General features: G+C 58.5%; 28 protein-coding genes, 1 tRNA gene and 2 pseudogenes (1 of these 31 only partly in view). 14 read left to right on the top strand and 17 right to left on the bottom strand.

Translation table 11 applies throughout. From position 1 onward, the window contains the following. Positions 1 to 2 precede the first annotated feature (2 nt). The 9 genes from EGK14_RS06260 to EGK14_RS06220 all read left to right on the top strand — a co-directional run bounded on the left by EGK14_RS06260 (position 3) and on the right by EGK14_RS06220 (position 32,030). Positions 3 to 17,162: an Ig-like domain-containing protein gene (locus EGK14_RS06260; protein ID WP_233598454.1), complete on the top strand. Its 17,160-nt coding sequence runs from the start codon at positions 3 to 5 to the stop codon at positions 17,160 to 17,162. Between the two features lie 559 nt (positions 17,163 to 17,721). After that, positions 17,722 to 21,816, top strand: coding sequence for a hypothetical protein (locus EGK14_RS06255; protein WP_125288224.1), 4,095 nt, complete (start codon positions 17,722 to 17,724; stop codon positions 21,814 to 21,816). 73 nt (positions 21,817 to 21,889) lie between these two features. Next, positions 21,890 to 23,242, top strand: coding sequence for a TolC family outer membrane protein (locus EGK14_RS06250; protein WP_125288223.1), 1,353 nt, complete (start codon positions 21,890 to 21,892; stop codon positions 23,240 to 23,242). A gap of 25 nt (positions 23,243 to 23,267) precedes the next feature. Beyond that, positions 23,268 to 25,418 (top strand): type I secretion system permease/ATPase, encoded by a 2,151-nt coding sequence (locus EGK14_RS06245; RefSeq protein WP_125288222.1) that lies wholly within the window; start codon positions 23,268 to 23,270, stop codon positions 25,416 to 25,418. Continuing rightward, complete coding sequence (locus EGK14_RS06240) at positions 25,415 to 26,584, top strand: HlyD family efflux transporter periplasmic adaptor subunit (RefSeq protein ID WP_125288221.1); 1,170 nt, start codon at positions 25,415 to 25,417, stop codon at positions 26,582 to 26,584. Before EGK14_RS06245 ends, EGK14_RS06240 begins: the two co-directional genes overlap by 4 nt. Positions 26,585 to 27,115: 531 nt before the next feature. After that, the gene (gene ompC / locus EGK14_RS06235) at positions 27,116 to 28,228 is read left to right on the top strand and encodes a porin OmpC (protein ID WP_125288220.1); all 1,113 of its coding nucleotides are present in this window, start codon (positions 27,116 to 27,118) and stop codon (positions 28,226 to 28,228) included. Positions 28,229 to 28,577: 349 nt separating this feature from the next. Next, positions 28,578 to 29,624 (top strand): FAD:protein FMN transferase ApbE, encoded by a 1,047-nt coding sequence (gene apbE / locus EGK14_RS06230; RefSeq protein ID WP_125288219.1) that lies wholly within the window; start codon positions 28,578 to 28,580, stop codon positions 29,622 to 29,624. A 40-nt stretch (positions 29,625 to 29,664) separates the two neighbouring features. Beyond that, a complete protein-coding gene (gene alkB / locus EGK14_RS06225; RefSeq protein ID WP_125288218.1) occupies positions 29,665 to 30,309 on the top strand; it encodes a DNA oxidative demethylase AlkB in 645 nt (214 codons plus the stop codon). A 71-nt stretch (positions 30,310 to 30,380) separates the two neighbouring features. Then, positions 30,381 to 32,030, top strand: coding sequence for a multidrug ABC transporter permease/ATP-binding protein (locus EGK14_RS06220; RefSeq protein WP_125288217.1), 1,650 nt, complete (start codon positions 30,381 to 30,383; stop codon positions 32,028 to 32,030). Between the two features lie 71 nt (positions 32,031 to 32,101). On the opposite strand, the gene EGK14_RS06215 is transcribed toward EGK14_RS06220, so the two are convergent. Both EGK14_RS06215 and EGK14_RS06210 read right to left on the bottom strand, forming a co-directional pair. Next, positions 32,102 to 32,869, bottom strand: coding sequence for a 4'-phosphopantetheinyl transferase (locus EGK14_RS06215; RefSeq protein ID WP_125288216.1), 768 nt, complete (start codon positions 32,867 to 32,869; stop codon positions 32,102 to 32,104). Between the two features lie 70 nt (positions 32,870 to 32,939). Continuing rightward, positions 32,940 to 33,146 carry a hypothetical protein gene (locus EGK14_RS06210; RefSeq protein WP_125288215.1) on the bottom strand — a complete coding sequence of 69 codons (207 nt, stop codon included), beginning with the start codon at positions 33,144 to 33,146 and terminating at the stop codon, positions 32,940 to 32,942. 687 nt (positions 33,147 to 33,833) lie between these two features. Between EGK14_RS06210 and EGK14_RS06205 the strand changes: the two genes are divergently transcribed. Beyond that, positions 33,834 to 34,907: an acyltransferase gene (locus EGK14_RS06205; RefSeq protein WP_125288214.1), complete on the top strand. Its 1,074-nt coding sequence runs from the start codon at positions 33,834 to 33,836 to the stop codon at positions 34,905 to 34,907. 76 nt (positions 34,908 to 34,983) lie between these two features. On the opposite strand, the gene EGK14_RS06200 is transcribed toward EGK14_RS06205, so the two are convergent. The 8 genes and pseudogenes from EGK14_RS06200 to EGK14_RS06165 all read right to left on the bottom strand — a co-directional run bounded on the left by EGK14_RS06200 (position 34,984) and on the right by EGK14_RS06165 (position 42,865). Next, on the bottom strand, positions 34,984 to 36,195 hold the full coding sequence (locus EGK14_RS06200) for a sugar transporter (protein WP_125288327.1): 1,212 nt from the start codon (positions 36,193 to 36,195) through the stop codon (positions 34,984 to 34,986). A 273-nt stretch (positions 36,196 to 36,468) separates the two neighbouring features. After that, positions 36,469 to 37,575 (bottom strand): NAD(P)-dependent alcohol dehydrogenase, encoded by a 1,107-nt coding sequence (locus EGK14_RS06195; RefSeq protein ID WP_125288213.1) that lies wholly within the window; start codon positions 37,573 to 37,575, stop codon positions 36,469 to 36,471. Positions 37,576 to 37,684: 109 nt separating this feature from the next. After that, positions 37,685 to 38,875, bottom strand: a complete 1,191-nt coding sequence (locus tag EGK14_RS06190) for a macrolide family glycosyltransferase (RefSeq protein WP_125288212.1) — start codon at positions 38,873 to 38,875, stop codon at positions 37,685 to 37,687. A gap of 405 nt (positions 38,876 to 39,280) precedes the next feature. Continuing rightward, positions 39,281 to 39,749: pseudogene (locus tag EGK14_RS06185) on the bottom strand (DUF943 family protein). Further along, positions 39,742 to 39,972 (bottom strand): annotated as a pseudogene (locus EGK14_RS06180) (DUF3289 family protein); the annotation flags it as partial. The pseudogenes EGK14_RS06185 and EGK14_RS06180, both read right to left, overlap by 8 nt. 695 nt (positions 39,973 to 40,667) lie before the next feature. Further along, positions 40,668 to 40,744, bottom strand: a tRNA-Pro gene (locus tag EGK14_RS06175). A gap of 132 nt (positions 40,745 to 40,876) precedes the next feature. Next, on the bottom strand, positions 40,877 to 42,625 hold the full coding sequence (gene yejM / locus EGK14_RS06170) for an LPS biosynthesis-modulating metalloenzyme YejM (protein WP_125288210.1): 1,749 nt from the start codon (positions 42,623 to 42,625) through the stop codon (positions 40,877 to 40,879). A 12-nt stretch (positions 42,626 to 42,637) separates the two neighbouring features. Further along, positions 42,638 to 42,865, bottom strand: coding sequence for a YejL family protein (locus EGK14_RS06165; protein WP_125288209.1), 228 nt, complete (start codon positions 42,863 to 42,865; stop codon positions 42,638 to 42,640). Positions 42,866 to 43,021: 156 nt separating this feature from the next. Between EGK14_RS06165 and yejK the strand changes: the two genes are divergently transcribed. After that, on the top strand, positions 43,022 to 44,026 hold the full coding sequence (gene yejK, locus EGK14_RS06160; protein WP_125288208.1) for a nucleoid-associated protein YejK: 1,005 nt from the start codon (positions 43,022 to 43,024) through the stop codon (positions 44,024 to 44,026). A 91-nt stretch (positions 44,027 to 44,117) separates the two neighbouring features. Here the strand turns inward: yejK and rplY are convergent, their stop codons facing one another. Both rplY and EGK14_RS06150 read right to left on the bottom strand, forming a co-directional pair. Continuing rightward, positions 44,118 to 44,402, bottom strand: coding sequence for a 50S ribosomal protein L25 (gene rplY / locus EGK14_RS06155; protein ID WP_125288207.1), 285 nt, complete (start codon positions 44,400 to 44,402; stop codon positions 44,118 to 44,120). 141 nt (positions 44,403 to 44,543) lie between these two features. Next, on the bottom strand, positions 44,544 to 46,298 hold the full coding sequence (locus tag EGK14_RS06150) for a DEAD/DEAH box helicase (protein ID WP_125288206.1): 1,755 nt from the start codon (positions 46,296 to 46,298) through the stop codon (positions 44,544 to 44,546). 165 nt (positions 46,299 to 46,463) lie between these two features. Between EGK14_RS06150 and rsuA the strand changes: the two genes are divergently transcribed. The 3 genes from rsuA to EGK14_RS06135 all read left to right on the top strand — a co-directional run bounded on the left by rsuA (position 46,464) and on the right by EGK14_RS06135 (position 49,014). Next, positions 46,464 to 47,177, top strand: coding sequence for a 16S rRNA pseudouridine(516) synthase RsuA (gene rsuA / locus EGK14_RS06145; RefSeq protein WP_125288205.1), 714 nt, complete (start codon positions 46,464 to 46,466; stop codon positions 47,175 to 47,177). A 10-nt stretch (positions 47,178 to 47,187) separates the two neighbouring features. Beyond that, positions 47,188 to 48,396 carry a Bcr/CflA family multidrug efflux MFS transporter gene (locus tag EGK14_RS06140; protein ID WP_125288204.1) on the top strand — a complete coding sequence of 403 codons (1,209 nt, stop codon included), beginning with the start codon at positions 47,188 to 47,190 and terminating at the stop codon, positions 48,394 to 48,396. A gap of 285 nt (positions 48,397 to 48,681) precedes the next feature. Further along, positions 48,682 to 49,014: a YejG family protein gene (locus tag EGK14_RS06135; RefSeq protein ID WP_125288203.1), complete on the top strand. Its 333-nt coding sequence runs from the start codon at positions 48,682 to 48,684 to the stop codon at positions 49,012 to 49,014. A gap of 8 nt (positions 49,015 to 49,022) precedes the next feature. On the opposite strand, the gene yejF is transcribed toward EGK14_RS06135, so the two are convergent. The 5 genes from yejF to EGK14_RS06110 form a co-directional block, all read right to left on the bottom strand. Beyond that, a complete protein-coding gene (gene yejF, locus EGK14_RS06130; RefSeq protein WP_125288202.1) occupies positions 49,023 to 50,606 on the bottom strand; it encodes a microcin C ABC transporter ATP-binding protein YejF in 1,584 nt (527 codons plus the stop codon). Continuing rightward, positions 50,606 to 51,631 (bottom strand): microcin C ABC transporter permease, encoded by a 1,026-nt coding sequence (locus tag EGK14_RS06125; RefSeq protein ID WP_125288201.1) that lies wholly within the window; start codon positions 51,629 to 51,631, stop codon positions 50,606 to 50,608. The genes yejF and EGK14_RS06125 overlap by 1 nt, the downstream gene beginning before the upstream one ends. Further along, complete coding sequence (locus EGK14_RS06120; RefSeq protein ID WP_125288200.1) at positions 51,631 to 52,722, bottom strand: microcin C ABC transporter permease YejB; 1,092 nt, start codon at positions 52,720 to 52,722, stop codon at positions 51,631 to 51,633. Before EGK14_RS06120 ends, EGK14_RS06125 begins: the two co-directional genes overlap by 1 nt. A gap of 10 nt (positions 52,723 to 52,732) precedes the next feature. Continuing rightward, positions 52,733 to 54,538, bottom strand: coding sequence for an extracellular solute-binding protein (locus tag EGK14_RS06115; protein WP_125288199.1), 1,806 nt, complete (start codon positions 54,536 to 54,538; stop codon positions 52,733 to 52,735). A gap of 103 nt (positions 54,539 to 54,641) precedes the next feature. Continuing rightward, positions 54,642 to 54,934, bottom strand: partial view of a cyclic di-GMP phosphodiesterase gene (locus tag EGK14_RS06110; RefSeq protein ID WP_125288198.1) — the 3' end only. The gene runs 1,282 nt beyond the window's last position; the window shows 293 of its 1,575 coding nt (coding positions 1,283–1,575); the start codon falls outside the window, past its right edge; the stop codon is at positions 54,642 to 54,644.

Here is a 54,934-nt window from a genome sequence, read left to right as displayed (position 1 = left end):
CCGTGCAGGCGCTGGCAGCGGGCACCGCGACCATTACCGCTACCGTTACCGATGCGGCAGGCGCGGCGGCAACCACCACGCATGATTTCACCGTACCAGCTTTTGGCATCGGCAGTATTAGCGTCAATGCACCGGGCGGCGACGGCTATCTTGGTATTAATGAAGCGCAGTCCGATCTCACCGTTTCCGGTTCTTCAGCCGACCTTCCTGCCGGCACGGTCATCCGGGTATCGCTGGGCGGGCGCGAATACACTGCCACCGTGGCGGCAGACGGCAGCTGGAGCGCCACCATTCCCGCTGCCGATTTGCAACAGCTGTCGCAGGGACAAAATCTGATTATTGCTTCAGCCACGCTGGCGGACGGCACCGTAGTACAGAATGGCTCTGCCGCTTCGCTTAACGTTGTTACCACAGAACCGAACGCCGGGCTTAATGTGCCCTTCGGCGACAGCGTCATCAGCGGCAGTGAAGCGGGCGCCGAACAGACGCTGACCGGCAACACCGGCGTGGCGGGCGCCGGCCAGTCGGTCACTGCGACAATAGGCGGCACGGACTATACCGGCACGGTCAATAACGACGGCAGCTGGAGCGTGACGCTGCCGGTAGGCTCGCTGCAAAACCTGCCGCAGGGCAGTAACGATATCACCGTAGTGATTACCGATCCGGCAGGCAACAGCAGCACCTCGACCACGCCGATAAACGTAGCGACCGCCGCGCCAGTTCTCACCGTTACGCCACCGGATGCGACGCTGAATCAGAACGATGTGACCCAGCCGCTGCTCCTGAGCGGCGTCAGCGCTGACAGTCAGAGCGTCGCCGTCACGCTGAACGGCGTGACCTACAGCACCACCGTTAACCCGGACGGCAGCTGGAACGTCAATATTCCGGCTTCCGATCTGCAACAGCTTGTCGATGGGGATTATACGCTGGGCGTGGTGGCGACCGACGGTTATGGCAACAGCACCACGCAAAATATTCCGCTGGCCGTGGACGCCACGCCACCGACGGCGACGGTTAACCCATTGGGCGGCGACGGCTATGTTAACGCGGGTGAAGTCGGTCAACCGCTGGTTATCACCGGCGCTACCCAGCCGGGCAACACGGTGCTGGTGCGTTTTGACAGCGTTGACGTGCCCGCCACAGTCGATCCGGCTACCGGTGCCTGGACGGCGACGTTAAGCCCGGACAGCCAGGCCGCCATTGCTGACGGCACCTACGTCGTCACCGTCGTTACCACCGATGCGGCCGGTAACGCCAGTGAGACCTATACCACTGTAACCTATGCAACCACTACGCCGGGCGTGACGGTTGACCCACTCACCGCCGACGGCTCGCTGAACAGCGCAGAAGTTACGGTCGATCAGGTGCTGACCGGCACGGCCACTAACGTCGCCGTAGGCAGCCCCGTCACGCTCACGCTGGCGGATGGCACCGTCTTTACCGGCAGTATTGAACCTGGCGGCAGCTGGAATATTACACTGCCTGCGGCCACGCTCACGGCGCTGGCTAACGGTACGCAAAACTATACCGTTAGCGTCAGCGATGCAGCGGGCAATACCGGCAACGCCACCGGCAGTTTTGCGGTGGCCGTCGATAACACCGTGGCCTCGCTGGCTATTGCGCCGGTCAGCGGCGATAACGCTATTAACGCGACGGAAGCGCAGGCGGATCTGGTTATCAGCGGCAGCAGCGCCGGCCTTGCCGCCGCCACGCCGCTGACAGTTACCTTTAACGGCGTGGATTACGCTTCTGCGGTCAATCCGGACGGCAGCTGGACGGCGACCGTGCCTGCCGCCGCGCTGACCGGCATCGCCAACGGTAGCTACGCCGTTACCGTGACGGGCACGGATGCGAACAGCAATCCCATTGCCAGCAGTAGCGACGTAAACGTGCGCACTTCTTTCCCGACAGAAATCATCCTTAACTCGCCGTTTGGCGACGGCGTGCTGAACGCAGCTGAAAGCACGGCGGCGCAAACGCTGACGGGCAATACCGGCGTCAACTTCCCGGATCAGGCGGTAACGGTAACCGTTGACGGCGTAAGTTATCCCGCTACCGTTGATACCCTTACCGGCAGCTGGAGCGTGGCGCTGCTGCCTCCGGCGCTGGCATCGCTACAGGACGGCACCGCAGATATTGTCGTTACGGTTACGGATTCGCTGGGCAATACGGCCAGCTCCACCACGCCGATCGTGGTTGATACTGCCGCACCAGCGTTGGACGTTGCCATTCCTGGCGATAACGGCGTGATTAACGCGCAGGCGCAGAATCAGCCGCTGATCGTGAGCGGCACGGCGGAAGCGGGCAGCAATCTCAGCGTAGTACTGGCGGGCGTCACTTATTTGACCGGCGCGGATGCAGACGGTAACTGGAGCCTGGCGATTTCGCCTTCTGCGCTGCAGTCGCTGCCGGACGGTAAATACGATATTACCGTGACCGCTACGGATGCGGGCGGCAACCAGACCGCCTCATTGACGCCGGTAACTCTGGATACTGCGACGCCTGCACTGACCATCGCGCCGGTTTCCGGCGACGGCTATCTGAACGCGGCGGAACACGACGCCGCGCTCAGCGTAGCGGGTACAGCCGATGCGGGATCGACGATTGTCGTTACGCTTAATAATGTTACCTATAACGCCGTGTCTGACGCCAACGGCAGCTGGAGCGTCAGCGTGCCTGCTGCCGACGTCAATGCGCTGACGGACGGCACCTATGCGGTGAGCGTGCAGGCCACGGACAGCGCGGGCAACGCTACGTCGAGCCTGCAACCGCTGACGGTGGTGGCGGGCACGCAGCCGACGATCGCCGTAGACGCCTTCACCGGCGACGGCGTGCTGGACGGCGCGGAGCAGGATCTCAACCAGCTGGTCACCGGTACCACGACCGACGTCCAGGCAGGCCAGCTCGTTACGCTGACCATGAACGGCGCACAGTATACCGGTACCGTGCAGGCGGACGGCAGCTACAGCGTGCTGGTGCCGGCTACGGCCTATTACGGGCTGGCCAACGGCACGCAAACCTTTACCGTTGATGTGGCTGATGTCGCGGGCAATCCGGCCACGGCGACCAGCGGCTATACCATCGATAATACCTTTAGCTCAATTGCTATTGGCGTCATTAGCGACGATAACGCCATCAACGCCGCCGAAGCGCAAAACCCGCTGGTGATCCACGGCAGCACCCGTTTTGTGACCTTTGGCGCGCGCATCCTGGTGCGCTTTAACAATGCGGATTATGAAACCACCGCCAATAATGACGGCAGCTGGAGCGTGACCGTTCCGGCCAGCGCGCTGAGCGGCCTGCCTAACGGCAACCAGACGATCACCGCGACGGCGACCGACGTTAACGGCAATCAGATCACCACCACGCAGAGTCTGGATTCCGCCATTAATCCAGACTTTACCGTGACGCTGAACGAGCCGTTTATCGATGGTGCGCTGAACGGCACGGAGGCGCTCAGCGACCAGCCTCTCTCCGGCTCGACCGGCATTACCGGCAGCGGCCAGGCCGTTAGCGTGGTGCTGAACGGCATCACCTACACGGCAAGCGTGGACACGGACGGCAACTGGTCGGTCACGCTGCCCAATGCGGTGCTGCAAGGTCTGCCGCAGGGCGATAACACGCTGACCGTGACGGCCACCGATCCGGCAGGCAATACTTCTTCACTAACCAATACCTTTACCGTAGATACCTCAACGCCGACGCTGACGCTGAATGCGCTGGCGGAAGATAACCGCCTGAGCCTGGCGGAGCAGGGGCAGGCGCTGACGGTAACGGGCGACGGCGCGCCGGGCAACGTGGTCACGCTGGTGCTGAACGACACCACCTATACCGCGACGGTGGCCGGCACCGGTAGCTGGAGCATTGAGCTGCCGGCGGCAGCGCTGCTGGCGTTAACCGACGGCAGCTATCCTGTTTCGGTCAGCGTGGTTGATGCGGCAGGCAACGTCTCTGCGCTGACCCGTACGCTGGATGTGGATCTGACGCCACCGGCGGTGACGGTGAACCCTGTCTCCGGCGATGGCTATCTTAATGCTGCCGACACCAGCCAGCCGCTGGTGGTTAGCGGCACCGGCGAAACCGGCAACACTATTGCCGTCGAGCTGAACGGTACCGTTTACAATACTATTGTTGGTGCTAACGGTCAGTGGACGCTGACTGTGCCAAACACAGCGGTGAATACGCTGGCGGAAGGTAACTATACGCTGACCGTTACCGCCAGCGATGCGGCCGGCAACGTGACTACCGCCGGCACGCCGCTGGTGGTGGATACCAGCGCGCCGGTTATTGCCGTTGACGATCTGACCGCTAACAATATTATCGACGGCGCGGAACAGCAGACCGATCAGCTACTCAGCGGGACGGTAACCAATGCGGAAGTGGGGCAAACGGTCACCGTAACGCTTAACGGCACCGATTACGTGACCACGGTGCAAACGGGCGGCGGCTGGCAGGTGGCGATACCGGCCGCCGACCTGAGCGCGCTGGCGAACGGCACGCAAACGCTCAACGTCACCGTGGCCGATCTGGCAGGCAACAGCAGCACCGTTGCCAAAACCTTTACCGTCGACAGTACGCTCAGCAGCGTGGCGTTCGATCCGCTCAGCGGCGACGGCTATCTGAATGCGTCTGAAGCGCAGACGGATCTAACCGTTACCGGCTCTACGGCGAACGTGGCGGCTGGCAGCACGGTCACCTTTACGCTCGGCGGCCAAACCTACACCGGCACCGTAGCGGCAAACGGCAGCTGGACGGCCACCGTTCCGGCAGCAGATTTGCAGGCGCTGGCAGAAGGGCCGCAAACCGCGACGGCCAGCGCGATCGCGCAAAACGGCAATACCGTGACCAGCGAAAACACGCTGAACGTGTACGTCGATCGCGTGCCGGATCCGACGCTGCAAACGCCGTTTATTGACGGCACCCTGACCGGCCAGGAAGCGGGCATCACGCAGACGCTGACCGGCACCACGGGGCAGGAAGGCGTTGGTCAGACCGTAACGGTCAACATCGGCGGCACCGATTATGCCGCCACCGTTAACAGTTCTGGCGTCTGGACGCTGGATCTGGCGCCAGCCGTGCTTCAGGCGCTGCCGCAGGGACAGTCTGCGGTGACGGTGACGGTCACCGACGTGGCAGGCAACGTTTCCGCCATTACGCCAGCGCCCGTTATTACCGTGGCCACCGCGCTGCCAACGCTGACGCTGGATCCGGTCGCAGGCGGCGATAACATTATCAACGCCGCCGAGCAGGGCGCAGCGCTGGCTGTCAGCGGCACGGGTACGGCTGACAATGACGTTACCGTTACGCTCAACGGCGTAACCTATACCACCACGGTGAACGCGGACGGCAGCTGGAGCCTGAGCGTTCCGGCAACCGATCTGGCGGCGCTGGCCGATGGGCCTTACGCGCTCCAGGTCAGCACCAGCGATGCCTTCGGCAACACCGCTACGCAAAATCTGGGTCTCTCCGTTGATACCGCGACGCCAGCCTTTACGGTGGATCCGGTCACCGGCGATAACACTATTGACCGCGTCGAGCAGGGCCAGGCGCAGAACATTACCGGTAGCGGCAGCGAAGGCGATACTATCTCCGTTACGCTGGGCGGCGATACCTATACCACTACCGTCGGCGCTGGCGGACAGTGGACGATTAGTGTACCGGCCAGCTCGCTGGCTAACCTTACGGAAGGCGATAACACGCTGACCGTAACGGCGACCTCGCCGGCGGGCAACGTCAACAGCCAGGACACCACGCTGACGCTGGATACGGCGGTAGACGTGACGCTGATTATCAATGCCGTTTCCGGCGATGATTTAATCAATGCCGCCGAAGCCGCCCAGGGCTTTACCGTAACCGGCAGCGTGCCTGATGACACCAGCACGGTAGTCGTAAGCTTTAACGGCACGGATTATCCGGCGACCGTGGGCGCAAACGGCCTGTGGAGCGCGGCGATCCCGGCAGCGGCGCTGGCGGGCGTAGCGGACGGTGATTACACCCTGACCGTCACCGCCTCGCCTGCCAGCGGCGGCAGCCTTGCGCTGCCTCACGCCATTACCATTGATACCGCTGCGCCAGTTCTGACCGTCGCGGCTATCGCTGAAGACAACTTCCTGAACGCCGCCGAACAGGGTCAGCCGCTGGCTATTACCGGCACCGGCGACGCGGGCGACAGCGTGCGCGTGGCGCTGAACGGCAGCGTCTATACCGCGACCGTAGACGGCGACGGCAGCTGGACGGTTACCGTTCCCGCGACGGCGACCATTGCGTTAACCGGCGGCAGCTATCCTGTCACCGTTACCGCGACGGATGCGGCAGGCAATGCCGTCACGCAAACCAGCGCGCTGGTTGTGGATGTCAGCACGCCTGTGCTGACGGTTAATCCGCTGAGCGGCGACGGTATCCTGAACGCCGAAGAGCAGGCGCAGCCGCTGACCGTTAGCGGCACGGCCGAGAACGGCTCAACCGTTACCGTCACGCTGGAGGGCACGGACTACACCGCCACGGCAGGCGCTAACGGCCAGTGGTCGCTGGCTATTCCGGCTGCGGATCTGGCCGGGTTGGCCAACGGCGACTACACGCTGACCGTAGCGACCGCCGACGCGGCAGGCAACGTGACAGCTCAGGAAAGCACGCTGACGGTCGTGGCCGATGCCGCTACGCTGCCAACGCTGACGCTGGACAATGTTGCGGGCAACAACGTGCTGGACGGCGCAGAGCAGCAGGTCAGCCAGACAATCAGCGGCACCACTACTAACGTCCAGGCGGGCCAGGTTGTGACCGTGACGCTGAACGGCTCGGTTTTCAGTGGCCTGGTGCAGGACAGCGGCGCGTGGAGCGTCACTGTTCCTGCTGCGGTACTGGCGGATCTGCCTGCGGGCACGCAGACCTATAGCGTTTCCGTGGGCGATGCGGCGGGCAATGGGGTGACGGCAAGCGGAAGCTTCGATGTTAATACTGATATCAGCTCGGTAGCCATTAATCCGCTCAGCGATGACGGCTACCTGAACGCCTCGGAGGCGCAGGGCGATCTGACCGTGAGCGGTGCGGTTTCTAACGTGCCGGAAGGCAATACCGTGACGGTGACCCTGAATGGCATCGACTACACCACCACGGTAACGACGGGCGGTACGTGGAGCCTGACGGTACCGGCGGCGGATCTGGCGGCACTGCCTGAAGGCCCGGTGACCGTCAGCGCCAGCGTGCCGGACGTGGACGGCAACGCCGTAACCAACGATGCGACGCTGAACGTGGCGACTACGCTGCCGACGCTGGCTATCGAAACGCCGTTTACCGACGGCACGCTGAATGCGGGCGAGGCGGGAACGGCACAAACGCTGACCGGCACTACCGGACTCACGGGCGACGGCCAGAACGTCAGCATCGCCATTAACGGCAGCACCTATGCCGGCACCGTTGACGGCGATGGCAACTGGCGCATCGTTTTGTCGCCGGAAGTGCTACAGGCGCTGCCGCAGGGCGATACCCTGGCGACCGTTGCCGTCAGCGATGCGGCAGGCAACTCGGCAGCTTCTCCGCTGACGTTGAGCGTGAACACGCTGCCACCTGCGGTTGCCGTTAACGCTATCGCTGGCGACAACATTCTTAACGCGGCGGAACAGGGCAGCGATCTGCCCGTTAGCGGCACAGGTGAAGCTAATGCCGCTATCGTGGTGACGCTGAACGGCATCGACTACACCACCACGGCGGGCACGGACGGCCAGTGGACGGTAACGGTGCCGGCAGCCGATCTGGCCGCGCTGGCGGACGGCAGCTATGTGATCACCACTACCGTGACCGATCCGGCAGGCAACAGCGCGACCGCTGACAGCCCGCTGACGGTTAAAGCCAGCGCGGCCGCGCTGCCAACCCTTTCTGTCGATCCTTTCACCGGCAATGATACGCTTAACGGCGCCGAACAGCAGACTACGCAATATCTCAGCGGTACGACCACTAACGTTGAGGCAGGGCAGCAGCTGACCGCAACGCTTAACGGCGTGGCTTACACCACCCGCGTGCTGGCCAGCGGCGCATGGCGCGTAGCAATCCCTTCTTCCGCGCTGTCGACGCTGGCTGACGGCACGGCAACCTTCAGCGTGGCGGTCAGCGACGCGGCAGGCAATCCGATCACCGTCGGTCATGATGTAACCGTGGACAGCACGGCGGCGGGCATCAGCCTCGATCCGCTCAGCACAGACGGCTACCTGAACGCTGCGGAAGCTCAGGATGCGCTGATTGTTACCGGTACCACTACCGGCCTTGCGCAGGGCGCGCCGGTGACCGTCACCTTTAACGGGCAAACTTTTACCGGCGTGGTCGGCACCGGCGGCACCTGGAACGCCGTGATCCCGGCCGCCTCGCTGGCCGGCCTGGCGGATGGCGCTAACACGCTAACCGTTACCGCGACCGACGCCAGCGGCGCCACGGCCACCGGCACCGCTACGCTGAACGTACAGGTCAACGATTTGCCTGCGGTCGCCGCGGATACGCCATTTAACGGCGGCGTGCTGAACGGCGCACAGGCGGCGACGGATCAGACGCTGACCGGCTCCTCTGGCGTAACGGGCGACGGACAAACTGTTGCCGTGGTGGTGGGCGATACCACCTATACCGGCACGGTAGACGCGGACGGCAACTGGAGCGTCACTATCCCGACCGCTGAACTTCAGGCGCTGCCACAGGGCGCAAACGCGCTACAGGTTACCGTAGCCGACGCGGCCGGCAACGCCAGCACGGTACCGGTGCCGGTCACAGTGGATACCGTCGCGCCGACCCTGACGCTTAATCCGTTGGCGGGCGACGGCGTGGTTAACGGTAGCGAAGCAGCGGCGGATATTACCGTCAGCGGCGGCAGCACCGGCGCGGAAGAAGGCCAGCTGGTCACGGTTTCGCTGAACGGCCAGACTTACACCACCGCCATTGCGGCGGACGGCAGCTGGAGCCTTGTGCTGCCGGCCGGCCTGCTCCAGACGTCGCCGGACGGCACTTATCCTGTTACCGTTTCCCTTAGCGACGCGGCGGGCAACACGGCCTCAACCGCTGCCGATATCACGCTGTCGACCGTGGCGCTACAGCCAACGCTGGATACGCCATTTATCGACAGCTACATCAACTTTACCGAGTCGCAGAGCGATCGGACGCTGAGCGGTACGTCCGGCGCGACCGGCGCAGGCCAGACCGTAACGGTCAACATTGCCGGCACGGACTACGCCGCTACGGTGGATAACGCCGGCAACTGGACGCTGCCGGTCAGCAGCGCTACGCTACAGGCGCTGGGCGAAGGCGTTCAGGGCATCACCGTGACCGCCACGGACGCCATCGGCAATACGGGCACCGCGACGACTTCTGTTAGCGTTGATCTGACTGCGCCAACGCTAACGGTTAATCCGGTCGCGGGTGACAATATTATCAACGCGGCGGAAAGCGTAGGGCCGGTAACCATTACGGGTACCGCTTCAGCCAGCGAAGCAGGCCAGCTGGTGACCGTCACCTTTAATGGCGTCGCCTATCAACAGTCGGTGCAGGACGACGGTAACTGGACGGTCAATCTGCCCGCCAGCGTCACTCAGGGCATTGCGGACGGGACTTATCCAGTGAGCGTCAGCCTGACCGATGCGGCGGGCAACGTCTCTACTCAGGCGCTGACGGTTGTCGTCGACGCCAGTCTGGCGAGCCAGCCGACCGTAGCGCTGGATGCCATCAGCGGCGACAACTACCTTAATCAGAGTGAAGCGGGCGCGGATCTGGCCGTTACCGGCACTAGCACCAACGTGACGGCCGGGCAGACCGTGACCGTCACGCTTAACGGCGTAGCCTATACGGCGCTGGTGCAGGCGGACGGCAGCTGGTCCGCAACGGTTCCGGCAGCCGATCTCGGCGCATTGCCTGACGGCGCGCAAACGCTGACCGCCACGGTCGCCGATGTGGCGGGCAACACGGGCAGCAATTTCGCTGAGTTTACCGTGGTTGCCCAGGCGGCCAGTCTGCCAACTATTTCTGTCGATCCGGTCACCAGCGACGATGTGGTCAATAATCAGGAAGCGCAGAGCGATGCCCTGATCACCGGCTCCAGCCAGCGCATCCCGGAAGGCGGCACCGTGACGGTGACGCTGAACGGCGCGACCTATACCGGCACCGTTGACGCCGACGGCAACTGGAGCGCTACCGTGCCAGCGGCTGCGCTACAGGCGCTAACGCCGGGCGCCAATACGCTGATCGCCAGCGGCAGCGACGTGGCGGGCAACGTGGCGACGACAACGGATAACTTTACCGTTGATACCACCGCGCCGGCGCTGAACGTGGCGTTAAGCGCGGGCGTGGATAACGTGCTGAATGCGGCGGAAGCGGCGGCCGGGCTGGTTGTCAGCGGCACCACCGATGCGGGCCTGCCGGTGAGCATTACCCTTAACGACAAGGTGTACGCGACCACGGCAGATGCGGACGGCAACTGGAGCCTGACTATCGGCAGCGGCGATCTGACAGCGCTGGGCGACGGTACGACTCCGCTCAGCGTGGCGGTAACCGACGCCAGCGGTAACGTCGCTACCAGCGTCATTACCCTGACCGTAGCGGTGAATACGCTGCCGACGCTGACGCTGAATACGCCGTTCATCGATGGCCTGGTTAACGCGACCGAAGCGGCAGCGGAACAGACGCTGACCGGCACGGCGACCAATCTTGCCGTCGGCACGGCGGTAACGGTCACGCTTGGCGATCAAACCTTTACTGGCGCGGTCAATGCGGACGGCACCTGGAGCGCCGCCGTGCCGGCAGGTACGCTTGCCGACCTGGCCGACGGGCTCTATCAGCTGACGGTCGCCAGCGCCGACGCGGCGGGCAACCCGGCGACGGCCGAAGCCAGCGTTGAGGTGCTGGCCACCACGCTGCCGACGGCCGCAATCAATACGCCGTTTATTGACGGCCTGCTCAACGCTTCCGAAGCGGGCGTCGAGCAGCTGATTAACGGTACCACCGGCATTACCGGCGCGGGCCAGACGGTTACGCTGAATATTGACGGCAACGCCATTGCTACTACGGTTGACGACAACGGCAACTGGACGGCCACGCTGACGCCTGCGCTGGCGGCCACGCTGGGCAACGGCGAACACACCATTAACGTGACGGTTGCCGATCTGGCGGGCAACAGCAGCACCGATTCGCTGGCCTATACTGCTATCGTTACCGGTCTGCCGACGCCGACGCTGACCCAGCCTTTCGTCGATGGCGTATTGAACGCTGCCGAGGCGGCAGCGGGCCAGACGCTGGTGGGCACTACCGGCATTACCGGTGCGCAAACCGTTAGCGTTGATATCAACGGCACCGCTTACCAGGCAAGCGTCGATCCGGCTACGGGGGACTGGACGCTGCCTCTGGAGGCTGGCGTGCTCTCTGCGCTGCCGGACGGCACGCTGCCGATTACGGTTACGGTCACGGATGCCGTGGGCAACGTCGGGACGGCCGACGATTCAGCACTGGTCGCCGTTAACGCGCTGCCGGCGGTCACCATCGATCTGCCGTTTACCGATGGCCTGCTTAACGTGGCCGAAGCCGCCGCCACGCAGACGCTGAGCGGTAATACCGGGCTGGTCGCGGCCGGCCAGACGGTCACTGTCGCTATCGACGGCGGTACGCCGCTGACGGCGACGGTCAACGCCAACGGCAACTGGACGCTGGATCTGACGTCGGCACAGCTGACCGCGCTGGGCAGCGGCACGCATACCTTTGCGGTTACCGCGACTGATACCGCAGGCAACGCCAACACGGCCACGCTTGCTTTCGACGCGCTGCTGGCGCTGCCGCAGCCGACCATCGATTCACCGCTGTTTACCGACGATATTCTGAATATCGCCGAGGCTGGAACGGCTATTACCCTGGCCGGCACTACGGGCGTTACCGGATTAAATCAGGGCGTGCAGCTGCAAATCGACGTGGCGGGCATTACCTACACCGGTACCGTGGATGCTAACGGCAACTGGGCGGTAGCGCTGCCGGCCGGTGCGCTGAACGGGTTGGCTAACGGCGCGCACAGCGTCGACGTCACCGTGATTGATGCGGCGGGCAATATCAACACCAGTTCGCTTGGCTTCACCGCCGCGCTGACCGCGCCAACGCCAACGCTGGATGTGCCTTTTGGCGATACATATCTTAACGCGGCCGACGTGGCAGCGGGCGTGGCGCTTAGCGGCACCACCGGGCTGGCAGGCGACGGTCAGGCCGTGACGGTGACGCTGGCCGGTGCCGACTACAATGCGACGGTGGATGCGAACGGCAACTGGACGCTGCCGCTCTCTACGGCACAGCTGGAGGCGCTGGATCAGGGGCTGCAAAACTATACCGTGGTGGCGGCAGATATCGGTGGTAACACGGCGACGGCGACGGGCAGCTTTACCGTCGACACGTCCGTGCCAACCCTCGCCATCACGCCATTCACCGGCGATGGGGCGCTGAACTATCTGGAAAGCCTGACGACCCAGACGCTGAGCGGCACCACGACCGGCGCGGGCGAAGGCCAGGTAGTGACGGTCACCATCGGCACGGCGACCGTAAGCGGCGTGGTAGCCGCGGACGGTAGCTGGTCGGTTAACCTGACACCGGAAGTGCTGGCGCAGCTGGGCACCACTGGCGATACCGGCACCATCAACGCTTCGGTAGTGGATGTTGCAGGCAATACGGGCACCGCAACCGCTGCGGTCACGGTCGATCTGACGCCGCCTCCAACGCCGCTGCTGACGCTGGCACCGGTTTCCGACGACAACATCATCAACAGTACGGACGGCGCGACGCTGACGCTGACCGGAACATTCGCTAACCTGCCTGTCGACAGCGGCGGCGCGGTGACGGGAACCGTAGCCGTCAGCATCAACGGCGTGGCGCAGGCCGGGACGGCCGTGGTGAATAGCGTCGACGGCACCTGGACGCTCACCGTGCCGAACACGGCGGCGAATATCGCCGACGGTATCGCCACCGTAACCGCGACGCTGACCACCGATCAGAACACTACGCTGGAGGCAAGTAGCCAGGTACTGGTGGATCGCTCCGTGCCTGTCGTCACCCTCAACGCCTTTGCTGGCGACGACGTGCTGAACGGCGCGGAAGCGGCGGTTAACCAGATAATTAGCGGGACGGCGTCCACCAGCGAGGCGGGCAGAGCGGTAACCCTCACGCTGAACAGCAGGACCTATACGGCCATCGTTCAGGCGGACGGTAGCTGGTCTGCCACGCTTCCGTCAGGCGATTTGCAGGCTCTGGGCCAGGCGGGACAAACCCTGACCGTCACGCTGACCGATGCGGCAGGCAATACCGGCACCATTACGCGCGACTTTACCGTAGATACCGGCGCGCCGCTGATTGCGGTGGACGCGCTGGTGGAAGATAACGTGCTGAATGCTGCGGATATCCTGACCACTCAGGTAGTGACGGGCACCGCGAACGGCGCGGAAGGCCAAACTATCGGCCTCTATCTGGGCGACAACTCGCCGATCGCCACGGCGCTGGTCAATGCCGACGGCACCTTCAGCCTTGATCTGACGCCGGAGGTGCTGGGCAGCCTCACCGACGGCACGCTGGTGTTTGGTCTGCGGGTTAACGACGCCGCAGGCAACACCACCGACGCCACGCTGACGGTAAATAAAGTGGTTAACGCGGCACTGAATCTGGTGGTGGATTCCGTCTTCGGCGACGGCTTCCTGAACGCGGTGGATACCACGGTAGCGCAGACTATTACCGGCCTGGCCAGCTCCGCCGGGATTGGCGCGACCGTTTCGCTGACGCTGGGCGGCACTACGCTGACGGCGGATGTTGGACAGGATGGGCGCTTTGCGCTGATCGTGCCGCCAAGCCTGCTCGGTTTGTTAAGCGATGGCGATACCGCGCTGAACATTGTGCTGACCGATGGCGCAGGCAATACCCGCACCGTGGGTGAAACCGTCACCACCATTCTGGAAGCGCCAACCATCAGTGCCATCACCGGCCTGTTTGGCGGCGACAACCTGCTAAACATCGCTGAGGCGGCGCTGGCGCAGACGGTTGGCGGTACGATTGACGGTGCGGCCGGCTCCACGGTTACCGTGACGCTGGGCAGTAAAACCTACCAGACGACGCTTCAGGCGGGTGGCGCATGGAACGTGACTATTCCGCCGCTGGATCTGGCGGCGCTGACCACCGGCAACCAGACGCTGGGCGTCTCGGTGACCGATCCGGCGGGGAATACCTCGTCGACGTCGGCCACTATCGGCATCTTTACCGCCCAACCGTCCATCACGCTTAACCCAATCTTTGGCGACGGCATTCTGAATATTGCCGATGCGCTGGTTAACCAGACCATCAGCGGCACGGTCAATAACGTAGCGACCGGTTCGACCATTAACCTGACGCTGGGCAATTCCACCGTACAGGCGGCGGTAGGACAGAACGGCGCCTTTACCGCCACGGTCACGCCGGATATTCTCGGCACGTTGACCAGCGGCGCCCTGGCCGTGGGGGCCAGCGTTACCGATGCGGCAGGCAATACCGCTACCGCCACCGGCAATCTGGTGGCCAAGCTGACCGCGCCGGTAGTCAATATTGCGCGGCTGTTTGGTGATGGCCTGCTTAACGCGGCTGATGCGGCGCTGGGACAGACCATTGGCGGCACCGTGGCCAATGCGGAGCCGGGTTCTCGGGTGGTGGTCAACGTGGCCGGTACGCAATTTGTTACCGCTACGGCGGCGGACGGCAGCTTTAACGTGGCGCTGACGCCGACGTTATTAAAAGGGCTGCTGGACGGCAACCTCAACGTGGGCGTCAGCGTAACGGATAGCGCGGGCAACACCACTACCGCTAATGCCGGCGCAACGGTTGGCGTCAACACGCTGCCGACCGTGACGCTGAACCCGGTCTTTGGCGGCGACGGCGTACTGAACCTGGTGGAATCGCTGGTCACGCAGACCATCAGCGGGACGGCCAGCAACGTAGCGCCGGGATCGACCGTAACAATCAACCTCGGCAACACCATCGTGACGACCACGGTCGGCGCGAACGGTGCCTATAGTGCTCAGGTGTCGCCTGCTGTGCTCAGCACGCTGTTGGACGGTAATCTCACCGTGGGCGTCGCCGTCACCGATGCGGTAGGCAACACCGCCAGCGCCAGCACGGGCGTGCGGGTTGGCATCCAGACTACGCCAACCCTGACGGTCAACACGGTATTTGGGGACAGCGTGCTCAGCGCCAACGATATCAACACCGTCCAGACCATCAGCGGTATAGCCCGTAACGTTACGACTGGCTCCCTTGTAACCGTCACGCTGAACGGTAAAACCTACACGGCACCGGTTAACAGCAGCGGCGGCTGGACGCTGAACGTGCCGAAAGCCGATCTCAGCGCGCTGGCGAACGGCGTGCTGACGGTCAATGCCTCGGTAACGGATAGCTACGGCAACGTGGCGACCAATACCGGACAACTGGTTGTTATCGCGCAGACGCCGCCTTCGGTCACGATCTCCAGCATCTTTGGCGATGGCCTGCTGAGCGCTGTCGATGCGCAAACTGCCCAGACGATTACCGGTTCGTCTACCAATGCTGAAGGCTCGATCCTGAACGTGCGCGTGGGCACCTCGACGTTGACCACCACCATCGGCGCGAACGGCACCTGGAGCGTGCTGGTGCCGGCCGCGACGCTGGCCGCACTGCCGGACGGCAACGCTACGGTCACCGCCAGCGTAACCAATGCGGTAGGTAATACCGGCACCGGTTCCGATACGGCGGTGGTGAAAACCCATACGCTGCCAAGCGTGACTATTAATAACAGCACCATGTTTGGCGGCGACCACTACCTTAATCTGAGCGAGGCCAACACGCCGGCTACCATCAGTGGTACCTCGGTTAATGCGGTTGGCAGTACGGTGACGGTTAATATCGCGGGCAACCTTTACACCACAACCGTGGGCTCTACAGGCGCATGGAGCGTGACGGTGCCTTCCGCCACCCTGAAAGGCATCGCTGACGGCAGCTATACCGTCACGGCTACCGTGTCCGATGTGGTAGGCAACACCGCCACCGGCAGCAATACCTTTACGGCTATTACCCATAACCTACCGGCCATTGGCGTCGATCCGGTGCTGAGCCTGGTCAGCGTGCTGGTAACAGGGCTGACCGTGACCGGCGGCACGCTGAACCTGCCCCAGGGCACCCCGTTGAGCGTCACGCTGAACGGCACGACGCTGAACACCACCACGGATGCGCTCGGCCGCTATAGCGTAAAATTCACCGGCGGCCTGTTAACCTCTTTAAGCCTGAACTCTATCGTTACCGTAACCGCAGCGGATGTGGCAGGCAACCGCGCCACTACCAGTAACACCCTGCTGTTGGGATCGCTGCTGCCGGCTGCGGGCACCTCTTCTGCGGCGGCGGCAACGGCGCTGCTGGCGATGGCGGCGGATGAGGCTACTGCTGTCGCTGCTGCTGACACCAGCGATACCGGCAACGCCGCTGTGACTGCCGCTTCCGCGCAGGTGGCGACGGCGAACACGGCGAGTAGCGAGTCGGACAGCGCGACGGCCGGCAGTACGGCGGAAACCACTACTACGACGGATGCCACCACTCCGGCGGACGCCTCCACCGCAGCGGCTACTGGCACAACCGACAACGCCACGGCTACCACGGGCGAGTCCGCTACGGCTACGGTCATTGATGACGGCAGCTACAGCATCGGTGGGTTAATCGCGGCGCTGGCGGACGGACAGACGGTAGAAGGCGCGTCGGTCGCGGGCAGCAGCGGCGAAGATACCGTAACGCTTAATACGCTGAACTTTACGCATATTGATGGCGGCGCGGGTACCGATACGCTGGTGCTCAATGGCGAGCATATGACGCTGGATCTCACCACGCTCGGGCTGAAGGTGGAGCATATCGAAATCATCAACTTAGGGCAAAGCGGTACTAACAGCGTCAAGCTGGATCTCAACGAGGCGCTGAATATTACCGATAAACAGACCGACGATCTGATGATCAAGGGGGTAACCGGCGATCTGGTCACGCTGGCTAACGGCGACGGCGGTACCTGGGCTACCACCGCACAGCGCACGGTAGACGGGCAGGTATTCGACGTTTACCACAACTCGGCGTTGGATACTGCAAACACTCTGGGCGATGTGCTGATCCAGCATAATCTTCAGGTTCATCTGGTATAACAAAGACTTTCCTGCGCGGGCACAGTCAGGCTCGCGCAGGGCGGTTAAGGTTAAGGAGGGGTTATCATTTGTAGCGGCAGCAAAAGCGTCAGCGAAAATAAAGAATGGCGAATTTTTGTCATTTTTGCGTAAAGTGACGTTAAAGACACTAATAAGAAAAAATTGCCGTTTGGCACCACTTTCCAGATTTACGCCAGTAGTAAAGTGTGTTGTAGCGGACTAGGTTATCCACTATCCAGCGTCGACTGCTCGCCTTTTTTTGACGATAAGTTATTGAGGTAAAAAGTGGTAAGTTGGGCCGATTCTCGGTTATGGCAAAGAGTGGTACTGTTTTTTTTGCCGGCGAAATAAAATCCTCGCCTTGTCGTTAGCTTTTTTTTTGGAAATTTTTTTTACCATTAGCCTTGTTATGGATTATTTTGTAAATCCAGAAAGCACCGGGTCTGGCCTGGCACCTTTTTTGAGGCGCTGGCCGCTGCATGCCCGCTTTAAGTGAAGTAAAACTTTACTTTTACGCGGCGTCACTTTACTCATTTATCTGGTGCACAAGGGGATTTTTATGGCGTATTCAGGCTCAGGCCGCGTCAATATCGTGTCGCTGGCAAGCGGTGAAACACTGCTCGTCGAAAACGATTCACAGGCTTATACCCTCAGCGAACCCAGTATCGTCATCTTACAGGGCGCGCCTTCTCAGGTTTCTGTCTGGCAGAGGCAGGGCAGCGATTTGATCCTACATCAGGATGGCGGCGTCTCGCGTTTTCAACAGTTTTTTAGTACCGATCCTCAATCGCAAAGCCAGCTGATCTTTCAGGATGGCGCGACGCAGCAGCAGGCGCTGTTTGCTGGCGGAACAGAGGATACCGAAACAGCCGTGACGCCGACGCCGACGCTGGCTGCGATACCGGCAGCTGCCGAATTCATTGATTCCACACTGATTGTCAACAATACGACCGCGCCCGTTGATAGCGCAGCGGCAGCCGTCGCCACTTCTCCCACGGCGCCTGCGCTAACGGCCAGCCCGGCCACCGCGACCGGCACTATTGCCGCAGAAGCCTCGACCACGCTGCCGATGCTGACCATTAATCCGGTTTCTGTCGATGACGCGGTTAACTATAAAGAGGGCGTTTACGGCGTCGAAATTACCGGTACCAGCACGCAGCTGGCCTCCGGTACGCGGGTAGAGCTCACGCTGGACGGTAAAACCTGGTCCGGCTACGTCAACAACAACGTCTGGTCGGTGCAAATTGGTGACAGCGACCTGGCGGCGATCAAAGACGGCAGCTACACATTTTCCGTCAGCGCCATCGACGCCAGCGGCAACAGCATCAGCGCCACTCGCGATCTGCTGCTTATCAGCCACTACAACAGCAGTAGCCCGCTGGTTACCACCGATGAGCTGACGCTGGCCGACGTGACTTATCAAAACGGCGAGCCGATCTACACCGTGACCGGCACAATGCAAACGCCTTTTCCGCTGACCATGTTTGCCGTTAAGGGCGAGATCGAGAGCTATCGTACCGGTACCCTGAATGCGGACGGCAGCTGGAGCGTGCAGCTCACTTCCCAGGATATCCATACCCAGCAGGGACAAAACGCGCTGGTGCTGGGCGTCCAGGACGGCGCGGGCAACTGGTTTGAGCAAATGATCTATGTTGCTACCGATCTGGTGACGCCGGTCGGCACGGGCGGCGGCGGCGCGGAAGTGCCGGTTCCCGTTCCGCCGATTGAGAACCCCACGGACGGCACGCCGCCGACGCCGGATAACCCAGGCACCACATCGCCGGAAACGGGCGGCGGCGCGGTTGCTACGCCGAAGCCGACTATTGCCACGCCCTTTGGCGACGGCTGGCTGAATCACGATGAGAAAACCCATAGCGAAACGCTGAGCGGCACGACGGGCGTGACGGGCAGCGGTCAACAGGTAGCGATCAATATCAGCGGCAGCCGCTATCAGGCGACGGCGGCGGACGACGGTAAATGGAGCCTGGCGCTGACCTCCGCCCAGCTGATGGGCACTGATTTCTCTACCGGCAAGCACTGGATTAACGTCTACGCCACCAATGCCGAAGGCGAAAGCGGCAAGACCGGCGCTTACTTCTTCACCGATATCAGTACGCCGCATGTCAGCGTCGATACGCTGCCGAACACGGATATCAACCTGAATAGCGCCCGGCAAAACGGCCTGGTCTTTACCGGCTCGGGCGATGCGGGCGACGGCCTGACGCTGACGCTGGGCACTCAGACCTGGCAGACGCTGGTCGGCTTCGACGGCACCTGGCGGGTAGACATCACGCCGCAGCAGGCGCAGCAGCTGCAATTGGGCAACTATACGCTGAAAGCCAGCGTGACCGATCCGGCGAAAAATACCGGCACGGAGACGCAGGATATTACGTTTTACAACGGCGAGGCGACGCCGGCCGCGGCTGTTGACAGCGCCTCCGCCGACCATGCAGCCGCGACCGCCGGGCAGGCGACCGCAGCCGCCCAGCCTGCAGCGGACAGTACCGGCGTGCTGCTGGCCGCCACCGCCGTGCCGCATCCTACTATCAATACGCCTTTTGGCGATGGCTGGCTGAATCGCAGTGAAAAGCTTGACGGTCAGACCCTGGTCGGCACGACCGGCGCGACCGGCAGTGGTCAGACCGTTATGGTGAAGATCAACGGCGTCGACTACCAGGCTGCGGTGACCAACGATGGGAACTGGCGTCTGGATCTGAACACCGAAACGCTGCTGCACAGCGAATTTAATACCGGCAAGCGCTGGATCACCGTGACCGCCAGCAACGCGGAAGGCGAAACGGGCAGCACCCAGGCTTACTTCTTTACCGACGTCAGCACGCCGCAAACGGCTATCGACACCCCAGCAGACGGAACGCACATCAATCTCAACCAGATTGCCGAAAACTATCGCTTTACCGGCACGGGCGATGCGGGCGATGCGCTGACGCTGACGCTGGGCGCGCTGACCTGGCACACTACGGTCGATTTTGACGGCACCTGGCAGGCGGCGCTGACGCCGCAGCAGGCGCAGCAGCTGACCGCGGGCGACTACAGGCTGGAGGCCACGATTTCGGACATGGCGAAAAACGTCGGCTCCGGTTCGCTGGCGCTGGACTTTTACAACGGCAGCACGTCGCCGACCGTAACCATTAACAGCCTCTCCGACGACAACCGTGTCAACCTCAACACGCTTACCGATGATTACGCTATCAGGGGAACCGGCGAGGTGGGCGCCAGAGTTACCCTGTCCATCGGCTCGCTTGCACTCGGCTCGGCTACCGTAGGGCAGAACGGCGAATGGACAACCTGGCTTTCCGAAAACGACGCCAGGCAGCTGACCGCCGGTAATACCACGATACTCGCCAGCGTGCAGGATTCGGCCGGACATGAACACAGCGCGTCGCTAAGCGTGGAGCTTTATGCGGCGGACGTGCAGCCAACGCTGACCATGGATACGGTGGAAATCAACGATATCGTTGATTACGCCAACTATCAGAACGACGTCCAGCTGCACGGCGACAGCTGGGGTCTGCATACCGGCACCGAAGTCACCCTTACTCTGGCCGACAAAACCTATACCGGTTATGTTTACGCCAATCACTGGATGGCCACCATTCCATCAGCGGATATAGAGGCGACGGCGGACGGCTACTACAACCTTAAGGTCAGCATCGAAAGCGCGAGCGGCAACGCCAGCGCCAGCCGTGACGTCCTGCTGCTGTCGCATCTTTACAGCAGCGATCCCGTGCTGACGTTTAATGCGCTGACGCCAGAAGATGTCGTTTATCACGATGATAATGCTTACTACCTTATCAGCGGCACAGTGACAGAACCGCTCCCTGTAGACAAGCTGTCGTTTTATGGCGGCGAGCTGCTTAATTACTACGCTATCAATGTGGCCGCGGACGGCACTTTCACCGCCGAGGTACCGGTAAGCGAATATACCTCCATTTCTTCTACGCCTGGTTTTTACGTGTCCTATCAGGACGCGGCGGGTCATTGGTATGAGACGCGGGATACCGTCACTCTGCCGGATGCGCCAGCCACAGTAGAAACGGCCGATCAAAGTACGTTTAGCCTGCTTGCGGAGGCTAATCCCCTGGATGACGTTAGTCACGCCAGCGCCACGGATGCGCAAGATAGCAGCGCAACAGCCGTAACGGAAAGCGGCGCTACCGGCGGTGAACCGGCCGTAGCCAGCCACGTCGAGGGCATTGCTCCCAACGCTGGCACGGAGGGCAATGAGACCTTTACGCTCTCCACGCTGAATCTGCTCAGCAACCTGAACGGCGGTGCCGGTCACGATACGCTGGTGCTGGACGGCTCGCACGAAGCGCTGGATTTCGCCTCGCTGGGCCTGAAGATTAGCAGCGTTGAAACCATCGACCTCGGCACGTCCGGCAGCAACAGCCTTACGCTGGGGCAAAAGGATCTGCTGGCGCTGACCGACAATGCCAGCGAGGCGCTGACCATCAAAGGCGCAGACGGCAGCGCGGTAACGCTGAGTACCGCCGAAGGCGGCGTCTGGAACGAGGCGGGCATGCAGACGATCGCGGGTCAGCAGTTTGATCTCTATCACAATTCCTCCGCAAGCCACGAAGGCACGCTGGCGGATGTCTTAATTCAACATAACCTACAGGTACAGACTGCCTGACGTAACAGGCCGGCGCGGGATTGCCGCACCGGCCGTTTTTTCACCAAAAAGGAAGAAGGAAGAGAGGACCAGGATGAAGAAAGTGTGGGTATCTTTGTGCCTGGCCGCGCTGTGCGGCACCGTGGGACAGAATGCGCTGGCAGCAAAGCAGCAGAAAGTAGAATTTAACTGGCGTGCCGCTCCCACCGAGGAGCAAATCTCAACGCTGACGCTACGTGAAGCTATCCTCCGGGCCTTTGCCCGTAATCCGAAAATCTCCGAGGCCGCCGCGCAGATCCGCGTGGGCGAGGCCGATCTGGATGCCGCCGAAAGCGCCTGGTATCCGCAAATTTCCCTGGCGGCGACCGGGGGACGATCGCACACCACCGACTCCTCCGGCAGCCTCAACAACAATGGCTCTGGCGGCATTACCCTCAGCCAGCTGCTGTATGACTTTGGCCGCACCGGCGGCGCTATTGACGAACAGCATCACCTCTCCGAAGCCTATCGTTTCGCCCTTTACGACACCATGACCACGGTGGCGCAGGATACGCTACAGGCCTATTTACAGGTCAAACGCTACCGCGCGCTGGTGGAGGCGGCCAAAAACAACGTCGCCTCGCTGGAACATGTCAAGGATATCGCCCATATGCGCGCCGACGCCGGGCTAAGCTCGCAGTCGGATGTGCTCCAGGCGGAAACCCGCATCGCCGGGATGCACGCGACAATGGAGCAGTACCGCGCTTCAGAACGCTCTGCGCTGGCGCAGCTGACGGTGCTGACCGGGGTGGTGCCCAGCGCGCTGCCGGAGCTGCCGCAGTCGCTGTTGAATCAGCAGATCACGCTGGACAGGATCGCCTACGAAAAAAGCGCGGCGGTGCGCAGCGCGCAGGCTAAACAGGAAGCGGCAATCGAACGCGTTCGCCAGGCGTCTTCTAACCACTGGCCGACCATTAAAGTGCAGGCGGGCCGTACGCGTTATGAAAACGCTACCCGATCCTACTGGGACGATGAGCTACAGCTTCAGGTAGAAGCGCCGCTCTACCAGGGCGGTCTGGTCAACGCCAGAACCCGCGCGGCGGAAGGCGACCGCGAAGCAGCGCAGGCCGCCGTCGAACAGTCCAAGCTGGATATTAATCAGAGCGCCTCCACCGCCTATGCCGACATGATTGGCGCGCAGCAGCGCCAGACGGCAGGCGAGCAGCAGCTGAGCAGCGCCGACCACACCCGCTCGGTTTACGCCGACGAATACAAATTAAATAAGCGCAGCCTCAACGATTTACTGAGCGTTGAACAGGATGTCTTTCAGGCTGACAGTAGCCGTCTGACCGCGCTTTACGACGGCTGGGACGCCACCGTGCGCTACGCCTCCGCTGTCGACAACCTGCTGGATATTATGGGCATCGATCGTGAAGCCACCAGCGGACAAACCCTGCCATCGCTTTGATGCCAAACAAGATAAGGCCGTACTTATGACCAAAACCGCTAGTACTGAAAACTGGATTGACGCGATGCTGCGCGTGGCGGCGCGCTTTGGCAAACCGGCGGATGGCTCCACGCTGCGTCAGCAGATGCGCTGGTTCGAGCATCTGACGCCCGCGCAGCAGCTGGAGCGGCTGGCGGGCCTGCTGGGCCTGCATCTGACCATGATGCCGCGCGATAAAATTCGCTGGCGGCAGGAGGTGACGCCGGTGGTGCTGATTATGGAAAACGGCAGCGTGGTGGTGGTGGAAACCATCGATACGGAGGGCAAAGCACGCTACTGGCTGAGCGACGGCGGCGACGTGGTGCGGGAAAGCGAGCTGGCGCTGCTGCTGGCGCAAAGCCAGCAGCAGGTGGGCATTGTCGGCGTGGCGGCGCGCGGACGCGACGCGCGCATCGACGAATTTGTTCAGCCGTACAAAAAACACTGGTTCTGGGAAAACTTTCGCGGCATGGGCCGCCGCATCATGGAGATTTCGCTGGCCTCGGTGGTCGGCAACGTGCTGGCGCTTGCCGGCATCCTTTTCTCCATGCAGGTTTATGATCGCGTGATCCCGGCGCAGTCGGAGCCGACACTGTGGGTACTGTTTGCCGGCGTGCTGATTGCCGCCGCCATCGAGTATGTTATTCGTTTGATGCGCACCCAGGTTTCGGATCTGATGGGAAAGCGCATCGATCTGAAAGTCTCCTCCATGCTGTTCGCGCGCGCGATGAATATTCGCAACGAAGCGCGGCCCAAATCCACCGGATCTTTTATCTCGCAGCTGCGTGAAATCGATCAGGTACGCGAGCTGCTGACCTCAACCACCGTGGGCGCGGCGGCAGATATGCCTTTTGTGATCCTGTTTTTGTGCCTGATGGGCTTTATCGGCGGCCCGCTGGTGATTATTCCGCTGCTGGCGATCCCGCTGATCGTTATTCCGGGGCTGCTGGTGCAGTTCCCGATGGCGAAGCTGGCGAAAGAGGGGCTGCGCGAGGGCGCGCTGCGTAACGCGGTGCTGGTGGAAACCATCGAAGGCATCGAAGACATCAAATCCTTACAGGCGGAACCCTATTTCCAGCGGCAGTGGGAACAGACGCATGAGGTCAGCGCCACTATCGGCATGCAGCAAAGGCTGTGGGGGGCAAGACTAACCGGCTGGGCCTCGACGGTTCAGCAGCTGACCTATGCGAGCATGCTGGTGTTCGGCGTTTACCTGGTGCTGAACGGCGAGATCACCACCGGGACGCTGGTCGCCAGCAGCCTGCTCTCGTCGCGCACCATTGCGCCGCTGATGCAGCTGACGATGGTGTTTTCACGCTGGCAACATGCCAAAACCGCTATGGCGGGCCTGGATGAGCTGCTGAAGAAACCGCTGGATCAGCCGGAAGAGGGCGAAATGGCGCACTGTCCCACGCTGACCGGGCACTACGATCTGCGCGGCGTGCAGTACAGCTACGATGAAGAAAACGTCAAAAACGTGGTGACCATCAACCAGCTGCAAATCAAGCCGGGCGAGCGGGTGGCGATCCTCGGCAAGGTGGGCGCGGGGAAATCCACGCTGCTGAAGCTGTTGGCTGGTCAGGCGCGGGCAACACAGGGCAAAGTGATCGTCGACGGCGTGGATGTTCAGCGTATCGATCCGGTAGATCTGCGCCGCCAGCTGGGCTGGCTGTCGCAGGACTCGCGCCTCTTTTTTGGCACGCTGCGGCAAAACCTGATGCTGGGCAATCCGCACGCCAGCGAGCAGGAGATGCTTCAGGCCCTGAAGGTCAGCGGCGCACTGAGCCTGGTGCAGCAGGATGCATCCAGCCTTGACCGTATTATCAACGAGGGCGGGCGCGGCCTGTCCGGCGGGCAGCGGCAGATGGTGATGCTCAGCCGGATGATCCTGCGGCAGCCGCAGGTGGTACTGATGGACGAGCCGACCGCCTCGATGGATGAAGCGCTGGAAGAGTATGTGATCCGGCAGATGCAGGGCTGGCTGTCGGGGCGCACCCTGGTGCTGGTCACGCACCGTCCGGCGCTGCTGAAGCTGGTGGACAGAATTATCGTTATGGATAACGGGCGTATCGTGGCGGATGGGCCGCGCGATGACATTTTACGCGCCGCCGCCGCGCAGACGGCGAAGCAAAACGGCGGACAGGGGGACGCAGCATGAGCCTGATACTGATCGACCGCAGCCTGAAACGTAACGAAAAGCGCACCTCGGCTATTATCTGGCTTTGTACCGCCGCGCTGGCGATCTTTTTTGTCTGGGCGCACTTCGCCATTCTGGATGAGGTCACGGTCGGCACCGGTAAAGTTACGCCGTCCAGCCGCGCACAGATTATTGACAGCCTGGACGGCGGCATCGTCAATCAGCTGAACGTACATGAAGGTGATATCGTCGAAAAGGGCCAGGTACTGGGCCGTCTCGACCCTACGCGCTTTCAGTCCAATTTCGGCGAGGCGGCAGCTAAAGCCCGCACGCTGCGCGCCTCGGCGGAACGGCTGCGTGCTGAACTGACCGGCGCGCCGCTGGCGTTCAGCGCCGAAACGCTCAAGGAGCCGGAGCTGGTGGCGCGCGAGACGCAGCTTTACCAGTCGCGTCGACGCAACCTCACGGAAACGGTCAGCAATCTTACCCAGTCGATGAAGCTGGTGCAGGACGAGCTGCGCATGACCGAACCGCTGGTGGCGAAAGGCGCGGCGGGGCAGGTGGAGGTCATCCGGCTGCGTCGGCAGATTAGCGATCTGCGCGGTAAGATTGACGAGGCAAAAAACGATTACGCGGTACGCGCGCGCGAGGAACAGGTTAAAAACAATGCCGATCTGGATGCTCAGCTCCAGGTGCTGACCGGCAAAGAGGATCAGCTGACGCGCGCCACGCTCTACTCGCCGATGCGCGGCATCGTCAAAGATATCCAGGTCACCACGGTCGGCGGCGTGCTTCAACCGGGGGGTAAGCTGATGGAGATTGTCCCGCTGGAGGATCAGCTGCTGATTGAAACCCGCATCAACCCGCGCGATATCGCCTATATCCGTCCGGGATTGCCTGCGGTGGTCAAAATCACCGCCTACGACTCTTCTATCTACGGCAATCTGGATGGCGAAGTGGAGACGGTGTCGCCGGATACGCTGCAGGACGAGGTTAAACGCGACCAGTATTATTATCGCGTTTACGTACGTACGCAGAAGGCAGAGCTGGTTAATAAGGCCGGCAGAAAATTCCCTATCGTGCCCGGCATGGTGGCGAACGTTGAAATTAAAACCGGCCAGAAATCGGTCATGGATTACCTGGTTAAGCCGCTGAATAAAGTTAAAGAGTCGCTGCGCGAAAGATAATTAATTACGCCACTGAATAGTGAATGAAATAAACTTTTTTCGTTCGCCGTTCAGTGGTTTTTTTTGGTCTTAATTATAACCGCAGCAACAGCGGGGAATTGCGCATAGAGCAGGCATAAAAAAAGCCGAACACAAGGTTCGGCAGAAAAATAGGGTAAAACAAAACATTCGGGGTGAATGAAGGTAATAATGAAATAAAATGATGATAGCCCGTATATTATAAACCAAAATGCTACGTCTTTTTATCATTCAGTGCTCACACAGGTAACATTACATAACCCTATGAATATTTGAAGATTAGGTATTACTTGACATTTAGTGCGTTATTTTTTATCACTGCGTGCGGCCATAAAGTTCCCACATATTATCATTTTGTAATATTTGAATTACAAAATGAAACACATTCGGAAATTTAGTAGCATTTTCTTTATAGATAATTACTGACCGCTCTCTACCATGAGGGTGCCGACTGAATTTTCGACGTTCAGCACGCAGTGGTAAATAAGGCATATAACAAGAGGGTAATACAAAATGAAACTTCGCGTTCTCTCCCTGGCCGTCCCGGCCATGCTGATCGCAGGTTCTGCCGGCGCGGCAGAAATCTACAATAAAGACGGGAACAAGCTTGACCTGTTTGGCAAAGTAGACGGCCTGCACTATTTCTCCGATAACGACGGCTCCGATGGCGACCAGTCTTACCTGCGCTTCGGCTTCAAGGGCGAAACCCAAATCAGCAACGAGCTGACCGGTTACGGCCAGTGGGAATACCAGGCGGCGCTGAACACCACGGAAAATGAAGGCACCGCAGACAGCTATACGCGCGTCGGCTTTGCCGGTCTGAAATTCGGCGATGCGGGCTCTCTGGACTATGGTCGTAATTACGGCGTGGCTTACGATATCGGCGCATGGACCGACGTGCTGCCGGAGTTCGGCGGCGATACCTACGGCGCGGACAACTTTATGTTCCAGCGCTCCAGCGGCCTGGCGACTTACCGCAATAACAACTTCTTCGGTGCGGTTGAAGGCCTGAACTTCGCTATCCAGTATCAGGGCAAAAACAACAGCGGCTCCGAGCTGGACGGACGTGACGTGCTGGCGCGCAACGGCGACGGCTGGGGTTTGTCCACCACTTACGATCTGGGTTCCGGCTTCGGTATCGGCGCGGCGATGTTCAGCTCTGACCGCACTAACGAACAGAACAATAACACCAACGGCATTTTGGGGAATGGCGATAAGGCCACGGCCTATACCGGCGGCCTGAAATATGATGCTAACAACATCTACCTGGCGGCGATGTATACCCGTTCTTACAACGCAACCCGCTTTGGCGACAGCAGAAGCGACGACAGCATCTACGGTTACGCCAACACGGCGGATAACTGGGAAGTGGTAGCGCAGTATCAGTTCGACTTCGGCCTGCGTCCGTCTCTGGCGTTCGTCAGCTCTCGCGGCTCCGATATCGAAGGATACGGCTCGCAGAACCTGAAAAAATATGTGGATGTAGGCGCGACTTACTACTTTAACAAAAACATGTCTACCTACGTTGACTACCAGATCAACCTGCTTGATGACAACAACTTTACCAACGCTGCCGGCATCAACACCGATGACGTAGTGGCGCTGGGCTTAGTATACCAGTTCTGATTTCCGCGGGAGCGCGCCATGCGCTCCCGCTTCTTAACTCTTCGCCGTTTCCCTGCGCTTAGCGTACCTCCCTGACCACTTTCTCAGCGAAAACGTGGACGATTGAGCTGTCTGGTATGCGTCTGCTTGTAATGCTTGTAGCCTGAAAAGATAATCAGTGCAAGACAGACGAAAGGTAGCAGAAAGTAGATCATAAAGACCTCCATTATTGCGGCAAAGCGCCGCGGTAAAGTGGGTTCAACGGGTATACTGAGTAGCATCCGCCAGAAGATCAACCCCGCCAGGTTCGGCGCCATGCTGCATTTTCACGCTTTCAGGACCAAAACTATTGCAGGGAAATTTGCGTAATATGAAGAAGAAATGGCTGTACTATCCTGTTATGGCAGCATTTATCCTGGTTTCCGGCTGTGACCGTCATCGTGAAACCGTTGGCGCGTCGGCCATGGTGCTGGAAGGACGCACTATGGGAACATTCTGGAGGGTTAGCCTCGCCAACGTTGACCCCGGGCTGAAAGAAAATCTGCAAAAAGCGGTGCAGCAGCAGCTGGATAATGACGATCGGGAGCTGTCGACCTGGAAAGCCGATTCGGTGCTTTCGCGCTTTAATCAGTATCGCGGCAGCGACCCGCAGCCGGTCAGCGACAATATGGCGGACATCGTCACTATGGCGCTGCGCATCGGCCAGAAAACGCACGGCAAGATGGATATCACCGTCGGGCCGCTGGTCAATCTGTGGGGGTTTGGCCCTGCCAAACAGCCTGCTACCGTGCCGACACAGGCGCAGATTGCGGCGGCGCGTGCGCTGACCGGCCTGCAGCATCTGCGTGTTATCCAGCGCAGCGAAGGGGCTTATCTGCAAAAGGATCTGCCGGATCTTTATGTCGATCTGTCCACTATGGGAGAAGGGTTCGCCACCGATCATCTGGCGCGCCTGCTGGAAAAAGAGGGGATCAATAACTACCTGGTTTCCGTTGGCGGCGCAGTGCTGACGCGCGGCAAAAACGCCGAAGGCAAGGCGTGGAAAGTAGCGATCCAGAAGCCTACCGATAAAGAAAACGCGGTGCAGGCGGTGGTGGATCTTCAGGGGCACGGCATCAGCACCTCCGGCAGCTATCGTAACTATTATGAGCTGAACGGCAAACGCATTTCGCATGTGATCGATCCGACCACCGGCGAGCCGATCCAGCACAAGCTGGTTTCCGCAACGGTGATCGCGACCACCGCGCTGGAAGCGGACGGCTGGGATACCGGCTTGATGGTGCTCGGCGAAGAGCAGGCGAAGGCGCTGGCGCTGCGCGAACAGCTGGCGGTTTATCTGATTGTGAAGCAGGGTAACGGCTTTAGCAGCTGGATGTCGCCGCAGTTCAGCGCTTTTCTGGTGCCGGAAGCGCAATAGCGGCATTTACTCACGGGCAACGGCCCGCTAAGGAGCTTTTATGCTGGATTTATTTAGTGAAGAGACGCCCTGGCTGGAGCCGCTGGCGGAAGGGGCGGCTATCCTGCGTCGGCGCGCGCGGGACGAGGCGGCAGCGCTGCTGGCGCTGGTTGACGATATCGCCGCGCGAAATCCTTTTCATCACCGCATTACGCCGGGCGGACACCGCATGTCGGTGGCGATGACCAACTGCGGCGATTTCGGCTGGTCGACGGACGCGCGCGGCTATCAGTACAGCGAATACGACAGCGTTAGCGGCCAGCGCTGGCCGGCGATGCCGGATCGCTTTCGTCAGCTGGCGATGGCCTGCGCGGAAGAAGCCGGTTTTCCCCATTTTCAGCCCGATGCCTGCCTGATCAACCGCTACGCGCCGGCGGCGAAGCTCAGCCTGCATCAGGACAAAGACGAACAGGATATGCGCCAGCCTATCGTTTCTGTTTCTCTGGGTCTGCCCGCCGTGTTTCAGTTTGGCGGCTTCGGGCGGGGCGACGCGGTGCAGCGCGTGCTGCTGGAGCATGGCGACGTGGTGGTCTGGGGCGGGCCGTCGCGCCTGCGCTATCACGGCATCCTGCCGTTAAAAGCAGGCAGCCATCCGGCCACCGGCGCGTTTCGCTATAATCTGACCTTCCGGCGCGCTTTTCGGTAAACGAGAATTATTATTGCTATCGTCCCGCTTCTCATTAAACTGCAGGCTGCTCAGAATAATGGGATAGTGTTATGGAGTTGCTTCGCGTCGTTTACCGCCAGTATCGCTGGCCTTTTGTGCTGGTAATTGGCCTCAGTTTACTGAGCGCCGCGCTCGGTATCGGGCTGATCGCCTTTATCAACCGCGAGCTGATTGTTTCGCTGAACGCCGGCGTCTGGCTGCTGCCGTCTTTCTTTGGGCTGCTGCTGCTGCTGATGGCGGTGACCCTGGCCTCGCAGCTGGCGCTGACGCTGCTCGGCCACCATTTTGTTTACCGGCTGCGCGGTGAGTTTATTCGACGCATTCTGGATACCCAGATCGAACGTATCGAACAGATCGGCAGCGCCCAGCTGCTGGCCGCACTGACCAGCGACGTCCGCAGCATTACCCTCGCCTTTGTGCGCCTGCCCGAGCTGATTCAGGGCGCGATCCTGACCCTGGGTTCGGCCGCTTACCTGGCCTGGCTGTCGCCGAAAATGCTGCTGATCACCACCCTCTGGCTGACCATCACCATCGTTGGCGGCTGGCTGCTGGTCTCCAGGGTCTATCGCCATCTGGCGAAGCTGCGCGAGCTTGAAGACGCGCTTTACGTCGACTATCAGACCATTATCGAAGGGCGCAAAGAGCTGGCGCTTAACCGCCAGCGCGCGCAGCAAATTTACGAGACGGTTTATCAGGAAGACGCTCGCGCCTGGCGCCACCATATTGTGCGCGCCGATACTTTTCATCTCAGCGCGGTGAACTGGTCGAATATTATGATGCTGGGCGCCATCGGGCTGGTCTTCTTTATGGCTAACGGCCTGGGCTGGGCGAATACGGCGGTGGCGGCGACCTATTCGCTTACGCTGCTGTTTCTGCGCACGCCGCTGCTTTCCGCCGTCGGCGCGCTGCCTACGCTGCTGAGCGCCCAGGTCGCCTTTAACAAGCTCCATACCTTCAGGCTGGCGGCTTACCAGGAAAGCTTTGAGCAGCCCGCCGCCGCGCGCGCGTGGCAAACCCTGGAGCTGCGCGATGTGGTGTTTCACTATGGCGACGGCGGCTTTGCCGTCGGCCCGATCGACATGACGCTAAAACGCGGCGAGCTGGTCTTTCTGATCGGCGGCAACGGCAGCGGCAAATCCACGCTGGCGATGCTGCTGACCGGACTGTACCAGCCGGTATCAGGGCAAATCCTGCTGGACGGTGTACCGGTGGCGGCAACGGAGATGGCGGACTATCGACGCCTTTTCTCCGCTATCTTTACCGATGTTCATCTGTTTGACCGCCTGATCGACGCCAGCGGCGAGCCAGCCGATCCGGCTCAGGTACAGCTGTGGCTGGAGCGCCTGCATATGCAGGATAAACTCAAGCTGGAAGGCAACCGGGTGCTGAACCTTAAACTGTCCAAAGGGCAGAGCAAGCGTCTGGCGATGCTGCTTGCTACGGCGGAGCAGCGCGATATTTTGCTGCTGGACGAATGGGCCGCCGATCAGGATCCGCATTTCCGCCGCATCTTCTACCGCGAGCTGCTGCCGTGGCTGAAAGAGATGGGCAAAACCGTTGTCGCCATCAGCCATGACGACCACTATTTTCTGCACGCCGACAGGCTGCTGGAAATGCGTGAGGGAAAACTAGGCGAGCTGATCGGGGAAGCGCGCGATCGGGCTACGCTGGATGCAGTAAAGCGTACCGGTACCGATTAGTCCGCCGACGGCGGCTTGCCGTCACTCAGGCCGGCTGTGGCTTAATATGGGCCAGCGGGCTTATTGGTCGCCTACGTGACGATGACCCAGCTGGTCAGCTGCCCTTCAGCCAGCGCCACGCAGCCGGTAAACAGCGTGCCGACGGGAAAGCGTGGCGATAAGGCCCGGTTCAGCCGCAGCGTGACGCCGGTTAGTCCTGCCCGGCAAGCGATGATTTCCGCTTCGTTGAAATGCATAAACTGGCGGAAAAGCGGGAACAGCGCCTTATACAGACTCTCCTTGAGGGAAAAAGCGGCGGTGAGCGCGGTCGCGAAGGGCACGCCGCTGCTCTGTAAAATGCCGTACTCGCGCTCGTTAATAATCATCTCACGCATCTCTTCCGCCGCTTCGGGCCGCATAATCTCTTCACAATCCACGCCGGGCTGCTTTCCCGTCGCCTTATCGGCCAGCAGCAGACTAATGCAGGCGCGGGTATGCGAAAGTGAACCCATTATTCCTTCTGGCCAGACCGGCGCGCGGTCGGCATCGTTAGTCAGCAGAAAATCGTTAAAACCAAACTGACGCAGCGCCGCACGCACGCACAGGCGGCTGGCAAGGTATTCCGCCTGGCGTTTCGCCACGGCTTTATGCAGGTGAGCAGGGAAGGGCAGGCGGTAGTCGGTGAACAGTTGGTCGCTGTAATAAGCCAGATCGTAGCGAGCCTGTACCAGCAGAACATCAGAATGTTCTGCCAGACGTGAACTAACGGACGCGGTTAAAAACCGATCTTTGGGCAAGGTGGCGCCCGACAAAAGCGCCGGTTCGCTTTGTGCCGGTCTGTTGAGCCAATCAGAACGCATTTTTTCTGCCTGTTAATCAAAAAAGAGAATTTAAGCAGGTTAGCGTACCGGGAGTAAAGCGCGGCGCAGGTTACTTATTGGGAGGAATGTGCAGCCCTTTCAATGAAACAACAAAGTGCTTATTGCCGCGGGAAATCTTCGCGCCGCGATCGCACCAGTGGCTGGCGAACCGAAAAAAATCATCGCTGTCAATGTCATAGGCCAGTTCGACCTTGCTGATACCGGACTGCAGCATCTCTTCAGCGTCCCTGTAATTTCTTGCCTTAATGATTGCCATTGGGTTACCTGTTACTGCCTCAAAAGTGTAGGTTCAGCCTATGTCAGGAAGATGACAGTTTTGTTGCAGCGTCTGGCTTTAAGATTAAGGCTAATGCCAACCGGGCCGGGGAGAAGTGTGCTTTATGGCGGAGGCGCTTCCTCAGCGGCTTTCTGGTTAAGGCATTTAAAATAAATTAGCTACTTTCTAACGATTTATAATCGGTCTCAGGATCGCCACAGCGCGTTGAAAACGCTGGCCTGAACTCTGAACTTTGCTCCCCTGAAGGGGGTAAGAAGCTGTACAAGCCTGTATCAGCGCTAACCCACAATACTGCTTGCTCTGGCTGGTATCTCAGTAACCATTAGTTGAGAATTTCTGATAATAATTAATCAGCGGGATATTAAAGCGGCGAAAATGGTTATTTTCGCTATCTGAACGAGCAGAAAGGCGGACAAAAAGGGTGGGTTGTAAACGTTTACAGTCAGGTGGCGCTTTTTCAGAACTTTCCGGTAAGAGGCGACGACTTGCGTTTAGTTTTGCTGTTATTTGTAAGTTATTTAAAATTAAGGTGATTTTATCGCAACCCTGTTTCTTCCACGTGCGGTTGCTCTGCCATCTCCTTTTCTAAGACTCCTCTCATGTGTTAAGTGTTGTTTATGAGTGCTATGGTGCCGCTTTTGTTGTTTTAGGTTATCAGAGGTCACCATGGAAACGCGAATAAAACACCTGGATGGAATGCGAGGACTGGCAATACTGCTGGTGATCGGCTTTCATGCCTGGGCCAGATGGCCTGAATATCTGGGATACGTTTCGTTTACTAAGGATTTTCCTTTATTCGCCTGGGGCTATCTGGGCGTACCGCTGTTCTTTATGATTTCCGGGTTCGTTATTTTTATGACCCTGGATAAATCAAAAAGCTTTATAAACTTTATGTTTAAGCGCTGGCTGCGGCTCTTCCCGGCCATGCTGATAGTGACGCTACTGATCTTCGCTACGGCCAGCTTATTTAGCGAAAGACCGCTCGGCGTGCCGCATCCGGCCAATGCCATTCCGGGCCTGACTTTTATCAGCCCGGAGATACTCCAGTATTTGACCGGTATGTCCGTCAAACCGCTGGAAGGATCGTTCTGGTCGCTTTACGTTGAAGCCGCGTTTTATATCTTTATCGGTGCCGTCTACTTTACGTTGGGCAGAAAATACTGCCTGCCTTCGCTGCTGGTGCCGATGTTTCTGGTAGCGGGCGCCTCCGCCTTTAAAATGATTGGTCATCCGGCCATTGCGGATTTTATCTCCAAGTTCGGCTTTATCCACTACTCGTGGTTTATGATCGGTTGCCTGGTGTATGAACGGCTGCATCAGCGCGACGCCAAATTCCATTACGCCCTGGTGCTGGTGGCGGTACTGATCAACTTCAGTTATTACATCAAAAACAATGGCTATATCGTTATTTTACCGCTGCTGCTAATGCTGGCGCTTTTTATCGTCAGCTTTTATAGCCGGCTCGTAGAACGCATGCTGTCAGGCAGGTTCCTGACGCTCACCGGCTTTATCAGCTACACCATCTATCTGCTGCATGAAAACATGCTGATCGCTACCTTAAGGAAGCTGGAGCGTCATATCAGCAGCGATTACGTGATGGGCTTTATGCCGATAGCGGTAGTAGCCGCGCTTTATCTGGTTGCCTGGCTGATCACTAAATATATTGAACCGGCCGTCAGAGATACGCTGAGGAACCTTATTCTGTTCAGGGAGAAAAAGAAGGTGCTGCCTAACGGCTAAGCGCGAACGGCAGGGTGGTTGCTGGCAGTGCGCCGCAGCAGCCGTAAAAAAGGGCGCAGATTACTGCGCCCTGAGTTTATTTCACTTCGGTGATCACGCTGCCTTCATGGGGGGACGGCTGCTCTTTCGTCTTGCGGAAGATCGCCACCGCCAGTCCCAGCGCCGCGACGGCAGGTATAGCGCCGATATAGCCCACTGAGGACATGGAAAGATCCAGGCTAACCTTATTGCCCAACAGCGCGCCTGCGCCGATACCAATATTAAATATGCCGGAGAACATCGCCATAGCGACATCGGTGGCGTCCGGTGCCAGCGTCAGCACTTTCATTTGCATTCCCATGCCGATCATCATAAAGGCCATGCCCCAGAACAGCCCCAGCGCAATCAGGCCGGCCTTGCTGGCCGCAACCGCCGCCAGCAGCAGCAGGCAAAGCGACAGCAGTGCGATAGAGCCGGTCAGCAGCGGCGACAGGCGTTTTTCGCCGCTCTTGCCAAAAATAATGCTGCCGGTAATGCCCGCAATACCAAAAATCAGCAGCAGAAGCGTGGCAAAGCTTTGGTCAAAGCCGGCTACTTTCTCGACAAAAGGTTCAATGTAGGTAAACGCGGTAAAGTGCGCGGTCACCACGGCGACGGCCAGCACGTAAAGGCCCACCAGCGCAGGGCGGCGCAGCAGATCCGGCAGGCTTTTCAGCGAGCCGGTATGCTCCGACGGCACGCGCGGCATAATTTTTAAAATCAGACCCAGCAGCACTAAAGCCCCGACGCCAATGGCCAGGAAGGTGCTGCGCCAGCCGAAGGCCTGACCGATAATTCTGCCCAGCGGCAGGCCCAGCACGGAAGCCAGCGCGGTAGCGGTCGCAATCAGGCTCAGCGCCTGCGCTCTTTTACCCGGCGGGGCCAGCCTGACCGCCAGTGATGCGGTGATAGACCAGAACAGCGCATGGGCCAGCGCTACGCCCGCGCGGCTCAGCAGCAGCACGTCGAAGCTCCAGGCGAAAAAGGCCAGCACATGGCTAAAGGTAAACAGGCCAAAGATCGCAATCAACAGCACGCGCCGATCGGTATTGCTGGTCATCAGCATCAGCGGCAGCGACATCAGCGCCACAATCCACGCATAGATAGTCAGCATAATGCCCGCCTGCGCCGACTCCATGCCGAAGCTGTGGCCGATATCGGAGAGCAGGCCGACAGGCATATATTCCGTGGTATTAAAGATAAACGCAGCAACAGCCAAAGCCAGAACGCGTGACCAGGCAACTTTGCGTGAAACGGTAACGGTGTTCATATCAGTCATAGGCTTCTGCTCCGCAAAACTCAAAACGCGTCATTCTAGAGCCGACCGCATAAAATTCAATCCGAAAGTGATCGTCATCACACTTTTTACATAGTTTGAAGGTTTAGAGAAGGCTATATTTTGCGGCGACGTCGCTGGTGAGCAGCCAGTCATCTGGCAGTGAACGGGCACAAGCGCGCGGCAAGACGTCTGTTTTCAGCAGCGGGAAAACAGCGTCAACGCGCTTATCTTCAGCAGCAGGAAAACAGACGATATAAAGAGGGGCTATCGGATCATCCTGAGAACAGGCTTGATTACGCTGCCGCTTTCGGCTGCCTTTACCGCTTTGTTGATATCAGTAAAGTCATACAGTTTGATTAGCTTTTCAAAAGGAAATTTTCCGTCATGCCACAGCTCAATAAGCTGCGGAATAAACTCGGCCGGTACGCTTTCTCCTTCGACGATGCCGCGTATCGTCCGGCCAAACAGCAACGTGCTCATATCCAGAGTAACTTCGGTACCCAGCGGTGCGGCGCCAAGTAATCCACATACGCCGGGCGTGCTTAATGCCTCAACTGCCTGCCTGAAAACGGCCGGGCGCCCGGTACATTCAAGCGAATAGTCTACGCCATGGCTGAGGATAGCGTTAATCGCCGTGACAGGATCCTGCTCCAAACTGTTGATGGTATGGCTCACCCCCAGCGTTTTGGCAAAAGCGAGGCGCTCGGCATTGATATCAATCATTATGACCGTCGCAACGTCCAGCGCTATAGCGGCAAGCGCGGCTGAAAGACCAACCGCACCGGCTCCGAAAATAGCGACAGAGGAGCCAGGCTCAGGTTGCAGGACGTTGATTATTGCGCCTGCTCCCGTCTGGATGCCACAGCCAAGCGGCCCCATCAGCTCCAGCGGCACATCCTTGCGGATTTTGATGACGTTGGTTTCAGGCACCAGCGCGAAGTTACTGAAAGCGCTTTGCGCAAAAAAAGAGCCGCCGACAGGCTCGCCATCATGAGTATGATGGCAGTGGCTGCCGTCCATTCGGCTGCCTTTAAAATTTTGCTCATAAAACGTCAGGCAATAAAAAGGTTTTTTTGCCAGGCAATTGCGGCAGACGCCACAGGCGCCAAAGCTCATCACTACATGGTCGCCGGGCTGGACGTGCGTAACGGCATTGCCCACCTTTTCAATAATTCCTGCGCCCTCATGACCCAGCACCATCGGCAGCGGCACCGGATACTCCTGATCGCGGATAACCAGATCCGAGTGACAAACACCACAAGCTACTACGTTGACCAAAACCTCATGCGGGCGTAGATCATCAAGGATGAGTTCCTCAATAAGAAAATCCCCGCCTTTTTCACGAACTACGGCTGCGTTTATCAGCGTCATTTTCAGCTCCCGGCTGCGTTTAAAACAGTACTCTATTCACGGCAGCCCAAAGGCCCGGCAGATTGCCTGGTCAGGCCTTTGCGGCAGCCGTCAGCAATGTGTAAACCAGTCAGGCAGCGCGCTGACCTGCTGCCAGGATCCGATCGAATACGTCTGCCGCAGCGCTGGCGCCGCCTGCCTGATAAATTTCTTGCTGTAGAGCGGCCAGGTTTTTCTGACAGGCCGGATCGGCGCTTATCTGCTGCGAGGCCGCAAGCAGGCTGGCGGCTGAAAGAGTCTCGCGAGGTAAATATTTTCCTAAGCCAAGCGCCTCAACGCGCCGGGCATTAAGGCGCTGTTCAGCCTGCTGAGGCACGGCTATCACCGGCACGCCGAAATAAACGGCCTCCATCAGGCTGTTCATCCCGGCATGGGTGATAAACAGGCTTGCCGCCTGTAGCACCTCAAGCTGAGCTATCTGACGGTGAATTTCAATATTGGCAGGCAGAGCTCCCAGCTGCGCGGGATCCACATAGCGGCCAATAGCCATAACGACATGCCACTCGCTATTGGCGAAGGCCTGAATGCAGGCGCGGAAAAAAGCGGTCTGATGGGTATAAACGGAGCCCAGCGAAATGGCGACAATCGGCCGTCCTGCTGAGTCGGGTTTCCAGCCAGGCTGCGTGGTTACCGGCCTGATCTCTGGCCCGACAAAGGTTACGCCAGGGGGAATAGTGTCGGGTTTTTCCTGAAAAGAGCGCGGAATAAAGGCAATGGCAGTATCGCGGGCGGCCAGGATGGCACGAAGATCCACGCTCAGGTTATTGTCATGCAGCATTTTTTCCAGAATCGGTATGCAGGGCCACTCTTCGCCCGACAGGCCCAGCCACTCCTCAGACTGCCCCTGATAGCTGACGTGGGTAGGATTAAGGCTGATGGCCGGAACTTGCCAAAGATGGGCGAATATCTTGCCCAGCCAGCTAAGCGGGCCGTAGGCGATAATGTCGGGCCGGTCGTTCTCAAAGGCCGCCAGCAAAGGGCGGCAGGTCGCCTGTGCTTCCTGCGCCAGCTCGCGGACAACGTAGCCCATATCCTCTGGTCGTGGCTGTTCTTTGGTAAAAGTGGGTTCAAACAAAACCGGCGTGGCGCCGCAGGAAGCGACAAGAGAGGAAAACTCTGGCGAGGTGGTATAGCTGACCCTGTAGCCCCGCGCGACCAGTGCTTTGACCAGCCCCAGGGTCGGGTTGACGTGTCCCTGTTCAGCACAGTTAAAAATGGCCACGTGCCGTTGGATATTCTTGCCGCTTATCTTCACCGTCATAGTCAGTTTTCCTGAAATAATGAGAGTTAAAACCGCTTTAGTTTTCCCTGTGCCTGGCCACTGGTGTAACCGCCCGTATAGCTGGCCGCTGCTATCAGTCACGGTGGCTCAGGGATCCTCAAAGATATCATTCAGTTAATGAAATTAATATGTCAGGATTTTCTTATAACAAAGAGAGCCGCCGGGTCTGGCTTAACGTACGATGATGTGGAGCTAAGGCGGCTGCACGGGGAGTGCAGGAAGAAAAATCAAACGCAGCAGAGCCGTGCGGGATTAATTTCATCATCGCTATAGGTATTTTGCCGTCTTAGGGCAGTGATACGTGGAGGCAACAAGACCATTCTTTATCGGGAAGAGTCTGAAGAGTGCTGCTCTGTTTAAAAAAGTATATGGATAGCGGTGGAATCATTGACGCTGAACTTTAACGATTTTACCGTTTTTTTCCATCCGATATGTTCCGTTGTAAAGGGTAAATATTACGGAACCTTCTCTGCCATCTTCTACGGAAAAAAACGGCATTTTTATCAATGCAATTATTCTCTTTTTTCATGTCTGTGAAGCACAGCCTGTCATATTTACCCTCTTTTTTGTAGCCATCAACAAATAACCAGAAGGTAATGTAAAAAGAACCATCTGAGTCGGAGTTGGGGAGCTTATATTTATTTTTTAGCATTTCCTTATTTTCTAACCACCATGCTATTTTTCCTTTATCAGTAACAGGAAAGTTTTTCACCAGTACATCACTAAAATGACTACTCCTTTGATGGACGGCGATAATTTTAACCGGCCGTATAGATATCCATAGTAAATAACTAAGTAAGGTGAAACCTGCCAGCACCACTATGACCATAAATTTCCTATTTCTGTTATTCATCTCGTCCACCAGCGATCTTTACTGTAGCCTCCATATTTGTCATGAAGGGCTTAAAACCAAACTTGTTGCACCTTTGGAGGACAAACCAGATATGGAATAAGCGAAAAGAGCTAAATTTAGCGTTTAAAATATCACTGCCATCAAGGCCAAAATGATCCTGGGATCTGTAATGCACTACAGCCTGGAAACCACTATCATTAATCTGGAGAGATTTAAGAGTAAGCGGCATATTGATAGATACTAAAAAAGAATATATTCCTGATACAAAAATAGAGATTGACGGCTATATAGAGGTAATCGCTGATGGCAAAACATGTCCGTGACGCTATAAAAATTATACTTTTCTGCGTATTATTTCTTTTGTCATTAAAATTTATCCACCCCCCTTATCCAATGTCTGAAAATCAATTGGATTTTTGGTTTAAAATTTCAGATTGTATCGGAGTGAAAGACCCGGAGAGTGTTTATTTCCCGGCAATTCTTCTGACAGACTTCGCCCTTGCAGGTATTTTTTATAAGATAATATTGGCATTCTGTAAAAAAAATTGTCACTCCCGGTAGCTTCTTTCAGGCCCGATTTCATCCGGGCCTGATGTTTATCCAGAAAACACCCTCAATATTGCATTATGTAAAAAAATAAAGATATAAAATGGCTCTCGATGAGACTGTGGTCATCTTCCAGGTAGTCGGGTTGTTCAGATCTGAACAGCATGGGCTTGCCGTTGAAGATCTGTCTCATATAGCCACCAAGCCGATCTTTTCTTCTTCAGTAGGCTATGGCTTAAAAAGAAGAGCTCTTGCTCCATTTGTATACGCTAAATCCTGCTACCTACAGACAACAAAAAACCCGCAAGCTCAAAGAGAATGCGGGTTCTTGCGGGGTTTCCATCAGTAACCGGTACTGACAGAATATGTATTTGGTCGGCACGAGAGGATTTGAACCTCCGACCCCCGACACCCCATGACGGTGCGCTACCAGGCTGCGCTACGTGCCGACGCGTGAGCTAATAGTACGCAAATTCGCTACGATTGCAAGCGGCTAACACGTTGACTGCTATGAAAATAGCCAAAGTTGCCGTCTGGTTTACGCAGAGCAGGGAGCGGGCAATAATTTTAAAACCCGCGCCTCAGTTAGCGATAAAGCGTTTCTCTTCCGTCAGCACCTGCAACAGCAGCGTCAGCTGCGGCTTGTGATCTTTCAACCGCTGGCCCTGAGCATCCCAGGCGGTATAGCTGCCGTTGCTGTTCAGCTCCAGCGTCAGGTTTGGTGTGGTTACCACCAGCTGGCCGTCATGCATACTGGTTACCCAGTTATGGCTGCGGCGCACGGCAAACAGATCTTCGCCCTGCGAATAATCAGAAGCCGGCGTGCGCACGTGCAGCAGCCGCTGCATCAGCGTAGTCATAATATCCTGATGGCTGGTCAGCTTATCAATCTGCTGCGATGGCGTATTCGGCCAGTGGATCACCAGCGGCACCTGTAGGTTTGCACGGTTACCCATATCGTCATCGTCGTTCAGCGCCACGCCATGCTGTGCCGTGATCACCACCACCGTATTATCCAGCAGGCCTTTCTCCTGTAACGTGGCGAGCACGTTCTGGATTTGCACATCCACTTCTGCCGCACTGCGCGCGTAGCGCCGTGCCGCTTCTTTCGCCACGCCAGCATTTTTGCCGCCGGACAAAGAAAGATAGGAGAACCAGGGCGCGCCTTTCGTTTTCTGCGTTTCCAGCCAGCGTTGCCACTGTGCAACGGTCTGTGCATCGGACTGGATTTCTGAAGTGGGCAGCGAATAGTCTGCCAGCAGCGCCTGACGATAGAGCGGCGAAGCAAAGCCGTCGCTGGCAAACAGGCCAAACTGGTAACCCTGTTTCGCCAGCGCATCCGTCAGCGCCGAAGGCACGCGCGAAGAGAGCACGCCGTCCATATAGCCTGCCGAAATACCGTAAAAGAGGCCGAACAGGCCGCTGTCGGCCTGGCTGCCGGCGCTAAAATGCTGCGTAAAACGCACGTTATCCTGAGCGAACCGGGCCAGATGCGGCAGCTGTTTCGGCATCGTGGCCTCGTTCAGCCCGTCCACGGTGACGATCAGCAGATTGCTGCGGGTGCCGCCATCGCGGAAAGTAATATCGTTCAGCGGATAGGCGACCGAAAGCGCCTCCGGATTACCCTGCTGCACCAGCCGGCGCTGATACTCCTGCGCATCCAGCAGGCCGTGGCGCTCCAGAAAGCGGCGGGCCGTCATCGGATAAGAGAGCGGCAGGTTGGAACGCTGCATGGTGACAGGGCGATAGAAGTTCGCATCGGCCCAGATATACATTAAATGGCTGGCGAAGAACGTGACGATAAACAGCACGGCCAGCGGCTTGCCAAAGCTGCGGCGGTTCAGGCTGCGCAGCTTTTGCCAGCTCCAGGTGGCGAACAGCATCTCGACCAGGAAAATAGCCGGTACGCTGATAAACATCAGCTGCCAGTCACGCGCCATTTCGCTTTGATCGGGATTGACCACCAGCTCCCAGACGACCGGGTTAAGGTGCAGGTGGAAGCGGGCGAACACCGCGCTGTCGATAAGCAGCAGTGTCAGCCCGGTGGTGGCGATGATGGCGGAAAGAAAGCGCAGCAGTCTTTGCGACATCACCACAAACGTCAGGGGAAAAACAATCAGCAGGTAGGCGGCGAAAACAATAAAGCTAAAATGGCCTGTCCAGCTGGTAAACGCATAGATACGCCCGACCAGCGAGGCAGGCCAGTCGGCAACAATCAGATAGCGACTACCCAGGATAAGGGCAAAGATAATGTTAAACAGGGCGAACCAATGCCCCCAGCCAATCATCTGGGAGACTTTATCACGGTAGCGCGGCTGACTTGTTACCATAGCGGGATCACATCAGTGTGCTTTATCTTCACGTACCGAAGCCTGAAGCGCCTCGGCAAATGAACGCGCAAGCGCGCGGCGCTGCTCCGGAGCAACGCTGGTGTTCAGCAGGTTAGTCACCATATTGCCCAGCACCATCAAAGAGAGATCGGTGGGCGCCTTGTCTTTTTCAAGCACGTTGACCATTTCGGCGAGGAGTTTTTCCACGCGGTCGTCGCTGTAACGGGATGATTGTGGCATAGCGTCAAATTTATCGATTATTAAAAGGCGGCATCTTACCGTAAAAGCGCGATTCTTTCTGCAATTTTATCATCTGGAAAAGGTTAATGTTGTTGCCTGTTGATCCCGACCACGCTCGGTGATTGAATACGCGCTTAAGTTTAAAGGAGAGTTTACATGAGTCTGGATATCGAGCAGATTGCCCTTCATCAGATGATTAAGCGTGACGAGCAGACGCTGGAGCTGGTGCTGCGGGAGTCGCTGCTGCCGGCCAATGGCCCGGTTACGGCGATGATGGAGGAGCTGCATCGCGTCTACAGCGCCAAAAGCAAGGCTTACGGCCTGTTTAATGAAGAGAGCGAGCTGGCCGACGCGCTGCGCAACTGCCGGAAGGGCCAGGATGATTTTCTGGCCTTCAGCCGCGCGGCGACCGGACGTTTACGCGACGAACTCGCTAAGTATCCCTTTGCGGACGGCGGCGTGGTGCTGTTTGCCCACTATCGCTATCTGGCGGTGGAGTATCTGCTGGTTGCGGTGCTGAATAGCCAGAACAGCATGCGCGTTAACGAAGAACTGGATATCAGCACCACCCACTATCTGGATATTAACCATGCGGATATCGTGGCGCGTATCGATCTGACCGAATGGGAAACCAATCCGGAATCAACTCGCTACCTGACCTTTCTGCGTGGCAGAGTAGGGCGCAAGGTCGCCGACTTCTTTATGGATTTCCTTGGTGCCAGCGTGGGCCTGGACACCAAAGCGCAGAACCGTGGTCTGCTTCAGGCGGTGGACGACTACTGTGCGGAGGCGGCGCTGGATAAAAATGAGCGTCAGAACTATCGTCAGCAGGTTTACAGTTACTGCAACGAACAGCTGCAGTCGGGCGAAGAGATCGAGCTGGAAGGCCTGTCGAAAGAGCTGGCACCGCTGGGCGAAAAAACCTTTCAGGATTTTACCCAGGAGCAGGGTTACGAGCTGGAAGAGAGCTTCCCGGCGGATCGCAGCACGCTGCGCCAGCTGACAAAATTCGCTGGCAGCGGCGGCGGGCTGACCATTAACTTTGACGCCATGCTGCTGGGCGAGCGCATTTTCTGGGATCCGGCTACCGATACGCTGACCATCAAAGGCACGCCGCCTAATCTGCGTGACCAGCTACAGCGTCGCAGCGGCGGCAAATAAGCGCAGCGGCAGGGATGCCCGCTGCTGACCAACGCCCATAAAAAAACGCCGCATTAAGCGGCGTTTTCTTCACAAAGAGATCGGTCGGCAATTAAGCGCGAACGAAGTCGATGTGGTGCAGTTTTGGCTTGAACGGGTGACGCTGTACAGCCTGCACTTTTACTTTAGTTTCTTTGCCGTCAACAACCAGAGTCAGCACGTCGGTGTAGAACTCAGGCTTAACCTGCATGTTCATCACGTAGTCGTGATCCAGTTCGATAGCAACAGCTGCTTCGTTACCGCCATAGATAATGGCCGGGAATTTGTTAGCTGTACGCAGGCGGCGGCTCGCACCCTTACCCTGCTCTTTACGTTCTTCTGCATTGATAGTGAACATTGTTCAGTCTCTTTCTAAGTAATTATCCTGCTACAGGCGACCCAGCAACAGGTTGGATTGTTCAGCTTTCGCCAGCGGCAAAAGCGGGGCGTATTGTAGCAGGCAAGGCCGGCGCGGGCAACGCATTAAACACCGCGTGCCTTAACGGATTTCATTAGCGCGTCGAAAACGGCCCTGATAATCGAACACTTTTTCACGGATCTGCCAGAAATTGCGCTGTTTGCGGGCGACGACAAAATCGGGATGGCGCAGCAGCGGCTGCATCGCCACGATATCCGCCGCGTTTTCCCAGCCGAGCGGCACCCCGGGCGCGCGCTGATGCGGCCGCATAAACAGCTGCTCGAAGGCTTTGCGCTGGGCGGGCGTGCTCAGGCGGAAGCGCTCGCTCACTTCGGTTGCTTCCTCATCGAAATAGCGCGCCTTTAGCCACTCGCCTTTCTCATCACGACCGTTTTCCAGCACCATCGCGGCACAGCGCAGCACCAGCGCATCCTTCAGCTTTAGCGCCGCCTTCAGCATATCGTCGGGATCGACCAGCACCGCGTCACACTGATGACAGCGTCGGGCGGCGATATCGTTCTCGGCGTTGCAGTGCGGGCAGCTTTTAAAGCGAAAGCGGAAGTCGCACTGCTCGCGCTCGCCGTCGTCGTCTTCCATTACGCCCTGGCAGCGGCGGCCAAAGTGCTCAATGAGGGTGCCGTCGGCGGTGGTTTTGCCCCAGAACGTATTGGCAAAGCCGCAGGCCGGGCAGAAAACCTGCACCGGTTTATTGTCGCTTTTGCCCTTGGGCGCGCCCACTTCCGGCGTAAAGATATCGTGCGGATTACCCGCGTAGTCCAGGATCAGGCAGTCGGTTTTGCCAGGGCACAGCCGCAGCCCGCGTCCGACAATCTGCTGATACAGGCTGACCGATTCCGTAGGGCGAAGAATGGCGATAAGATCGACGTGCGGCGCGTCAAAGCCGGTGGTCAAGACCGCCACGTTAACCATGTAGCGCAGCTCGCGCGCTTTAAAGGCGGTAATAAGCGCATCGCGCTCGGCGGCGGGCGTGGTGGCGCTGATCAGCGCCTTGCTGTCGGGCAGCAGACCCAGTACCTCTTTGGCATGCTCGACCGTGGCGGCAAAAATCATCACGCCCTGACGATCCTGCGCAAACTCAACGATCTGCTGAATGATATGCGGCGTAATACGCTGCTGCTGCTTCAGCTCAAGGTTGAGATCGGCCTCGCTGAACAGGCCGTTTTCTTTGGCCGTCAGGCGGCTGAAATCGTACTGCACCACCGGCATATCCAGCCTTTCCGGCGGCACCAGAAAGCCATGTTTAATCATATAGCGCAGCGGCAGCTCATAGATGCAGTCGCGGAACAGCGCGCGCTCGTCGCCGCGCACCATGCCATGATAGTGAAACTGATAGATCCAGCCTTTGCCCAGGCGATAAGGCGTGGCGGTCAGGCCCAGCAGACGCAGCTGCGGATTGCGCTGGCGCAGATGGTTGAGGATCTGCTGGTACTGGCTGTCTTCGGCGTCGCCGATGCGGTGACACTCATCCACAATCAGCAGCGAAAACTCGCTGTCGAACTGCGCAAGGTTGCGGGCCACCGACTGTACGCTGCCGAATACTACCTTGCTGCGGCTCTCTTTCTTTTGCAGACCGGCGGCAAAGATATCGGCCTGCAGGCCGTAAGCCTGATATTTGCTGTGGTTCTGCGCCACCAGCTCTTTGACGTGCGCCAGTACCAGCACGCGTCCGCGCGCCAGCCGCGCCAGTTCGGCGATCACCAGGCTTTTGCCCGCGCCGGTCGGCAGGACAATCACGGCGGGCTGGTGAGAGCGACGGAAGTAGCTGAGCGTGGCGTCAACGGCTTCCTGTTGATAGGGGCGCAGGGTAAAGGACATGATGAAATCCGCGAGCAAAGCCGCATTATGCCACGAAAGTCCGCTCCGTGCGCGCGCGCCTCTGTGCCTGAGCCGCAACTCCCGATATACTTCTGCTGTTACTCTCTTCTGACGTTCCCTACAGGAACGGTGAATTCATTCATTGAAACAGGCAGTGCAGATTTAATGCGACTTGATAAATTTTTATCTCAGCAGCTGGAAGTCAGCCGGGCGATTGCCGCCCGTGAGCTACGCGCGCGTAAGGTGACGGTTGATGGGGAAGTGGTGCGCGAAGGGGCTTTTAAGCTCAGCCCGGAAAGCGAAGTGGAATATGACGGCAATCCGTTACGGCTGCAGATCGGCCCGCGCTATTTTATGCTGAACAAGCCGCAGGGCTACGTCTGCTCCACCGACGATCCGGATCATCCAACGGTGCTCTATTTTCTGGAAGAGCCAACCGCGTATAAACTGCACGCGGCAGGGCGGCTCGATATCGACACGACCGGTCTGGTGCTGATGACCGATGATGGCCAGTGGTCGCACCGCATCACCTCGCCGCGCCATCACTGTGAGAAAACCTACCTGGTGACGCTGGAAAATGCGCTGGCCGACGACACGGCGGAGCAGTTTGCCACAGGCGTGCAGCTGCATAACGAAAAAGATCTCACTAAACCGGCCAGCCTGGAAGTCATCAGTGAAAATCAGGTACGGCTGACCATCAGTGAAGGGCGCTATCACCAGGTAAAACGGATGTTCGCTGCGGTGGGTAACCACGTGGTGGCGCTGCATCGTGAGCGTATTGGCGATATCGTGCTGGATGAGGCACTGGAGCCGGGCGAGTATCGCGCCCTGACGGTGGAAGAGATCGCCAGCGTGAGGCTGCCCGCAGAATTAAAATAAGGAAACAGGGATGCGTAAGGAAAAGAACTCGTCGGCGGGACTGGTGGTTATTCTTGGCCTGCTGGCTATGCTAATGCCGTTGTCGATCGACATGTATTTGCCTGCGCTTCCGCAAATCGCCCGCGAATTTGGCGTGTCGGCCGGCAGCGTGCAGATGACGCTGAACCTCTATATTCTGGGCTTCGCGCTGGGGCAGTTAATCTATGGCCCGCTGGCCGACAGCTTTGGCCGCAAGCCGGTGATAGCCGTGGGCACGCTGATCTTCGCCGTCGCGGCGGCTGCCTGCGCGCTGGCGCAAACCATCGATCAGCTGATCTTTATGCGTTTGCTGCACGGCCTGTCGGCAGCGGCGGGCAGCGTGGTAATCAGCGCCCTGATGCGCGACAGCTACTCGAAAGAGGAGTTTTCGCGCATGATGTCTTTTGTCATGCTGGTCACCACCATCGCGCCGCTGCTGGCGCCTATCCTGGGCGGCTGGATGCTGCTGCTGTGGAACTGGCACGCCATCTTCTGGGCTATTTCGCTGGCCGCCGTGGTCACGACGCTGCTGGTGGTCACGCAGATCAAAGAAACGCTGCCGCACGATAAGCGGCAAAAATTCAATATGCGCACCACGCTGCGCAACTTTCTGTCGCTGTTTCGCCATAAGCGCGTATTCAGCTATATGCTGGCCAGCGGCTTCTCCTTTGCCGGGATGTTCTCTTTCCTTAACGCCGGCCCCTTCGTGTATATCGAGCTGAATCATATTTCGCCGCAGGATTTTGGCTACTACTTTGCGCTGAACGTGGTTTTCCTGTTTCTGATGACGCTGCTGAACAGCCGCTGCGTGCGCCGTTTCGGCCCGCTGGCGATGTTCCGTCTGGGGCTGCTGATCCAGTTTACGATGGGTATCTGGCTGGTAGTGGTCAGCGCGCTGAACCTCGGCTTCCTGCCGCTGGTGTTTGGCGTGGCAATGTTTATCGGCTGCGTGGCGATGGTCTCTTCTAACGCCATGGCGGTGATTTTGGAGGAGTTCCCGCATATGGCGGGCACCGCTTCCTCGCTGGCGGGCACGCTGCGCTTTGGCGTGGGCGCGCTGGTCGGCGCGCTGCTCTCAACGATGACCTTTACCAGCGCCTGGCCGATGGTTGGCTCCATTTTTATCTGCGCCACGTTTTCCGTGCTGCTGTTTATTTACGCCACGCGCCCGCGTAAAAGCCGTCAGCGCGGCTTGCAATAACATTGACGCCCGCCTCCGCATAACAGCCTGACCTGCTTAATCCTCGCCAAAACGGGAAGCCTCGCTTCCCGGCTTTTCTATTGATACAGGCTATAATGTTGCCTTATTGTAAAAATAACCGGGCTTAAATTACTTTTGTGCAACAAAATTGATTGTTATTACGGCGCCGACGCGGTAAAAATGAGAACAAAATCACGAACCGACGGTACTAAGCCCCCGCAGATGGGGTATGTCCACGATCGGAAACAGGCAGAAATGATGATGGCTACGGGCTGGGGAGTAGGGGTGAACAGATTACAACATTCGGTAGTGCATCGCCTGCCGCAAAGCTATCGCTGGGGAGCCGGAAAACGGCTGGAGCCGCGTGCGCTCAGTGGTACAGAGGCGGAGGATGACCTGGTAGGCCTGAGCCTGCTCAGTCATCAGGGCGTACAGGCCTGGGATATCATGCAGATGCTGAAAGAGGCGCTGGCGGAAATTCAGCTCGACTGCACCGTGGTCGAGTGGGAAGGCGAGCCGTGCCTGTTCGTGGCGCGTAATGATGAATGTGCTACCACCTGCCGCCTGAAAAACTTTGGCGTCGGCATTGCCGAAGCCTTTAAAGATATGCCTGCCTGAGCCAGGCCTCAGGCAAGCGCAATCAATTCCTGCGTATAGTGCGCTTTCGGCGCAGTAAAAATAGTTTCGCAATCGCCTTGCTCCACGACTTCTCCCTGGCGCAGCACCACCACCTGGTGGCACAGCGATCTGACTACGCGCAGGTCGTGGCTGATAAAAATATAGGCCAGCTGACGATCCCGCTGGAGCTTTTTCAGCAGCGCCAGGATCTGTTTTTGTACGGAACGATCCAGTGAAGAGGTTGGTTCATCCAGCACGATCAGCTGCGGCTGAAGGATCAGCGCGCGTGCGATGGCGATGCGCTGTCGCTGTCCGCCGGAAAACTCCGATGGATAACGATGACGGGTTTCCGCATCCAGTCCCACCTCCTGCATTGCCTGGATCACCAGCGCCTCGCGCTGTTCCGCGCTCAGTTCAGGCTGGTGCACCTGCAAACCTTCCGCAATGATCTGCTGCACGTTCAGCCGGGGATTGAGCGCAGAATTCGGATCCTGAAAAACCACCTGCATTTCCCGGCGTACCGGCAGCATTTGCCTGCGATCCCATTGGTGCAGCGGTCTGTCACCCAGCCAGATTTCGCCTTTGGCCTCGATTAGCCGCAGCAGCGCCAGGCCGGTGGTGCTTTTACCCGAGCCGGATTCCCCTACCAGCCCCAGGCTTTCACCCGGACGCAGCTCAAAACTCAGCGACTTCAGCGCCTGATGCGCACCCACTACGCGGCGCATCAGGCCCTTTTTCAGGGAAAAAGCGACGCTGAGGTTGCTGACCTTCAGCAGCGGTGGCGCCGCGTTGTCGACAGGATCGGGGCTGCCTTCCGGCTCCGCATCCAGCAGCGTGCGGGTGTAGGGATGTTCGGGCGCGCTGAACAGCTGGCGACTGGTGTTGCGCTCCACGCCCTGGCCGTCACGCATTACCAGAACGTTGTCGGCCAGCTGCCGCACAATGTTCAGGTTATGGGTGATAAAAAGCAGGCCCATATTCATCTCCTGCTTCAGCTCCTTCAGCAGGGCCAGGATCTGCGCCTGCACGGTGACGTCCAGCGCGGTGGTCGGCTCATCGGCAATCAGCAGCTGAGGCCGCGTCAGCAGCGCCATCGCAATCATTACCCGCTGCCGTTCGCCGCCGGAAAGCTGATGCGGAAAATCGCCCATTCGCTTCGCAGGCTGCCGGATGCCCACGCGATCCAGACAGCTAAGGATCTCGGCCTTCGCCGCCGCCGCGCGCATGCCACGGTGCAGCGATAACACCTCATACAGCTGTTTTTCAATAGCGTGCAGCGGATTCAGTGACACCATCGGCTCCTGAAAAATCATCGCCATACGGTTGCCGCGCAGGCCGCGCAGCGTACGCTCGTCTGCCTTCAGCACGTCCTGACCGGCGAACAGAATTTCTCCCTGCGGATAGACCACCGGCGGCGTTGGCAGCAGGCGCATCATCGACAGGGCGGTCACGCTTTTGCCCGAGCCGGATTCGCCCACCAGCGCCAGCGTTTCCCCCGCTGCGACGCTCAGCGACAAATTATCGACAACCTGACGCTCAACGCCGGCCTGGCGAAAAGCAATGCTTAAGTTTTTGACGGTCAGCAACGACATCAGTGCACCTTACTGGGATCGAAGGCGTCACGAACCGCCTCACCGATAAAGATCAGCAGCGACAGCAGGATCGCCAGCGAGAAAAAGGCCGCCATGCCGAGCCAGGGCGCCTGAAGGTTATTTTTGCCCTGCAGCAGCAGCTCGCCCAGCGAGGGCGACCCCATCGGCAGTCCGAAGCCAAGGAAATCCAGCGAGGTCAGCGTGGTTACAGAGCCGCAAAGAATAAAGGGCAGATAGGTTAGCGTCGCCACCATCGCATTCGGCAGCATATGGCGCAGCATAATAGTCCGGTCGCCAACGCCCAGCGCCTGCGCGGCGCGAATATAGTCAAAGTTACGCGCGCGTAAGAATTCAGCGCGCACCACGCCGACCAGCTGCATCCAGCCAAACAGCACGTTAATGGCCAGCAGCCACCAGAAGCCGGGCTGCAACACGCTCGACAGCAAAATAATCAGAAACAGCGTAGGCATTCCCGACCAGACTTCGATAAAGCGCTGACCCCACAAATCTATCCGCCCGCCGTAATAACCCTGACAGGCGCCGACGATGACGCCGACTACGCTGGACATCAGCGTCAGCATCAGGCCAAACAGCAGCGAAATACGCGCGCCGTAGAGGATCCTTGCCAGCACGTCGCCGCCGTTGGCGTCGGTGCCCAGCCAGTTTTGCAGCGAGGGTGGCGAAGGGAAGGGGACGCTGGAGGCGAAATTGATGGTGCCGTCGCCAAATTTGATCGGCGCCCAGATGGCCCAGCCTTCCTTATCCAGGCGGGATTTCAGCCACGGATCCTGGTAGTCGGCTTTGGTCGCCAGCTGGCCGCCAAAATCGGTTTCGCTGTAGTCTACCAGCAGCGGAAAATAGAAGCGATGATCGTAGCGCACCAGCAGCGGCTTATCGTTAGCCAGCAGCTCGGAGCCAAGGCAGAGCACAAACAGAACGGCAAAAATCCACAGCGACCAGTAGCCACGACGGTTATGTCGAAAACGCTGCCAGCGGGCGTGATTAACGGGGCTTAATCGGCTCATCAGCGACCTTCAAAATCAATGCGCGGATCGACCAGCGTATAGGTGATATCGCTGAGGATATTCAGCAGCAGGCCGATCAGGGTGAAAATATAAAGCGTGCCGAACATAACCGGATAGTCACGCTGAATGGTGGCGTCGTAGCCCAGCAGGCCCAGCCCGTTCAGAGAGAACATCACCTCAATCAGCAGCGATCCGGTAAAAAACATGCTGATAAAGGTGGCCGGAAAACCGGCGATCACCAGCAGCATGGCGTTGCGGAAAACGTGACGGTAGAGAATTTTGCTCTCGTCCAGCCCTTTGGCCCGCGCCGTGACCACGTACTGCTTGCGGATTTCGTCGAGAAACGCATTTTTGGTCAGCATAGTCAGCGTGGCGAAGCCGCCGATCACCGTCGCCAGCACCGGCAGCGTAATATGCCAGAGATAGTCCGTGATCTTGCCGTACCAGGGCAGCGAGTCAAACTGCGCCGACACCAGCCCGCGCAGCGGAAACCAGTCCAGATAGCTGCCGCCTGCAAACAATACGATCAGCAGCGTGGCGAACAGGAACGAGGGAATGGCGTAGCCGACAATAATCAGCGAGCTGCTCCAGATATCGAAGGCGCTGCCGTTATGCACGGCTTTGCGGATGCCGAGCGGAATGGAAACCAGATAGATAATCAGCGTGCTCCACAGCCCCAGCGAGACGGAAACCGGCAGGCTCTCTTTAATCAGCTGCACCACCGAGCTGCTGCGAAACAGGCTGTCGCCAAAGTCGAAGCGCACATAGTTCCACAGCATCTCCAGGTAGCGCTGATACATCGGCTTGTCGAAACCGTAACGTTTGGTGATTTCCGCCACCACTTCCGGATCCAGCCCGCGCGATCCACGATACTGGCTGTCTCCGGGCTGGCCGTGTAGCGCACTGCGTCCCTGCGCTTGCGGCGTATTGCCGGCACCTGGCATCCCGGTAGTCTGGCCGAATTCGATATTGGCCAGCGCCTGATCGACCGGGCCGCCCGGCGCAATCTGCACGATAAAAAAGTTAATCGTAATAATCGCCCACAGCGTGGGAATGATTAATAGAAGTCTGCGTAGCAAATAGGCGCCCAAACTGCTCTCCTTAACGACGCTGGGCCGGCAGCTGCGCGGCTTTATTAACGTCATACCACCAGCTGTCGAAGCCTAAAGAATAAGTCGGTCGCGTGGCGGGCATCGAAAATTTATCCCACCACGCATAGCGATCGCTGGCACCATACCACATTGGGATCATGTAATAGTTCCACAGCAGCACCCGATCCAGCGCGCGGCCCAGCGGCAGCAGCGCGGCTTCATCACTCTGATGCTGATTTATCCTTTCAATCAGCTGGTCAATTACCGGGCTGGCGACATGCGGCCGGTTGTAGGTGGAATTCACATAGGCGCTTGACCAGTAAATTTGCAGGTTGCTGTCGGGGTAGGGGATGGCCGGGTAAGGCGAAACCAGCATATCAAAGTCGCTTTTTCGCATGCGGGCCAGATATTGCGAGCTGTCTACCTGCCGGATGACCAGGCTGATGCCCAGACGTGCCAGATTGTGCTGAAAAGGCAGCACCCACTGATCGTTGCCGCCGCTGCGCAGCAGCAGTTCAAAGGTGAAAGGCTGACCGCTGGCGTTGACGAGGCGCTGATTTTTCAACGTCCAGCCGGCCTGCTCCAGCAGCGCCGTGGCCTTCAGCAGATTAGCGCGATCGTACCCGCTGCCGTCGGTGTGGGGCGGCTGATAAATCTGCGAGAAAACCTCATCAGGAATTTTGCCCTTAAAGGGGGCCAGAATTTCCAGTTCTTTAGCATCGGGATAGCCGGTAGCGGCATAGTCCGTGTTCTGAAAGTAGCTGCGGGTGCGCTTATAAGCGCCGTAAAATAACGCCTTATTCATCCACTCAAAATCAAACGCCAGCGAAACAGCTTCGCGCACGCGGCGATCGGCAAACAAAGGTTTCTGAACGTTAAACGCCAGCCAGTTTGAAGATGTAGCCACGGTATTCGGCTTTTCGTCTTTCACGATGTAATGGCTGTCGAAATTCCGGCCGCGATACTGGGTGGCCCACTTTTTGGCGGAGCCTTCGGCACGAAAGTCAAATGCGCCCGCTTTAAACGCCTCGAAAGCCACATTGTCATCCAGATAGTAGTCGTAGCGCAGCGTATCAAAATTAAAACGGCCTTTATTGACGGGCAAATTGGCGGCCCAATAATCTTTGACCCGTGACCAGGTCACGGACTGACCGACTTTATAGGCCGTCACGCGATACGGCCCGCTGCCGGGCGGCGGCGCAGGTAACGGCTCGCTGAGATTATGATCCTTCCAGAAGCTCTGTGGGAAAACGGGCAGCGTAAGCAGCGAAAGCATCATATCTTTGTTGCCGACCGGCAGCTCAAAGCGCACCGTCAGCTGCGCAATGGCTTTGACCGTAACCCCTTTGTAGAACACCCGAAACTGCGGTACGCCCTGCTGCATAAATTTATTGAAGGTAAAAGCAACATCTTCTGCGGTGATGGGGGAACCGTCCTGGTAACGCGCCTGGGGATTCAGCGTGACTTCCACCCAGCGATAGCTATCCGGGTAGCGAGCGAATTCGGCAATCAGCGGATAGTAGCTGCCCACTTCGTCTTCTGAGTTCACGAAAAGAGTATCGTAAAGCGTGTCCGTGCCCTGCGCCGGATTGCCGCGCGAGGCGAAACGGTTAAAGTTATCGTAAGTGCCGATAGCAGCAAGCGTCGCGCTACCGCCCTTGGGCGCAGCCGGATTGGCATAGTCAAAATGCGTGAAGTTCACGGCATATTTAGGCTCGCCCAACTGGGCAAAAGCGTAGCTCTCATGAATTTCTTCAGCCTGTGCCGTCGTCGCGGCGCAGCAGAACAGCAGCAAAGCTAACCAGCGAAAAATCATCTTATTATCCGATCCTGATAAAAAAACGCAGCGCGATCCCCAGCCTGCCAGAGCATTGCGCAATGCGCCAGCGAAGCACGTTTAAAAAGCGTAGCGCAATAACTCATCCGGCAGCCGGTTCGCTGCGGGGCTCATGCTGAAAATAATCAATCAGCTGCGTCACCGTACGCGGGCGGCTGAATAAATAGCCCTGAAAATGGCAGACGCCACGATGGCGCAGCCAGCGCGCCTGCTCACCGGTTTCTACGCCTTCAGCTACCGTCAGCAGATTGAGTTTTTTCGCCAGCGCCAGCACTGCATCCAGCACCGGTGAAGAAAACGACTCGCGGGCGATGTTTTTGACGAATCCCCGATCTATTTTCAGATAGTCAAAACGGAATTTCTCCAGATAAATTA

Origin of the sequence: Erwinia sp. 198, from assembly GCF_003937915.1 — a bacterium.
GTDB lineage: Bacteria > Pseudomonadota > Gammaproteobacteria > Enterobacterales > Enterobacteriaceae > Erwinia > Erwinia aeris.
Note: the sequence above shows the minus strand (reverse complement) of the source record. Positions and strands in the feature narration are given on the sequence as shown.

What these genes read in the sequence shown, in the direction of transcription:
- EGK14_RS06150 (WP_125288206.1), bottom strand. Translation starts at nt 46,298, where the DNA reads ATGTCCTTTACCCTGCGCCCCTATCAACAGGAAGCCGTTGACGCCACG.
- EGK14_RS06255 (WP_125288224.1), top strand. Translation starts at nt 17,722, where the DNA reads ATGGCGTATTCAGGCTCAGGCCGCGTCAATATCGTGTCGCTGGCAAGC.
- EGK14_RS06250 (WP_125288223.1), top strand. Translation starts at nt 21,890, where the DNA reads ATGAAGAAAGTGTGGGTATCTTTGTGCCTGGCCGCGCTGTGCGGCACC.
- EGK14_RS06240 (WP_125288221.1), top strand. Translation starts at nt 25,415, where the DNA reads ATGAGCCTGATACTGATCGACCGCAGCCTGAAACGTAACGAAAAGCGC.
- EGK14_RS06195 (WP_125288213.1), bottom strand. Translation starts at nt 37,575, where the DNA reads ATGACGCTGATAAACGCAGCCGTAGTTCGTGAAAAAGGCGGGGATTTT.
- EGK14_RS06245 (WP_125288222.1), top strand. Translation starts at nt 23,268, where the DNA reads ATGACCAAAACCGCTAGTACTGAAAACTGGATTGACGCGATGCTGCGC.
- EGK14_RS06125 (WP_125288201.1), bottom strand. Translation starts at nt 51,631, where the DNA reads ATGAGCCGATTAAGCCCCGTTAATCACGCCCGCTGGCAGCGTTTTCGA.
- EGK14_RS06220 (WP_125288217.1), top strand. Translation starts at nt 30,381, where the DNA reads ATGGAGTTGCTTCGCGTCGTTTACCGCCAGTATCGCTGGCCTTTTGTG.
- EGK14_RS06210 (WP_125288215.1), bottom strand. Translation starts at nt 33,146, where the DNA reads ATGGCAATCATTAAGGCAAGAAATTACAGGGACGCTGAAGAGATGCTG.
- yejM (WP_125288210.1), bottom strand. Translation starts at nt 42,625, where the DNA reads ATGGTAACAAGTCAGCCGCGCTACCGTGATAAAGTCTCCCAGATGATT.
- EGK14_RS06190 (WP_125288212.1), bottom strand. Translation starts at nt 38,875, where the DNA reads ATGACGGTGAAGATAAGCGGCAAGAATATCCAACGGCACGTGGCCATT.
- yejK (WP_125288208.1), top strand. Translation starts at nt 43,022, where the DNA reads ATGAGTCTGGATATCGAGCAGATTGCCCTTCATCAGATGATTAAGCGT.
- ompC (WP_125288220.1), top strand. Translation starts at nt 27,116, where the DNA reads ATGAAACTTCGCGTTCTCTCCCTGGCCGTCCCGGCCATGCTGATCGCA.
- EGK14_RS06140 (WP_125288204.1), top strand. Translation starts at nt 47,188, where the DNA reads ATGCGTAAGGAAAAGAACTCGTCGGCGGGACTGGTGGTTATTCTTGGC.
- EGK14_RS06200 (WP_125288327.1), bottom strand. Translation starts at nt 36,195, where the DNA reads ATGAACACCGTTACCGTTTCACGCAAAGTTGCCTGGTCACGCGTTCTG.
- EGK14_RS06165 (WP_125288209.1), bottom strand. Translation starts at nt 42,865, where the DNA reads ATGCCACAATCATCCCGTTACAGCGACGACCGCGTGGAAAAACTCCTC.
- EGK14_RS06205 (WP_125288214.1), top strand. Translation starts at nt 33,834, where the DNA reads ATGGAAACGCGAATAAAACACCTGGATGGAATGCGAGGACTGGCAATA.
- EGK14_RS06215 (WP_125288216.1), bottom strand. Translation starts at nt 32,869, where the DNA reads ATGCGTTCTGATTGGCTCAACAGACCGGCACAAAGCGAACCGGCGCTT.
- apbE (WP_125288219.1), top strand. Translation starts at nt 28,578, where the DNA reads ATGAAGAAGAAATGGCTGTACTATCCTGTTATGGCAGCATTTATCCTG.
- yejF (WP_125288202.1), bottom strand. Translation starts at nt 50,606, where the DNA reads ATGTCGTTGCTGACCGTCAAAAACTTAAGCATTGCTTTTCGCCAGGCC.
- rsuA (WP_125288205.1), top strand. Translation starts at nt 46,464, where the DNA reads ATGCGACTTGATAAATTTTTATCTCAGCAGCTGGAAGTCAGCCGGGCG.
- EGK14_RS06115 (WP_125288199.1), bottom strand. Translation starts at nt 54,538, where the DNA reads ATGATTTTTCGCTGGTTAGCTTTGCTGCTGTTCTGCTGCGCCGCGACG.
- rplY (WP_125288207.1), bottom strand. Translation starts at nt 44,402, where the DNA reads ATGTTCACTATCAATGCAGAAGAACGTAAAGAGCAGGGTAAGGGTGCG.
- alkB (WP_125288218.1), top strand. Translation starts at nt 29,665, where the DNA reads ATGCTGGATTTATTTAGTGAAGAGACGCCCTGGCTGGAGCCGCTGGCG.